This is a genomic window from Sphingomonas oligophenolica, from assembly GCF_039522915.1.
Classification (GTDB): domain Bacteria; phylum Pseudomonadota; class Alphaproteobacteria; order Sphingomonadales; family Sphingomonadaceae; genus Sphingomonas; species Sphingomonas oligophenolica.
Genome location: NZ_BAAAEH010000007.1, coordinates 1 through 55,899, shown reverse-complemented (window position 1 = coordinate 55,899; position 55,899 = coordinate 1). Strand labels below are relative to the sequence as shown.

Sequence of the window (55,899 nt, the reverse complement as noted above, 5' to 3'; positions counted from 1 at the left end):
CATCGGTCGCGGCCGTGCCCAAGCCCATCCGTTTCGTTTTGTGCACGATGGGCACAGCGTGGAAAGACGTTGTTTCAGGCATCAGCAAAAATTGGTTGCACACTATGCTTTGTTGTGTTTACACAATAGATATATGAAAATTCACAACCGAATCGCCCTGTTTCGCAGCGAACGTGGCACCTCCCGCCGCGCGCTGGCCGACGCAGTCGACGTCAACCCGCAGACGATCGGCTATCTTGAGCGCGGGGACTATAATCCGAGCCTGGAGCTCGCGCTGAAGATCGCCGCCTTTTTCGACGTCGCGGTCGAGCATCTGTTTTCCTTTGAACCCTTCGAGTCGGTCGCGGTCGCCCTGCGCCGCATCGACTCAGCGGAGTGACGCGCATGAGCCTGCCCGAACGCCTGGACGATCTCGCGAACATGACGGGCTTTCCGCAATTTTCCCGGCGATTTGCCGCCAAAACGCAGCATGGACTTCATCTGCGGTGGTCGCCGATTGTTGCGCTCACGCTGGCAACCGCCGGGATCGTCGTTGCCGCGGCAGCCCCTCACCCACATTATGCGCTCGGCATCTCCCTGCTGTCCCTGGCTCAGGCGATTGCAACTACCCTGTCCTTGCTGGGGCCGATCAAGCCTTTCGGAACCCTGGTCGGCGTCGATGAGCGCGATCGGCAATTGCGTCGAGACGGCTATCTCGCGGCGTTCGCGGCGGTCAGCTTCGTTGCCATCGTCGCGCTCCTTGCCCTGACCGGGCTGGCCCTGATCGAGCCCTGGGACCGCGACCGGCTGCTCTTCATGATGCCGGTGCTGGCTTTCTATCTGCTGTGCCTGTTGCTGACGATACCGACGCTCTACGCAAGCTGGGCAACGCGTCCGATCGAGGACGAGTGAGATCAGCTCGGCCAGGCACCGCGCCTCTATGATCGGCTGCCCGCATCCTTCGCCCGCACCAGCAACCACCCGCACAATCCCGCTCCCACCGCCATCACTGCCGCAGCAATCGCTGCAGCATGGAAGGCCGCCAGCGACACGCCGCGCCCGTTGTCGGTCAGCACCAGCCCGATCAGCGCGACCGCGATCATCCCGCCGATCCGCGCGGTTGCGTTGTTGACGCCTGACGCCGCGCCCGCGTGGCGCTGGTCGACTGCCGCCATTACCGTCGTCGTCAGCGGCGCGACCGCCGCGGTCATGCCCAGGCCGACCAGCAGCATGCCGGGCAGGACGTCGCGGGCATAGTGGATGGCGCCTTCCGGCATCAGCGCGAACAGCGCGAAGCCGGCGCCCGTCACCATGGGCCCAAGCGCCAGCAGCGGCCGCGCGCCGATCTTCGCCGCAAGCGCACCGACGCCGCGCGAGCCAAGGCCCATGATCAGCGGCAGGGGCAGCACCGCGGCGCCCGCCGACGCCGCGTGCCAGCCGCGGGCGATCAGCAGATAGGGGAGCAGCAGCAGCGCGCCGGCAAGGGCGGCATAGAGCAGGAAGGTCAGCAGCGTGACGCCGGTGAAGATCCGGGTGCCGAACAGGGCAAGCGGCACCATCGCCCGGTCGCCAAGCTTCGCTTCGAGCCCAACGAACGCCGCCAGCGCGATCGTGCCCGCGCCGATCATTGCGGCGCCCGTGCCGCGATCGCCGGAGGTCAGCATCGTCAGGCCCCAGACCAGCAGCCCGAGCCCGGCGGTGGCGAGCGCGGCACCATACCAGTCAGGCAGCTTGGCGTCCTCGTCATGGCCACCCGGCACGTAACGCCGGCCCATCGCGAAGGCCGCCAGCGCAATCGGCACGACCAGCGCGAAGATCGATCGCCAGCCGACATGATCGACCAGCCATCCGCCGAGGATCGGCCCGACCGCGCCGGCCGCCGCGCCCGCCGCCGCCCACGTCCCGATCGCCTTCGCCCGAGCCGCCCCGTCGAAATCGGCACCAAGGATGGCGAGGCTCGCCGGCACCAGCAACGCGGCGCCGATCCCCTGGACGATGCGCGCGGCGATCACGAAGCCGAGCGTCGGCGACACCATGCAGGCAAGCGAGGCCGCCGCGAAGATCACCAGCCCGGCAAGGAAGGTGCGTTTGCGCCCGACCCGGTCAGCGAGCGCGCCGCCGATCAGCACCAGTGCCGAGAGCGGCAGCATATAGCCGTTGACGATCCACTGCACGCCGGTGCCGTCAGCGCCGAGCGCCCGGCCCATGGCCGGCAATGCGACATTGACGACCGACCCGTCGATCATGGCGATGCTCGAGCCGAGTACGGTCGCGATCAGGGCGCCGGTACTGCCCGTGTCGCCACCCTTCCGCTCGATGGCGGCGAGCCGATCGCAGGGTGCGGTGCCGGGGGCGGTCACCCGGCGCGGGCCCAGTATTCGGCCATCAGCTCGGTCGCCCAGTCGGGCTGGCGGACCTCGCCACGCGGCAGGAATTCACGCATCACCGGCTTGATATCGAGCACGGGCGTGCCGTCGATCGCGTCGAGGCCTCTGACATGGAGCCGCGTTCCCTCGATCTTCAGGATCGCGCAGGTGGTGAGGCCGATCCGGTTGGGACGATTCTTGCCGCGCTGCGCGAAGATGCCGGCGAGCGGCCAGTCTTCGCGGTTGCGGGGATGACGGGCGCCGGTTTCGATCTTCGACTCCGGCACCTGATCGAAGACGAAGATGATCTCGGCATGGGAGAAGTCGGCGAGGCCGTACAGGGCTTCGGGGCCGAAGCGGGGCTCGAGCTCGATGACGGCGGTTTCGCGGTCCCAGTCGTCGTCGACAGCTTCGACGCGGCCGCCGCGGACATGGGCGATGGGTTGCACGTCACCCCGGCGAAGGCCGGGGCCGCTGCGTTGCTCGTGCGCCCCCTCACCCATTGATCGTCTCCCAGAGATCCTCCCAGTTCGGGTCTGTCTCAGCGATCAGACGGAGCTTCCACACCCGATTCCAGCTCTTAAGCACCTTTTCGCGAACGATAGCCTCTTCGATCGTGTCATGCGGCTCGATAAGGACCAACCGCATGCAATCCCATCTTGCGGCAAACTTCGAACCGCGACCCTCGCGATGGGCGAGGATGCGCGCGGCGAGATCGGCAGTGACGCCCGTATAGAGAATACCGAACGGCTTGTTCGTCACAATATAAGTATAACCGCCGCGCACCGACCACCTCCCCCGTCGCCCCGGCGGAGGCCGGGGCCGCTGCGTTATAGTCCACCCCTCTGCCTCAAACCCAGCGGCCAGCACCGGGTTGAACCTGCCCCGCAGGTTCAAGGATCGTCCAGGGGACGATCCGACCCGGCGCTCCTCCGCCGGGGCGACGATCAGGCGAGCAGTTTCTCTTTTGCGATCTTCTCTTTCCACACCAAAGGCGCCAGCTGGTGCACATTCGCACCCGTGGAATCCACCGCCACGGTCACCGGAAAATCGCTGACCTCGAATTCGTAGATCGCCTCCATCCCGAGATCTTCGAAGCCGACGACCTTCGAACCCTTGATCGCCCGCGCGACCAGATAGGCAGCGCCGCCGACCGCCATCAGATAGGCGCTCTGATGATCCCGGATCGCCTCGACCGCAGCCGGCCCCCGCTCGGCCTTGCCGACCATCGCGAGCAGGCCCTGGTCGAGCATCATCCGGGTGAACTTGTCCATTCGCGTCGCGGTGGTGGGGCCGGCGGGGCCGACCACTTCCTCGCCGACCGGATCGACCGGCCCGACATAATAGATCACCCGCCCGGCGAACTCGACGGGAAGCGGCTCGCCTGCATCGAGCATGTCCTTGATCCGCTTGTGCGCCGCATCGCGGCCGGTCAGCATCTTGCCATTGAGAAGAAGCCGGTCGCCCTGCTTCCACGACTGAACGACCTCGGGCGTCAGCGTATCGAGATCGACCCGGATCGCCGCCTTGTCGGGCGTCCAGTTGACGTCGGGCCATTCTTCGAGCTTCGGCGCTTCGAGATAGACCGGCCCCGAACCGTCGAGCGTGAAATGGGCGTGGCGGGTCGCGGCGCAATTGGGGATCATCGCCACCGGCTTCGACGCGGCATGGGTCGGCCAGTCCATGATCTTCACGTCGAGGATGGTCGACAGCCCGCCAAGCCCCTGCGCGCCGATGCCGAGCGCGTTGACCTTGTCGAAAATCTCGACGCGAAGCTTTTCGATATCGGTCTTCGCCCCGCGCTGCTTCAATTGCGCCATGTCGATCGAGCCCATCAGGCTCTGCTTGGCGAGCAGCATCGCTTTCTCGGCGGTGCCGCCGATGCCGATGCCGAGCATCCCCGGCGGGCACCAGCCGGCGCCCATTTGCGGGATCATCTCGAGCACCCAGTCGACGATCGAATCGCTCGGGTTCATCATCTTGAACTTGGACTTGTTCTCGCTGCCGCCGCCCTTGGCCGCGACATCGATCGAGACCGTGCTGCCCGGCACCATCTCGACGTGGAGCACGCTCGGCGTATTGTCCTTGGTGTTGCGGCGGGTGAAGGCCGGATCGGCGAGGATCGAGGCGCGCAGCTTGTTCTCGGGGTTGAGATAGGCGCGGCGTACGCCCTCATCGATCACCTCCTGCAGCGAGCGATCCGATTCGAGCCGGCAATCCTGCCCCCATTTGACGAAGACGGTGACGATCCCGGTATCCTGGCAGATCGGCCGGTGCCCCTCGGCGCACATCCGGCTGTTGGTCAGGATCTGCGCGATCGCGTCCTTCGCCGCCGGGCTCTGCTCAGCCTCATAGGCGACGCCCAGGGCGCGGATATAATCCATCGGATGATAATAGCTGATGAACTGAAGCGCGTCGGCGACGCTCTCGATCAGGTCGGCTTCGCGGATAGTGACGGTCATTGGCCTCGCTCGACATGGGAATGCGGGTCGCGCCTAACCCAGTTCCGCGCGAAAGGGGAGAGGCGCGAACGCACCTCTCCCCCAAGCTCATGCCGCCTCGCGCACCGGCGCCTTGCCGAGCGCCTTGTGCCAGGCGGGCATTGCGGCGACCCGATCGAAATGGCGCTGAATGGCGGGATAGTTGGCGAAATCGACCGGAAGCCGGTCGCGATAGGGCTCGCACGACGCGACGGCATAATCGGCATAGGTGATCGTTTCGCCGACCATGAACATCCGGTCAGCCAGATGCGCCTCGAGCACCGGCGCGAACCGATGAAAGCCCTGTTCGGCCCGCTCGACCACCGCCGGATCGGCCGCGCCCCGGCCTATCGCCGGCTTCACCGCTATCTCGAAGAACAAGGTGCCGAGCGCGCCGTTGAAATGGATCGCCTCCCAATAGAGCCAGCGGAGGATCTCGATCCGCGCGCGCATGCCCGGAGGGAAGAGCGATTTGTCGCTGGTCGATTCAGCCAGATAGACGCCGATCGCGTTCGACTCCCACAGCGTCATCTCGCCGTCGACCAGGGTGGGCGCCATCCCGTTGGGGTTGATCGCACGATAGGCGGGCGACTGGGCTTCAGCACCGGACACCTCAATGAGTTCGACGGGAAGACCGAGGTGATGGATCACCGCCAGCGGCTTACGGCTGGTGAGCGAACCGGGCAGGATATAGAGCTTCATGGGAGCCTCCAGAACAGGGGCGCCGACCCGATGCCGGTCGCCTGTGTCCTTGACGGGGGCCACCCCCGAAAGGATTCGCGGACCTGAATTTTTCGGCACCGAATCCTTTCTGCCACTGCCAGCGTCATGGTTTCGAAAAGGCGCAACAACAGGATCGAACCAATGAGGGACAGCGCACGCGAAACCGGCGATGCGGCCCGCACGGCCTTTGACCGTCGGCTGGGCGAGATCCGCCCCGCGCTCCATCGTTACGCCGCGCGCATGACCGGGTCGGCGCTCGACGGCGAGGATGTGGTGCAGGATGCGCTTGTCCACGCGCTCGCCGCGTTCAACGGGGCATCGCCGCTGGAGAATGTGGATGGCTGGCTCTTCCGGATCACGCACAACGCAGCGATCGATTTCCTCCGCGGCCGCAGCCGACGCGGCGCGGCGCTGCCGCTCGACATGGCGGGCGCGGTGACCGCCGTGGACGATACCGCCAGCCGGATCGCGTCCCGGGCGGCGCTCCGCGCCTTCATGCAGCTCCCGCCCCAGCCCCGGAGCGCGGTGATCCTGAAGGATGTTCTCGGCCATTCCAATGATGAGATCGGCGCGATCCTCGGCGCCACGCTGCCGGCGGTGAAGGCGGCGCTCCACCGCGGCCGGGCGCAATTCAAGCTGTTGGCGGAGGCTGGCGGCGAGAGGCCGCTCCCGACCCTGGACAACGACCAACTCGCTCGTCTCGCGCGCTATGTCGACCGCTTCAACGCGCATGATTTCGACGGCGTCCGCGCCATGCTGTCGGAAGATGTGCGTTTCGACCTGGTGACGCGGGCGCGCTCGGTGGGCCGTTCCGCCATCACTTCCTATTTCACCAATTATCGCGGCATCGACGACTGGCATTTGCGGATCGGCCTGGTCGATGGCCAGCTGGCGGTGATCATGACGGATCCCCGCACCGGCACGAGCAATCCGACCAACATCATCGCGCTCGATTGGGCCGGGGATTCGGTGAGCCGGATCCGCGATTTCCGCTATGCCCGTTACGTGCTCGACGGCGCCGAGATCGTCCTGCTGCCCCAGGTCGGCCAGCGGCGTTTGACCGGCGCTTGATGCGCGCTATCCCCGTACTGCAGCACCAGTCGAGGAAGCCGATGTTCCGACTGGCCGTCACCGCAGCCCTGCTCGCCTCAGCCGCACCTGCGATGGCGGCGCCGATCGCCTGCTCGCCCCGGTCGGGCTGCCCTGGGCGTGGGAGAAGTACCGCCCGTTCGATCGATCTGCCAATCAGTGAAATGCTTCCTTCACCATGCCACGAAAGCAATTTTGCAAGATTAGGCGCTAACCGAAACGAATGATTGGCTCTTTCCACCCGTTTCGAGCGCTGACGACGACCGCGGGCGCGTTCCGCGACGATCTCGCGCCAGGGCACGAGCGGGCAGCCGGGCAGGCTGAGGCACTTCAAACCCAGGTCGATCAGCTCGCGGCGACATGGCCTTTCGCGCTGGCGGCCCTGGTCTGCGCCCCCTGCCTGTCGTGGTACATGGCATACAGGCTTCATCGACCCGATCTGCTCGATGCGATCGAGTATCGCGGCGGCCTCGTCATCGGGCTCGGATTGCTGGCATGGGCATTGCTCTCGCTGCCCGCCTTTGCCCGCTGGTCGCCGCACGCGCATGTTCGCGGCGCAACCATAATCGCCGCCGGGATCGCCGCCGCACTGTTTTCGCTGCTCGGCGTCGCCGCTGAATTCCCCGTCAGCCCAGTCCAGCTTGCGAGCTTCGTCGCGATCTTCAGCGCCATTGTGGTCGCAGCCGTGGTGCTGCACCCGGTGCGCGCGGCGACGATCGCTTTCGCCGCCGCGCTGGTCGTCGCGATCACCTTTCAGTCCCGCTTCGGGCCGGCGAGCGGCGTCGCGTTCGTCTTCTTCCTCTATCTCGCCACTGCCACCTATCGCCTCGCCAAGCTCGACCAATCCGCATCGGGGAGCCGCGGCGCCAGCGAATCTCAGGGTCGAATGGCCGCACGCCTCGTCCACGAATTCGAAAGCCACACCACCGGCTGGTTCTGGCAGACCGACAGCCATGGACAGGTGATCTATCTGTCGAGCAAGGTGGCGACCGAGCTCGATACACCCGAGGCGCCGGCAATCGGCGAAATGCTCACCGCCCTGTTCCGGATGGACAGCGCATCGCCCGAGACCGAGCGCACGCTTGCCTTCCACCTCTCGTCGCGCACCGCTTTTTCGAACTATTCGGTTCGTCCGGCGAGCGCCAGCAAGCTCGAGCGCTGGTGGTCTATTTCCGGGCGCCCGACGACTGACGAGCTCGGCCGCTTCCAGGGGTTCATCGGCAGCGGCAGCGACCTGACCGAGCGCCGGCGCGCCGATGCCGAGATCACCCGCCTCGCGCTGTTCGACAGCCTGACCGGCCTCGCCAATCGCCAGCGATTGCGGCTGTCGCTCGATCAGATGCTCCATCAGCCGAAAGGCGCGTACCGCGCCACGTCGCTGCTGCTGCTCGATCTCGACCGGTTCAAGGCGGTCAATGATACTCTCGGCCACCAGGTCGGCGATTCGCTGCTCAAGCAGGTCGGCCAGCGCCTGCACCGCGCGGTTGGCGATGCCGGGCTGGTCGGGCGGCTCGGCGGCGACGAATTCCAGGTCGTGCTGCCGAGCGAATCCAACCGCGAGCGGCTCGGCGAGCTTGCCCGGGCAATCATCGCTGCCCTTTCCCAGCCCTATTTCATCGACGGATCGTCCATTACCATCGGCTGCTCGATCGGCGTGGCGATCGCGCCCGAGGACGGCCGCGATTCGGAAACCCTGATCCGCAATGCCGATCTCGCGCTCTATGCCGCCAAGGCCGACGGGCGCGGCATCCATCGCTTCTTCCGCCAGGAGCTGCTGATCGGTGCGCAGAGCCGCAAGCAGCTCGAGGACGATCTTCGCCACGCGCTCGCGCAGGACCAGTTCCACGTCGCCTATCAGCCGGTGGTCAGCACCAGGACCGAGCGGATCGTCGGCTATGAAGCGCTGATCCGCTGGGATCACCCGACCCGCGGCGCCATCTCGCCCACCGAGTTCGTGCCGGTCGCCGAGGATACTGGGCTGATCGAGGCGATCGGCGAATGGGTGTTGCGCACTGCCTGCATGGAGGCGGCGACATGGCCGAAGGATATTCGCGTCGCGGTCAATGTCTCGCCGATCCAGTTCGCGAATCCAAGCCTGCCGACGGTCATCACCAGCGCACTCGCAAAATCCGGCATCGCGCCCGACCGGCTCGAACTCGAGATCACCGAGGGCGTGTTCCTCGACGAGACGGCATCGTCCGAGCACATGTTCAAGATGCTGAAAGGCCTGGGCGTGCGCCTTGCGCTCGACGATTTCGGTACCGGCTATTCGTCGCTCGGCTATCTGAAAAAAGCGCCGTTCGACAAGATCAAGATCGACCAGAGCTTCGTGAAGGGCGCAGCGATCGCCGGCAACCGCAATTCAGCGATCATCAAGGCGATCGTCACGCTCGCCGACACGCTCGGCATGGAGACGACGGCGGAGGGCGTCGAGGTACAGGACGAGATCCTGCTGATCCGCGAACTCGGCTGCAGCCACATCCAGGGCTATGTCTATGGCAAGCCGGCGCGCGCGGCCGAAGTGGTCAGGCAACTCGCCGCCGCGGACGGCATGGCGACCGCCTCTGGTTACCGAGTCAGCCGGAGCCCGCGCCATTCGATGATCCGCAACGCCCGAATCGCCGCCGGCGATGTCGAAGGGGAAATCCGGATCCGCAACATGTCGGCGACCGGCGCGATGATCGACGGCATCGATGTCGGCGATGACGCGATCGGAATCGAGATCCTGATCGAGCTGCTCGAGGATCAGATGTTCCCGGCCAGAGTCAAATGGGCGGCCGATGGCAAGGCGGGCCTCGAATTCGCGCAGCATTTCAATATGGAGCGCCTCTCCGCGCCTGCCTCCGCCTCAGCGATGCCGATAAAGCGATCGGCCTGACCCTTTCTTTCCGTCTCCCGGAAAACGCAGCCTCAATCCCGCCCCTCCGGCGCCCCGAGCGGGAAATAATGCCGGTAGGGCCGCGCCTCGTCGAGCGCCCGCGCATAGGAAGGCCGCGCCAGCAGGCGACGACGATAGGCGTGGACGTTCGCGAAACGCTCGGGGATCGCATGAGTCCAGTCGGCATAGAGCAAGGAGGGCGCCGCAGCGCAGTCGGCCAGGCTGAAGGCCCCGCCCGCCGCCCATTCGCGGCTCGCCATCCACCGGTCGAGCACTTCATAGGCGGTGTCGAGCTGAGTCCGCGCGTCCTTCACTCCCTGCGCGTCGCGCGCCTCCTCGCCACGCAGTGCGTCTCCGACGACCTTCTGCATCGGCGTCATCACATAATTGTCGAAGAAGCGGTCGAGCAGCCGCACCTCGATCGCCGCATCGGGATCTTCCGGGATCAGCCGCACCGGCCCGGGATGATGGACGCCGAGATATTCGATGATCACGCTCGCCTCGGGCACCGGCCGCTCGCCGTCGACCAACAGCGGGAAGCGCCTAATCGGCCACAGGGCGCCAAAGTCGCTGTTCGCCGGCTCGCTGCCGTCGAGCATGACGAAGTCGAACGGCACGTCATTCTCGTAAAAGGCGATGAGCGCCTTCTGGTGATAGGATGAGAAGGGATGGCCATAGAGTTTCAGGGTCATGATCGCTCCTCCTTATTGCCTTGTCAGCACGATATGAGTCGCCTTCTCGCCCTGGGCGTGTTCAGTCACCGCATAGCCGAGCCCGGGCAGATCGAGGCCGGCAAAGAGGGGCTCGCCACGCCCGAGCAGCACCGGCGACAAAACGAGGTGCAGCTCATCGATTGCGCGGACGGCGAGATATTGCCGTATCGTAGCCGCGCCGCCGCCGATCCGGATATCGCGCTCACCCGCCGCTTCCCTCGCCAGCGCCAGCGCAGCGTCGGGGCCGTCCGTCACGAAGTGGAACACGGTGCCGCCCTTCATCTCGATCGGCGCCCGCGCGTGGTGAGTCAGGACGAAGACCGGGCAATGATAGGGCGGCGTATCGCCCCACCAGCCCTTCCATGCGTCGTCCGGCCAGTCGCCGCGAATCGGGCCGAACATGTTACGGCCCATGATCCAGGCGCCCATCCCGGCCATCGAGCGGGCGGCATAGTCCTCGTCCACGCCGGACGACCCGCCCTCTTCGCCGAACATCGTGCGAAAGGTCTTCGTGGCGAAGGCCCATTCATGCAGTTCCTTGCCGCGCACGCCGAGCGGATGGTCGAGGTCCTGGCCGGGGCCGGCCGCAAAGCCATCCACCGAAATAGAAAAAGCGCCGACACGAACCTTCGCCATCTTTCCTCTCCAAAACCGATTGCGAATCACAACTGGTTGCTGATCGCATAACTGCTCCTATGTTACAACCAGTCATGACGATCCATATCGACGATCCGCGTTCGGGCTGTCCGATCAACCTCACCATCCAGGCGCTGGGCGATCGCTGGAGCCTGATCGTGATCCGCGACGTGATGTTCGGCAATCGCCGCCATTTCCGCGAATTGCTGGGCGGTTCGGAGGAGGGCATCGCCTCGAACATCCTCGCCGACCGCCTGAAGAAGCTGGTCGCCGCCGGGTTCCTCGCGATCACTGACGATCCGAGCCACAAGCAGAAGCATATCTACAGCCTGACCGAGCCGGCGATCCAGCTCGTGCCGCTGATCGTCCAGCTCGGCGCCTGGGGCCGCCGCCATCTGCCCGTCACCCCGGTCCTCGCGATTCGTGCGCAACTGCTCGAAGAGGGCGGCCCCGAGATGTGGGCCGACTTCATGGACGAACTGCGCACCACGCATCTCGGCGCAACGCCTAGCGGCCGCCCGAGCGTCGCGATGCGGCTCCGGGCGGCCTATGAGGCGATCAAGGCATCGTAACGCGAGACGTGCCCGTGGCTGCGCGTCGCGAGCCGAGGACTCGATGAGCCTTCGCTCCTCCATTTCACATTGCCTGCCAGACTTCAGCGCGAAAAAGCACCTCCCCGGACCCATCGGTCCTTGCTAGGTAGTTCTGCGTGGCGCCTTCCCGCGCCGCGCCGACGGGGCAGGAAAGCATAAAAATTTTGTCGCGTTCCGTGTTCGTTCCCTTGCCTTTCACGCAGCCCGCAGAACTCCACGCGTCGCTGCGCTGCAGCGTTTTGGCGGTGTGACGAGACGAGTCAAAATAGCGACGAACCGAGTCACGAAAACGTCATTTACCGGCTTGCCCTGAAATGGAATTAGGCACAATCTGTAGCGGTTGAGTTCGGGGGCGAACCCAATAACTGGTAGAGCAACAACCGGGATCCTATATTGCGGTATGGTCTTTCCCCGCGCTGTGAGGCGCGGGCGGGGAAGATTTTGTTCTCCGGGTTTGCCCCTGAAATGGTAGACAGGGGGTTCGCCCCCGATTCGAACGGACCGGGAACACCCAGGGCGATCCGCCAGGACACCGGTTGAGTATGTTTGATGGAAGCGGGGACGAAAGAGCGATGGATTTCAGAGACAGCCAGGAAGCGAGCGTAACCATGCCGACCGATGCAATCGAAGCCGTAACGGCTGAAGCGGCGCCTGCCGCGGACACGTCGAGCAAGCATGGCGGCGCGAAGCGCAAGCTCGCCGCGCGCACCGATTCGAAGTCGGTGAAGCAGCAGCTCTACCCGGTCGAGGTCGATCATTCGCGCGACGCCCTGCTCACCGATTTCGGCAAGGACACACTGACTGACCGCTATCTGCTGCCGGGCGAGAAGTACCAGGACCTGTTCGTCCGGGTCGCCTCGGCCTATGCCGACGACGCCGCGCATGCGCAGCGCCTCTACGACTATATCTCCAAGCTGTGGTTCATGCCCGCAACGCCGGTGCTCTCGAACGGCGGCACCGGGCGCGGCCTCCCTATCTCCTGCTTCCTCAACTCGGTGCCCGACAGCCTGAACGGCATCGTCGACACCTGGAACGAGAATGTCTGGCTCGCCTCGCGCGGCGGCGGCATCGGCACCTATTGGGGCAATGTCCGCGGCATCGGCGAGCCGGTCGGCCTCAACGGCAAGACAAGCGGCATCATCCCGTTCGTGCGGGTGATGGATTCGCTCACCCTCGCCATCTCGCAGGGCTCGCTGCGCCGCGGTTCGGCCGCTGTCTATCTCGACATCTCGCATCCCGAGATCGAGGAATTCCTCGAGATCCGCAAACCCTCGGGCGATTTCAACCGCAAGGCGCTGAACCTGCATCACGGCGTGCTGATCACCGACGCCTTCATGGAAGCGGTCCGCAACGGTGAGGAATGGACGCTGACCAGCCCGAAGGACGGCTCGGCCCGCGCCACGGTCGACGCGCGCTCGCTGTTCCAGAAGCTGGTCGAGACCCGCCTCGCGACCGGCGAGCCCTACATCATCTTCTCCGATCACGTGAACAAGGCGATGCCCAAGCATCATCGCGATCTCGGCCTCAAGGTCTCGACCTCGAATCTCTGCTCGGAGATCACGCTGCCGACCGGCAAGGACCATCTCGGCAATGACCGCACCGCCGTCTGCTGCCTGTCGTCGCTGAACTTCGAGACCTGGGACCAATGGAAGGGCGAGAAGGGCTTCATCGAGGACGTGATGCGCTTCCTCGACAATGTGCTGCAGGATTTCATCGACCGCGCCGAACCCGGCATGGAGCGCGCCGCTTACTCGGCGATGCGCGAGCGGTCGGTCGGCCTCGGCGTGATGGGCTTCCACAGCTTCCTCCAGGCGCGCGGCCTGCCCTTCGAGGGCGCGATGGCCAAGAGCTGGAACCTGAAGATGTTCAAGCACATCAAGGCCCAGGTCGACGAAGCCTCGATGCAGCTCGCGATCGAGCGCGGCCCCTGCCCCGACGCCGCCGACATGGGCGTGATGGAGCGGTTCAGCTGCAAGATGGCGATCGCGCCGACCGCGTCGATCAGCATCATCTGCGGCGGCACCAGCGCCTGCATCGAGCCGATCCCGGCGAACGTCTACACCCACAAGACGCTCAGCGGCTCCTGGTCGATCAAGAACCCCTATCTCGAGAAGCTCCTCATCGAGAAATCGAAGAATTCGGATGCGGTGTGGAACTCGATCCTCGAGCAGGGCGGCAGCGTCCAGCATCTCGATTTCCTGAGCCAGGAGGAGAAGGATTGCTTCAAGACCAGCTTCGAGATCGACCAGCGCTGGCTGATCGAGCTCTCGGCCGATCGCACCCCTTATATCGACCAGTCGGCGTCGTTGAATCTGTTCATCCCGGCCGATGTCGAGAAATGGGACCTGCTGATGCTGCACTTCCGCGCGTGGGAGCTGGGCATCAAGTCGCTTTACTATCTCCGTTCGAAGAGCATCCAGCGCGCCGGGTTCGCCGGCGGGGTGGAAGCCGACAACACGATCGATCTGCGCGAGATCCAGGTCGATGTGAAGAATTACGACGAGTGTCTGGCGTGCCAATGATCCCCCGGATCATTGTCTTTGGACCAGCCACTCTGGCGTGCCAGTGATGTGGCAAAACTAAATCGCCCTCACCCTCCCACACGGCTGCGCCGTGCGGGCCCCTCCCTCTCCCGCTGGGAGAGGTGTATTTGCCGCGCAACCCAATTCCCTCTCCCGGCGGGAGAGGGAGGGAGCCGCGTAGCGGCGGAAGGGTGAGGGTGAGTGCGTAACTACCGCAACCTCCCCTCAGGCAGCGTCGACCGCGCAAGGGATCTGCGCCGCAACGCGACCGAGGCCGAAAAACGCCTGTTGCGCGCGTTGCGCGAGGTATTCCCGACAGCGAAGTTCCGCTACCAGGTTCCGTACGGCCCCTATTTCGTCGATTTCCTGAGCTTCAGCAGAAAGCTGATCGTCGAGGTCGATGGCGGCCAGCACAGCGAGGCAGCGACCCATGACGTGGCCCGCACGCGCTTCCTCGAAGACGAGGGCTACCGTGTCCTGCGCTTCTGGAACAACGACGTGCTGGCGAATACGGACGGGGTGATTGCCGCGATCTCAACATCCCTCTCCCAGCGGGAGAGGGAAGGAGCCCCGAAGGGGCGGAAGGGTGAGGGCGACAAAGCGTCACACCTCACCCAATCACCCTCACCCTCCCATGCTTCGCATGGGTCCCTCCCTCTCCCGCTGGGAGAGGGAAAGGTGGGAGAGGGAAAGTGACCTTACGCCTCTTCCTCGAAGGTCACCGCCACGTCGGCGTTGGCGCTCAGCCGGACCTTGTCGCCCTCGACATCGGCGACCAGGCCGAGCGAGATGTAGTGATGGTGCCCCTTGTGGCTCCCCTCGCCGCTGTCGGCCTTGGTGAGCTTGATGCGGTTGCCATCGACATGGTCGACGGTGCCGACATGAACGCCGTCGGCGCCGATGACGTCCATATGTTCCTTGATTGCGCTTGCGTCAGCCATGTGCAGTCCTCCTTCGTTACGGGTGCGTCCCCCCAACGCACGCTATCGTATTTCGATGCAAGGAGCATGTCAGGATGATCGGCACTTCATCTCGATTTTCGCCCGCGCGGCTTTCAGCGCTGATCGTCGCCCTGCTCGCGCTGTCCGCCTGCGCGGCGCACCAGGTCCATTCGGCGGTCGCGCCCGAGGCGCCCGGCTTCCTGCTCGGCGTGTGGCACGGCTTCATCTTCCCGATCGCCTGGTTCTTCTCGCTCTTCATGTCCGATGTCGCCGTCTACGCCGTGCCGAACAATGGCGGCTGGTATGATTTCGGCTATTTCCTCGGCATTGTGTTCTTCGGCGTCGGCTCGCACCGCTCGCAGAAGGTCGTCGTCGAAAGGGTCCGCCGCTGATGCTGCGCGCGCCCCTCATCATGGCGTCGGTCGCCGCGACCGCCGGGATCGCCGGGCTGGTCGTGTTCACCCGGCCGGGGCGGAGCGAGGGCGCCGTCTATGGCCGCCGCATCGCCGGCACCATGCTGATCGCGCTGGCGCTGCTGCTCGGCCGCTTCGCCTGGGCGCTGAGTTCGTGGGGGGCGGGGTCATGATTGCCAGACCCTATGCCAATCTCGCGCCTGAACGATTTCGTCGGCCGTTTGGGGCGCTTCTTTTCGTGGCGGCCCTGGGCTGCGTGGCGACCTTCGCGTTGCGCGACCTGGCCCATGTGCCAACGCCTTGGGACCAAGGCGTCCAGAACCTGTTCTTCTTCATGATGGGCCTGAATTTCCTGGTCTGGCCGAACGACGGCGGCGTTTCCCCTCTTGCTTCCCGGGTGATCGGCGGCGGGCTCGTTACCGTTCTCCTCTTCTCCTTCGCTACCTATATTATTCGTCATCTCTGAAAGGCGTATCCATGTCCCTCACCGAAGCCCGCAAGCAGTACAAGCCGTTCGAATACCCCTGGGCGTTCGAGTTCTGGAAGCGCCAGCAGCAGATCCACTGGATGCCGGAGGAAGTGCCGCTCGGCGAGGATTGCCGCGACTGGGCGCAGAAGCTGAGCGACCATGAGCGCAACCTGCTCACCCAGATCTTCCGCTTCTTCACCCAGGCGGATGTCGAGGTGCAGGATTGCTATCACGAAAAATACGGCCGCATCTTCAAGCCGACCGAGATCAAGATGATGCTCGCCGCCTTCTCCAACATGGAGACGGTGCATATCGCGGCCTACAGCCACCTGCTCGACACGATCGGCATGCCCGAGAGCGAATATGGCGCCTTCCTCGAATATAGCGAGATGAAGGACAAGCACGACTATCTGCAGACCTTCGGCGTCGACACCGACGAGGACATCGCCAAGACGCTCGCCATGTTCGGCGGCTTCACCGAGGGGCTTCAGCTCTTCGCCAGCTTCGCGATGCTGATGAACTTCCCGCGCTTCAACAAGATGAAGGGCATGGGCCAGATCGTCACCTGGTCGATCCGCGACGAGAGCCTGCACTGCGAGGGGATCATCAAGCTGTTCCACGCCTTCTGCAAGGAGCGGGACTGCATGACCAAATCGGTCCGTTCCGACATCATGGACATGTGCCAGACGACGGTTCGGCTCGAGGATGCGTTCATCGATCTCGCCTTCGAGATGGGCCCGGTCAACGGCATGACGCCGAAGGAGATCAAGAAGTACATCCGCTACATCGCCGACTGGCGGCTGGGGCAGCTCGGCATGAAGCCGATCTACATGATCGACGAACACCCCCTGCCCTGGCTGGCGCCGATGTTGAACGGGGTGGAGCACGCCAATTTCTTCGAACAGCGCGCGACTGAATATTCGAAGGCGGCGACGCGGGGGAACTGGAACGAGGTTTGGGACGGGTTCGACAAGCGGCAAAAGGCCAAGGCCGGGCCGGCGGCGAATGAGGATGCCGGCAGCGGTGAGGCTGGCGGGGATATGTTCTCGGCGGCTGGGGTGGCGGCGGAGTAGGCTTGCCGCAGGAGCTGGAACAAGATATGCACAAAGGAGGAACTTTTCTGATTTTGTGCATATCCAAGGCATTAAAGATTTGAACGTGAATCAGAATCCCAAAGCAATTGCCAACCTAATCCTTGAGGTTGCGAATACGCTTGGAACACGTGCCTCGAATTTATCAGTTAATAAAATAGCTTACTTCGCACATGGGTCATACTTAGCGAAATATAAGAAGCCGCTTATAGATGCAAAAATAGAGGCTTGGCAGTTTGGGCCGGTCTTTCGTGAGATATATCACGAATTCAAAAAGTGCGGTGACAAACCTATAAATTTTTTCGCCAAGGAGCTCAACCTTGAGACGGGTGAAATGGAAGTAGCCCGCTACGAGTTACCTGTCGAAGAAGAAGAATTCCTCCGAGATGTTATCGAGAGCTATCTTAAGATGACGCCCGGATACCTGGTAGAGAAGTCACACCTAGCAGACAGTCCTTGGCATAATGCTTGGTATCATGAGGGCCGCATCAATCCAGGAATGGAAATTTCGGATACGGCAATCTTAGAATATTTTACTGATCAAGTGAGGCATTGATGAAAGCAACGCTGGAAACGATACTCAAGAAAGTCGCCAATCCGCCAGCGCCCCAAAATTGGGTGCGATTGATAGTGGCGGATGACCAGCTGAGCACCGCTATTCGCATCGCGAACCTCGCGTTGGGCATCCCTGCGTTCAACTATGTCATTGGCATGAAGATGTGTCATGATCGCGTACAGTACAAGCTGGAGCTGGATACAGCTTTGAAGGCTACTGCAGGATATGGCGCGCCGGCGGGAAGAGAACAGAACGGAGAGTTTGTTCGAGCCTTTTGGGAGTATGACAAAACTCGTCAGTATTCTGAAGCAAGGTGCCTCGATAGCTATAATGGCTTTTTCCCTATATCTCGCCATGTCAAAATTCCTACTAAACCAACCTTCACGATATTGGAGAATAAGCAGCAGATTCCGGTAGTTCTTTGTGGGTGGAAGACCGTTCCGCTTGACCTTTCTCAGCGCCGTATCATTTCAACTGTTTATGAAAGCGGCCTGTTCTCATACGGCGCCTATCGCCATTCTCCTGCAGAGATCGTGTTCTTTCCAGAATTTGAAACAGAAACAGGCCCGCAGCGCTTTGCAGAGGTTTGGCGCAGGGGGGATTATGGGACACTTCCTGCGTCCGAGCTGCGGGATCTTCTAGAATTCTACTCCCTGGCCCAAGAGCAGGCGATCCCCATCATTCAGGAAAAATGGGCAAAGATTCAAGAAAAAGCCCGTGAGAAGGAGCGGCTCGAACGTGATATCGGCCGCGACGAGCCGCAGCCGATATCCTTACAGGATGACTTTTTTGATGGCCGGTAAGGTGGAAAACTAACTGATCACGCAACCGCACTACACAGTGAAGGACCGGGGTCGATCAGGATGATCAAATCTCCACAAGCCACATCGGTTCGCTTCGATGCGGAAAAGATGTGGGTGGAGTTGGACGACGGTCGGACCGTCGGCATCCCGCTCGTGTGGTTCCCACGGCTGCGCCACGGCACCCCCGAACAACGCGCTCAGTTGCGCATCAGCTCTGCCGGCTTGCACTGGGAAGAACTGGACGAGGACATTTCCATCGTCGGGTTGCTGGAGGGCCGTCGAGGCGGGACGTTCATGGCCGAGAAGCGTGTGTGATCCGGCGGCGAGGACCGCCGCATCGCCGGCCGGAACTGCGGTGGCGGGCTTGCCGCGAGGCCCTGATTACCGATCTTGCTTGTCGCCACACCGCGCCAACGAATATGGCACCCAATCCGTGATCAGCTTGTAGTTGCTAACCTGAGCCATCAACGGCCCGGCCATCGCCTTCGGCGTGATCGACGCGCTGAACGACTGCGCCACGGGATCGGCGTCGCTGACCGTCAGCGTCGCGCCCAGCACAGCCGATGGCGCGGCGGCATCGCTCGGCGCGTTGATCAGGCAGCCATCGGAATAGCTGGTGAGCAGGCTGCTCCGCTCATCGGTATACAGGCGGATCGAGCCGTGCTTGCCCTCGGGATCATATAATATCGGCTTGAGATAGATATACTTGCCGCTGAACCGATTAAACACCAGGTCGACATGGTCCCCGGGCACGAAGGCGCCCGGCACCGCCAGATAGGCCAGCGGTTTCAGCGGCACTGGCCCGACCTCGCGCGCCGAGAAGAAGCCGATGAAGGTCACTGCCTCGAACACGCCGTCGCGATCGCCGTCGATCAGGCAGGCCAGCGCCTTGAACGGCGTGAGATTGTCGCCCGACGTAAACGGCCCGAGCGCGAAGCGATCATCGTTGCAGAATACGGCGCCTTTTGAAGGCGTGCCGACGCCATCAGCCTTGCTGAACATGCGCGGATTGGGTGCGCGGATGAACGCCCTCTCGGTCAACACGGTGCCTTTCGGGACAGTTACCGAAAAGCCGTGCAGATCGATCGTGCGGTCCTCCTCGGTGCGTATCGTCGCGGGCCGGCGTAGCAACGCCCGCACCACGACATCGGCCTGGTGATAGGTCCTGCCATCGGCCGTCAGCGTCGCTGGATCGATCTGCAGTTCGCGAGGGGGCTGGATCAGATCGGTCTTGGCCTGCGCGACTGAACCCATGAGGCAGACCGCGGCCAGCCCGGATAGAAGATAGGGGAAACGTCGATGGCTGGGCACGATGAAGCTCCCCCGAGGGCATGGAGCCGGCATCATATTCACCAATGCTGCGCTGTCACGGCTTTTGCGGATTGCGGCCGCGCTGGATGGCGCCCGTAGCGAGCGGCGCGTAACGATCGCCGTTTTCCCTGTTCCTGACCGATAACAGGGAAAGAACAGGGAAGATTTTATTTTTTTGCCCCATTTTGCCGCTTTTCAGCGGTTTTTATGCAAATTAACGCAGCTTTTCGAGAGCGTTACCGTCTCCCTTCCCTGTTATTCGATAACAGGGAAACTGTCCGCGCGGAACAGCGAAGAGCCGCGCGCATAACAGCGAACGCCTGGGCAATAATAGGGACGGAAAGAAGCGCCGCGGTTTCGACCGTCATGTCAAAGAGCAAACCGAGCGGTTTTCACCCGCCCGGTTTGCACAATGCGCCGTTTCCGATTGCAGTTGAATCGACCGCCAAACCCCGGAGCGACCGGCACGCCTTCGCGCCCGCAATCGCCCTGTCGCGAACCGGTATCGAACCTGTCGGTGACCGCACCAACTCTCATAGCGGCGTATTGCCAGTCCCCCGCAAGGATCAGGCCCAGCGGAGCGCCGCGTCAGCCGTATCGTCGGGCCGCGTATTGAAGGCGATCCGCGCACCGGGGGCGTCGCGGTGGACCAGGTTGACCAGCCGCTCGAACAGCAACAGATGCTGCGGATTGGCGCGCACGCCGGCGCCGAACACCACGACATCATAGGGTTGCGCCGCCAGTGCCGCGGCAACGACTGCCTCCGCCGTCTCGCCGGTGTCGATCATGCACGATGTCGCCTCATGGCCGTGCCCGGCAAGCGCCTCGAGATCATGCGCGACGCCGGCCAGGATCACCTCGGCATTGATCCATGGCTTGTCGTCGAAGAAAGGCGCCGAGAAATCGATCACCGCCGGATCGAGCCCGACCACCAATATGCGTTTCTTTTCCATAGGTTCGTCCCCCTTCCCCGCCTGCGCGCCGGCAAATGGTCACCGCGCCCGCGTCGCGCTATACAATGAGAGCATTGCATTTTCGAGCATGGCGCAGGGGCCCGGTGCCCAACGGATAGCACCATGATGGCGCGATCCCCCGAAGCCAGTCACCCTTTCTCAACCAGTCCCCGGCATCCTCCCCGCATGGACCGCGGCTTCCTGGCAATGACGGGCGTGGCGTCGGCGCTGACCTTTGGCGGCGTGCTGCTCCTCACCGCGCCCTCGGCCAGCCAAAGCCCCGGCGCCGCGACGATCGCGCCGTCCTACGCTTATTATCCCAATTGCGACACGGCCCGTGCCGCCGGCGCGGCGCCGGTCTATCGCGGCCAGCCGGGCTATCGGCCCGAGCTTGACGCCGACGATGACGGCATCGCCTGCGAACCGCACCGGATTCACCTGGGCATCCACGTGCCGCACCGGGTTCGGATACGGTAGCGCCGGCGCCTGAGCAGGGCCGCGGAATCGATCTGTCGCGACAGCCGGGCGATCGGCCTGAAAAGGGGGCCGGCGACAGCGGCATCGCCTTCGAATCCAATCGGAATCATGTAGAGATCCGCATGCCACGCCGGATCCACCGACAGGACCGGCTTTCCCGGGGGAAAAGATCGTTGCGCCGCGCCGCTTGCTCTCTCGCCTTGTGCCTGCTCGCCGCGACGATCGGCGGGTGCGCCGCCATGAGCCAGCGGCACCGCCCGATGGCCATGGTCGAGGCGCCGGACGACCCCGGCCGGGCGTGGAAGGAGCGGATCGGCTCCGCCGACGCAGCCCGGCTCGACGCGCTGCCGGCGCGCTGGTCGGCCGCGCTGGCTGCCGCCCGGCCGCATTTCGCCGCCACGCTGGCGCGGGAAGGCGTGCTGCTCGTTCCCGCCCGCGCGCTGCGCTATCCGGCGCTGCCGCCGGGCTCCTATCGCTGCCGCGCCGTGAAGCTCGGCGCAGCCGGGCCGCGCCGGCCCGCCTGGCGCAGCTTTCCGCCTGCCTTCTGCTTCGTCGGCAGCGAAGCCGATGCCCAGTCCTTCACCAAGCAGACCGGCAGCGAGCGCGCCGCCGGCTGGCTCTATCCGGACGGCGGCACCCGCATGGTCTTTCTCGGCGCCTTTGCCGAAGGCACCGCCGCCGCGCCGGTCTATGGCGCAGCCAAGGGCCATAATGCGGTGGGCGTGGTCGAGCGCATCGCCCATTTCCGCTGGCGGCTGACCCTGGTGCCGACCGATGGATCGGCGCAGCTCACCATTTACGATCTCACCCCGGTCCCCGTCGAAGGGCAGATTCCGGAGACTGAATAAGGAGGTCGCCAGAAATCCGGACCATCGAACCGTTCGCCCCGAGGTGCCATCGAGGCCGCGCAGCGGCGCATCGAGAGCGCGCAGGCCCCGAGCGACAATCTGTCCCTCGATACGGGCCCTCGATACGCCGCCATGCGGCTACTCGGTCCCTACTCGGGACGAACGGGTGGGGTTTTACGCACGATGGTCTAAGCGTGCCCCTGGACCTCGCCGTTGGGGGCGAGCGGCAGGCTGAACGCGAAGCAGGAGCCGGTATGTCCGCTCTCCTTGAGCCACAGATCGCCGCCATGCGCCTCGACGATGGTCCGGCAGATCGACAAGCCGATCCCGGCGCCGTGGGGCTTGGCTGAATCGGACCATTGAAACAGCGTCTTGGCCGCCTCCGGCGACACGCCCTCGCCGGTGTCCTTGACCGAAACGATGACCTTGCCCTGCCGCATCGTGGTCGAGATCGTGACGCACCCGCCCGACGGGCCGAGCGCCTCGCAGCTGTTGCGGAGCAGGTTTATCAGCACCTGCTCGATCTGCGTGCGATCAGCGTCGAGTTCGATCTGTTCGGCGCTGCGATCGACGATCGCTGCGTTGCCGCAACCGGCCGCACGGACGAGCGCGACCGACTCATGGATGGCATCCTTGAGCCGGAAATGATCGCGCGGCGTCTTGCGCCGCTCGGTCAGCTTCTGCAGCTCGTGGATCACATCACCCCCACGACGGACAGCCGCGGCGATCGCCTCGAGCAGACCCTTGATCTGCGCGCGATGGTCGCCTTCCATGGCATTGAGCCGGCTGCAGGCAGCCACGTTATTCGCGATCGCGGTGAGCGGCTGAGTCATTTCGTGCGCAAGGGTGGCCGCCATCGTTCCCATCGCGCTCAATCTCGTCATGTGGATCAGATCGACCTGGAGCGCCTTGACCCGATCATCGAGAATCTTCTGCTCGGTTACGTCATGCCCTTCGCAGAAGATTCCGGTGACGGTGCCGTCAGGCGCCGTGATAGGCTGGTAGATCAGGTCAAGATAGCGTGTCTCGACATCGGCGCCCGGTTCGCGCTGCAGCTTCACGGGCGTCCATCTGGCGAGGAAGGCCTTGCCGGTTCGGTAGACCTGGTCTCGCTGCGCGAGAATCTCCTGGGTCGCCAGCTCGGGAAGCGCCTCGCGCATGGTGCGGCCCACCAGATCCCTGTCGCCGACCAGCTGCTGATACGCCGCGTTGGCAAAGGTGATGCGATGGTCGGGGCCTTCGGTGGTGGCGATGAAGTCCGGCGTCTGTTGAAACAGCTTGCGGAGCGCGCTCTTCTCGCGGCGCCGCCACTTGTTGTGGACCGTAAGGTCCACGAACGACGCGACATACTGAACGACGGCGCCTTGCCGATCGTGCACCGGCACGACGAGGAGCGAGGCCGAGACGCGGCCTCCATCCTTGCGCAGGCATTCGACATTCAGCGGCTCGGCTGAACCCTGGAACTCGCTTTCGATCAGCTTCAGCGTGTCCGGATTCTCGGCGCCCGTCAGAAGCCGCGCGAACGGCTTGTCGATCACCTCACTGCGTCGGAAGCCGGTCAGCTTGAGAAAACTGTCATTGGCGAAAATGATCCGATGGTCGGTATCAGCGCTGGTGAACACCATCGGCATGCGCGTCGCCTCGACGGCGACGACAAATGGACCGAGCGCCTGCTGGAAATGCTTAACGAGATCTTTATCACGTCTCTGTTCGTTTGCGCCCAACCCAGTTTCGCCCTTCCATGTCAGAGGTGCCAACGCGGCAATGGAGCGAAGTACAGCTAGTGAGTGTCGCGTCAACTATTGGCCGATGTCAAATCTGACTTTCACGCTTCGCCGCCGCGGCAAGGGGCGCGTTGCGCGGCTTGACTTCGTTCTGAATCGGGCCGTGCCTCGAGCCGTCTTTCCGTGCTCGGAAGGCAGGAGACCGGCAGGGACGGCCGCGAGTTGCCGGTCGCTATAGCGTCATGCCGACGGTAGCTGTCGCTTCGAAACCTGAAGCCGGTACCATGCTCCGGTCTTCCGGAGCATGGTTGTCGAGACCCAGCCGCGATATGATGCCTAAGGCTGCTTCGCACCCTCGCCTTTCTTGCCATGGTGTTGCTGACCTCCCGCAGATTGCAGCGCGGGATTGCCGCGCCGCACCGCCGGGGGCGTCGGGTTGACCGGGGTTGGCGTGGCCCCGGGAGCGAAGCCGCGCCGCGCCCCGGACGGCGGCACTTGCGTGGGCGAGCCGCGGTGGTGCTCCTGCGTAGCGCGCGGCTGCGGCAGCGGGTGAAAGGGCTGGGGTTGAACGGGCCGGGGTTGAGCGGGTTGGGGTTGAGGCCTCATCGGCACAGGCGGCCGCATCGCACCGGGCCGAACCGGCTGCACCGGTTGCCCGCGGTGCTGCTGATAGGCAGGCGGCGTCTGAGGCCGGGGGCCCCAGTTCGGCCGGTAATTGTCGTAGTAGCGGCGTTCCCATCGCGGGCGTTCGGTGTAGAAGCTCCGGCCGCGATAATGGCTGTCCCAATAGCTTCCGAAAATGAAGGACAGCACGCCGATACCCGAATAATCCACTATGCCCCGCCGCCGGCCGCGATCGTCCACGACGAGATCGCGACCGAAGATCCAGCCACGGTCATAGCGATAGCCGACGTCGCACCAGCTCCGGTCCCTCAGGCAGCCATAGACATCGACCCGGGCATTTCGGGCAATGCGGCGCACGATGGGATAATCGAAATCGGGGCCGGCGCGCATGCTCGTCGATCGGATCGTATAGCCGACCATGGCATGTTGAGCGAGCGCGGGAGCGGCGGGCACCGCCAGCGCGGCGAGCGCTGTCGCGAAAATCACCTTGCGCATGAATAATTCCTCCTGGTTCTGGTTTGAACGTCTCGATCGAAGCCTTCCGCTGTGACCAGCAAGACTGATCGTCGCACCCCTGTCGGGGCGCTGGGCTAACGACAGCGGGCGTCGCGATCGATTGCCTGGCCGGTGAGCGCTCCGGCACCTGCGCCGAGGACGGTTCCGAGAGCCTCCGACCTGCCGGGCGCCAGCAGGTTGCCCAGGATGCCGCCAGCGATCGCGCCGACGATGAGGCCGGTCGTGCCGTCTGACCGGCGGCAGTAATAACGCCCGTCACGTCCGCGATAGATCCGGTCCCGTCGCGACAGGCGTCGCTCGCGGTAGCGCGGATCGTCGCGATAATAGCGATCGGCCTCATAGCCGCCATAAGACGGGTCGGGCCGGTTATAGTCGTAATGGCGCCAATCAGCGGCGGGCCGATAATCGTCGCCATCGCTGACGCAGCCTGCAACCAACATTGCCGAGGCAAGGCCGAGGATTGCAATACGCATGATCATTCTCCCGTCGAATCTATACACACAGGATATTTCGCGGCCGGAATGCTTCCATACGTAGATATCACATGCCACGCAGGAGTAATGGCAAGGCACCAGGCATCGATTTCGCCTGACCTTCAGAAAGTGACTATCGCGTCTTCGGACCGGTAGTGAAGCCGTCCTCCGCCCCCCGGGAACGATCGCTTCGCCCCGTTCCACACACTCGCTGCACCGCGTCTCCGCACGACAGATGGCGCATGGCCCCGCCATGCCCTAGCACCCGACCATCGACGCCAAGCCCGGCCCGGAGAACCGCCCCGATGATCCCCGCCGCCCCGAATGCCCGCCATCCGGTGAGCCTGCTTGATTTCGGCGCGCGCGCCGACGGCCTGCCGGCCAGCAGCCCGACCAACTCGGCCGCGCTCAACGCGTTCGGCGACTGGGCGCGCGCCGAATCGAAAGCCGGGCGCGCCGTGCATGTCGTCGCGCCGCCCGGCACCTATTATTTCGACTATGCCGTGGCGATCAACTGCTTCAGGGGCATCTCGACCCTTCTCTTTTCAGGCTATGGCGCGACCTTCCTGCAGACCCGGCTGCGCGCCGAGCCCTGGCCGGTCAGCGGCAATGCAGTGCTGTACGGTAACCGATTCAATCCGCGGATCCGGGCGGCGAAGAAGGGCGCCACCCGGGTCGTGGCGATGACGCCGGCCGAACTCGGCGACTATGCCCCGGGCGAGGTGGTGATGATCGCCGGGCTCGACATCCAATATGGCGGCTACCCGCCGAACCTCAATTATTTCGACTTCGTGACGATCAGGTCAGTCGATCCGCGCAGCGGCGCCGTGACCTTCGAGCCGCCGCTCAGCTACGACTATCTTGCCGATTATCCCACCTATCCGCTTCCGAACAGCTGGAACGGCACGCGCATCTACAAGCTCGATCACGCCGGATTCACCTGGAATGTCGATCACACCTTCGCCGGTTTCGAGTGCCGCCATGAAGTCGAGCAGGGGGGCAATCACGTCACCGTAATGGGGCGCAAGATCACCTGGCGCGACTGCGTCACCCCGGGCTTTTCCGAGACCATCTGCGAAGAGTTCCTTGCCGAGCGCTGCGTCGAGCGAAGCTATACCGAGCCCGACAAGCTGGTGAAGAAATCGGTCCGCCGCGACGGGAAACTGATGGCCGGGCTCGGCCTGCAAAGCAGCAGCATCGATCTACTCATCGCCGAGAATTGCACGATCCGCCATGTCGCGAGCGGCGGCAAGGTGATGCGGGTCACCAATTGCGATATCGAAATCGTCAGCCCCGGCTGCCAGTTCGGCTTCAACGAATCGACGCGGTTCGAGAATTGCCGTATCGGCACCGCCAATTATCTCTATCCCTATATCGCGAAGGGCGCCCGGTACAATTTCGTCGATGGCGTCAACATCACCTACGCGAACGGCGTGTTCGTGGTGCTCAAGAACGACGCATGGGCGCAGGGCGGCGGCATCACCAACTGGAATGCAGTGCCGGGGCAGGTTCTGTCCTTCTGCCGCGGCAAGGCCGGCACCTCGACCGCCGACGGATCCTTTCTCGCCAGCGACCTGGGCGCGGGGACAGTCGTCTCGATCGAGGACCGGCCGGGCGCCATCGCCATCCACACCACGCTGAAGCATGCGCGGGTGCCCGCCTGGTCGTCAGGCCAGGTCTTCATCAAGCATCGCAACGCCCCCGTCTTCGCGAACTGCACCGGCCCCGAGGCGGTGCGGGTGGCGACCGAAGCCGAACGGGCCGGCCGGCGCTTCGGCGACTATTTCCGCTATCTGCTCGACGCGAAGACGATCCGGCAGGGCGCTGCCTTCTGGGGCCGCAGCGGCACGCTGGTCGGGCTTCGCGCAACCGTCGTCAAGCCGGCCGCGGCCGCGACGGCCATGAAGGCGACCCTGGGCGAAATGGCCGCCTATCGCGCGAGCACCATGGACAATCCGCGCCTCTTCCAGATCGAGCTCGACCTCACCATCGCCGGCAGGCGGGACTTCACCCAACACGGGCTGCGCGGCGCCGTCGGCAACGACCGGGTGACCTATGACGGCCTCGTCCAGGATCGCCTCCCCGCCGACACCTGGTGCGAGGAGGGCATGCCACTGCTCTTCTGCCCGGGCGCGCCGTTCCTCAGCAACCCGGCCGCCGCGCCGGTCTTCGAGCTGATCTTCGAATTCGATATGGGCCTGATCGGGAAGCCGACCGTCGTGCATTCAGGCGCGACATGACCGGGCTATTGCGCCGGAAGCCCCGCCTCGCCCGCCGCCGTCGGCACCAGCCCCGGCGGCGTCGCTGCCCGCGCCAGGGAGGTCAGCTCGGGCGGCACCACCGTCACCACCTGCGGGCAGCGGAAACAGATGCTGTCGCCATTCTCCTCATGCCAGCGGCAGGTCGCGCGGATCTGGCAGGAGGGGAGCGCCGTCACCACCGGCGGCAGTTGCGCCGCGATCCGCTCTCCGAGGCCGCACCGCCCGTCAGCGAACTGAGCGCAGTTCGAACTCTCGCACCGCGCCGAAAAGCGGAAGACCCGGGTCGGATCGAGATCGCCCAGTTCAGCCATCATTGCCGGCGTGACCTCGGCGCTGCGCTTCAGATAGGCGATCCGCGGCTCGGCCGCCGTCCCCGAGACGATGCCGAAGGCATGCGCGTCCACCATGTCCGGCTGAGCGCTCGGGCACGACAAAGGCTGATCGGCATCGTCCACGGCAGGCGCGCCTAGAGCTGCCGGGCTTCCGGCGCCGACGGGATCTGGACGAAGCCGGCAAGCGTCTCGCCCTTGATGGTCAGGACGGCTGGATTGGCATGGATGCCGGCCTGTTCGAGATGCTTCACCACGGCATTGGAGAAATTGGTCGCCTTGACGGGATCCTGGATCATCCGCCCGGCGACCTGCCATTTCGCGATCAGCGGACCCTGCGCGCCAGCCTGGTCGCCCGCGAGCACGATCGCCTTGCGCAGCGCGTCAGGCAGTTCGTGAAGTGAAATCATTCCCGCATGGTTGCCCGGCTCATTGCTCATCAACGCCTCCGTCTTCTGGTCGAATTCATCGCCACGCTCGGCTCCGATCGGAACGGAGTCAACGAGACCTTTGCCGATACTGCCAGATTGGTTCTTTCTATCCGGACCGATTGGGCAACCGTGGGAATATTGTGGGCGATGTAGTTGCCGCCAACTCATCAGCCCGCCGCCACAATTTCATCGCCTCATCGATCAGCTCCGCCGCGAACGCAGTGGAGCGCTCCGTCACGGCAAGCGAGAGGCAATTGCCGGCTTCGAATTTCAGTCTCTCGGCGCGAGATTGGGCGCGATCGCCCGGGCGGGAAAGTGTCACGTCAGGCAGAATGCGGAGGCCCCGCTCCGGTTCCCGCTACGCCCCCCGGTTTGCGACGAACCGCAGCCCCACCCCGCCCGCTCCCCTATTGCCCGAACACTGCCTCGATCCGCGTATTGCGGTCGATCGGCAGGGTGATCGACTGCCCCGTTTCCACCGAGGTCTTGCCCCCCTGCCTGATCACCCAGCGATCGAGCTTTCGCCCCGGCTCGCCCGGCTCCGCAACGCTGATCGTCAAGTCGCCCTGCTTGCCGTCGAACACATGATAGGCTTCGACAAGCGGTTCGGCGGAGAGGGCCGGCACCGACAGCGCCGAGAACCCGTCAGTGGCGGCGAGATCGAGCACGACCTGCCTCGATTTCGCCTTCACGCTGCTGACGATCATCGTCAGGTCGATCCGCCTGATCCGCGGCGCCGGCTTGTCGCCGTGCAGGTTGAAGGCTGCCTTCAGGGTCAGCGTCGTCCATGCCGCCGGCATTGCCATCTTCTGTTTGATCTTGTCGTCGGCATCGTCGAGGATCAGGCTCATCAGGTCCTTCGCCAGCGCGCTTTGCTGCGCCTTGGTGATGCTGCCGTTGGAGAAATGGTAGCGATAGGATTTCACCAGCGAGACGGGCAGCCTCAGGCCGTAGAGCTGATCATCGCTGCGCACGATCCCCAGTTCGCCGATCTCGATGATGATCTCGACATCGCCCTTGTCCGGCAGGTCGGTCGCCGGCCCCTCGAACTGGATCCGGTTCAGTCTGATGTCAGCCATCATCTGCCGTTGCCAGTCGGGCTCGACGGCGCCGAGCCGAAGCGTGCTGATCTCGACGCTCATGCCGTCGTTCAGCGCAGCGATCGGATTGCCCCTGGTGTCGCCGTCGATGACGAGATCGACGTCGCGGTCGTCCATGGCGAGCTTTTCCACATCCTTGACCAGGCCCTCGCGGATCGCGGCCAGATTGCCCTTGAACAGCGGCTTCAACGTCTTGATGCGATCAAGCACATCCTTGTCGGTCCATTTGTGGAGCGGCTTCTCGCTGAGCACCGTGTTGACCTGCTCGTACAGGGTATCGAGCGACCAGTTGACCCTGACCGATTTGAGCAAGGTGGATTCGAACGCCCGCACCACGTTGTACAATGCCTCGGTGAGCGAAATCCGCGCCCGGTTGCGGATGCCGTCGATTGCGGTGAACGCGTTGGCATTGAGCATCCGGCTCCGTGCCGATGCTTCCTTGTCGAACAGCCCGGCGAGGCTGTCCATATTGTCGGCGAGATCGGCATAGCCCTGGCCAATCTGCTGACCAAGCTGCATCACCTCCTCGAAGACTGAGGCGCGCTGCTCGATTACCTCCTTGATCTCCTTCGAAAGTTTCTTCCAGGCCTCATCCTTGGTGGCGAGCTTGGCCAGTTGCGCCTCGATCTCGGCCTGCGGAAGCTGGGCGCTCTCATAAGCCTTTTTGAGATGCGATGCCGCAGGCGCGAGACCCTTGCCGACCGTCGACCAGGTCGAAGGCTTGGTTTCGGAAAGCTTCTTGATATCGGCGACGGTCAGCTTCTTGCCGCCCTCGGCCTTGGCCAGTTCCTGCGCCTCGCTCTTGGCCTTTTTGATGACGTCATCGGCGTCTTTCTTGGCCTCCTTGTACGCGTCGACCGTGTCGCTCAACCTGGTCTTGAGCGACTTGATCACCTCGCTCGGATCCTTGTCGAGAAAATCGGTCGCCTCGGCCGCCATCGAGGCGACGCCGCCGAGGATCGGCTGGCCGACCGGAACGACCTGGCACAGGGCGGCGGCCAGGTTCGCGGCGAACTTGATTTGCCCGATCTTCGCCATGTCGCCGGATGCCTGATTGTACAGGCGGGTATAGGTGACGTCGAGCTTGCCCTGGAGCTCGCCCTGCGCCTTGGCGAGGGCGGCGATGCGCTGAGTCAGGACCTCCGATTTCGCCTCGGCTGCGCTGATCTGATCGACGAGCTTCGCATTCTCCTTGAGGATCAGCCGCGCGGCCGCCTCGCTGCTCTCGGCGGTTTCGGCCTGCGCACGCTGCTTCTCGGCGACCCAGCTGGTGAACATCAGCACCTCGAGCGCCAGATCGACTTCCATCCGGTAGAGCTGGAAGGAGCCGGAGAGCGACAGCAACGGGGTATAGCCGGCGGGCTTGCCGAAATAATCGAGCCGCGCGGCAAGCCGCTGCGCGAGCGTCGCCAGCTCAGTCTGGACCGAGCGCCAATACGCGCCGTCCTTGACCTTCCATGCCTTGTTGGCGGTCGGGAGCGGATTGAGAAAGGCTGCGGCATAAAGGTCGATGAGGCGCTTCGCCTCGTCGCGCTGCTCAGTCAGATAGGCTTCGCGGACATAGTTCATCAGCTGCGGCACCAGCATCGGGTGAAGCCAGATGGCGGCGTCGGTCTCCTCGACTGTCTCGCTCGCCGGGCCGGCGTCGGTGCCCGCCTTCGCTTCCGAATCCTTGCCAGGCTCGGTGTTGTATTCAGCGAATTCGATCTTCGCATTCGCGCTGTTGTCGTCATTGTTCGTGAAGTGGATTTCGTGGCGATAGGTGCAGGTATAGAATCCACTTCTGCTCGGCGTGCCGGCACGGCCACCGAGCGCCTTGGGTGGAAGCGCACCCGCCTTGCCCGGCTTGCCTGACCAGAGCTTCTGGATCGCCGCCTGGTTGGTGACCAGCTTGCCGGCCGCACCACCATTGCCTGGATCGCCCGGCGCGACGCTCGGCTCGCCATTGGTGGGCTTCTCGGTCGTACCCTGCACTGTGTTGCGACGCTCGAGAATCTCCGCGACTTTCCATATTCGCCTGATGCCGAGCACCTCGCGGTCCTTGTGCTTGTCGAGCTTCACGGCGACCGTCGTCTTGATCCAGCTGTCGATATGGGAATCCTTGTCGACATAGCCGAACGGGATGTAGAGCGGGGAGACGTTCCTGCCGTCACCCCCATTCTGGCCCTTGCCGCCGCCCTGGCCATCAAGCCCGTCAGTGATGATGCGTTTGCGGGTAGTGCCCTTGGGCGTCACGACCTCGCTCACATAAATGACGGCATCTCCACCCGCATGGCCGTGGGCGCCGTTCACGCCGGGTGTCTTGCCGGTCGAACCCTGCGCCTTGGCCAAAGCCCAGGCGGGCGGGCTGGTGTCGATCCGCCCGTCACCCTCGAACTCGATCCTCCGGGCGTAAACAGTCAGGTCGCACTCGGGCAGCCACCAGTCGCAGCGGATGGTGAGCGTGTCGCAGATGACGGTGAGCTTCGCGACCTTCTGCCAGCCCTTTTCCCGCGTATCGTCGGCAAGCCGGGTTTCGCGCGGCACCGCAGTGACGCCGAACAGGGTTTGTTCCGGGTCCTTGTCGTCGACGATGATGTGCAGACCGGTTGCCGTCTTGTGCTTGATGTTCTGGGTGCTGTTCTGGACGGCGATGTCGTTGATTTTGGCGACCCCGTCCGCGCTCGGCATCGAATGGAAAAACCGAAGCTGGTCCATGATCGTGGCCGGTGTCTTCACGGTCATTGCATCCCTCCCCTCTTCCGCGTCGGATCATGCCGAATTTTTTGCCGGCCCGGCCGGTATTTTACCACCGTTTTGGGGATACTGGCCAGGCGCATCCGATTGCCGCGACCGCCCTGCTGGTCCGGATTTCATCAGGCGCCAGGGCCCTGATCGGCCTGGCGCATCGCCATCAGTTGCGACGGATAGGGCGCCGCCAGCCCGCATGCCGCGTCGAAATTGCCGGTCAACCACAGATCATGATCCTCCTCCGCCAGGATCACCGGCATCGCCTTGGGGTGGATCGCCCCGACCAGCGGATTGGGGTCGCAGGTCAGGAAGGCGAAGGCCGGCCCGGTTTCGGTCGGGCGCCACACCCCGGCAAAGGCGAAGACCGGGCGCGATGGGATGCTGAACCAGTGAAGCGCCTGCTTCGCGCCATCCCGTTTCGCCGACCATTCCGAGAACTCGGTCCCTGGCACGAGGCAGCGCTGCGCCGGATTGGCCAGCGCCGATCGCCAGAACGGGCTGCCATGGTTGCGTACATTGACGACCGGTGCCTTCGCCCCCGGTGGCGGTGGAAAGCCCCAGCGCATCGCGATCAGATAGCGCGCCCCATCAGCCTGTATCACGACGAGACCGGGGCCGGCCGGTGCGACATAGTCCTTCTCCGGCTCAACCAGCCAGTCGTCCTGCGCGTCGAAATGCGCGAGCAGGTCCTCGGGCGAAACCTTGATATTGTAGAGCGTGCACATCGGGCAACCCTGCCACGCCAGCGGCCAAGTGGAACAGGCTGGATCGAACGCTACAGTGATTCAGCCCCAATCGGCAGTGCCGCACGCTGCTCTGCCGGTGCAGCAGCGGCTGCGGCTACCGGGTTACGATCACGACAGGCTCTTCCCCTGGCAGACCGGGGTTATGCCCTGGCCTCCTCGACAAGGCTGCCGGAGTTGTGCCGGAGTGCCTTGAGGACGGTGTCGACGATGGCGTCGGCATCGAGGCCGGCTTCGGCATATTGCTTCTCGGGCTTGTCCTGGTCCTGGAACAGGTCGGGCAGGCGCATGGTCCTGAGCTTCAGCCCGGCATCGATGAGCCCGGTGTCGCTGGCGAGCGTCAGGACATGCGCGCCGAGCCCCCCGACCGAGGCTTCCTCGATCGTGACCGCAACCTCATGGCTGGTCAGCAGCTTCCTGATCAGCGCCTCGTCGAGCGGCTTGGCGAACCGGAGGTCGGCAACCGTGGTCGAGAGCCCGCGCGCGTCGAGCGCATCGGCTGCCTTCAAGGCTTCGGCGAGGCGAGTGCCGAGCGACAGGATCGCAACCTTCTTGCCCTCCCGCACGATCCGCCCCTTGCCGATCTCGAGCCGCTCGGGCGTCGCGGGAAGCGCGACCCCGGTCCCGTTGCCGCGCGGATAGCGCACCGCGATCGGGCCACTATCATGAAGCGCACAGGTGTGGACCATGTGCACCAGCTCGGCCTCGTCGGCCGCCGCCATCACCACGAAGTTCGGCAGCGTCGCCAGATAGGTCACGTCGAAGCTGCCGGCATGGGTCGCCCCGTCGGCCCCGACCAGCCCGGCCCGGTCGATCGCGAACCGCACCGGCAGGTTCTGGATCGCGACATCATGCACGACCTGGTCGTACGCCCGCTGCAGGAAGGTCGAGTAGATCGCGCAGAACGGCCGCATGCCCTGGGCCGCAAGCCCGGCGGCGAACGTCACGGCATGCTGCTCGGCAATGCCCACATCGAAGAAGCGCTCCGGGTAAGCCTTGGCGAACGCGTCGAGCCCCGTCCCCGAGGGCATCGCCGCGGTGATCGCGCAGATCGTCGGGTCGCTCGCCGCCTCGGCGACCAGCTGCGCGCCGAACACATTCTGATAGTGCGGCGGCCCCGGCGGCGCCTTGCTCTGGACGCCGGTGATCACGTCGAACTTCTGGACCCCGTGATATTTGTCCGCCGCGGCTTCCGCCGGCGCGTAGCCCTTGCCCTTCTTGGTCACGACATGGACCAGGATCGGGCCTTCCTCGGCATCGCGCACATTCTCGAGCACCGGGATCAGCTGCTCCAGATTATGCCCGTCGATCGGCCCGACATAATAAAAGCCGAGCTCCTCGAACAAGGTACCCCCCATCGCCATGCCGCGCGCGAACTCGTCGGTCTTGCGCGCCGCCTGATGCAAGGGCCGCGGCAGCTTCTTCGCCACCCGCCGCGCAAGATCCCTGAGCCCCAGAAACTCCCGGCTCGACACGATCCGCGACAGATAGGCCGACAAGCCACCCACCGGCGGCGCGATCGACATGTCATTGTCGTTGAGGATCACGACCAGCCGGTTGCCCGCGCCTTGCGCATTGTTCATCGCCTCATAGGCCATGCCCGCCGACATCGCCCCGTCGCCGATCACCGCGATCGCCTTGCCCGGCTTGCCCGCAATCTTGTTCGCGATCGCAAAGCCAAGCGCCGCCGAAATCGAGGTCGACGAATGCGCCGCCCCGAACGGGTCATATTCGCTCTCGCTCCGCTTGGTGAAACCCGAAAGGCCACCGCCCGTCCGAAGCGTCCGGATCCGATCCCGCCTCCCGGTCAATATCTTGTGCGGATAGCATTGGTGCCCGACGTCCCACACCAGGCGGTCAGAAGGCGTGTCGAACACATAATGGAGCGCCGTCGTCAGCTCCACCACCCCCAACCCAGACCCGAGATGACCCCCCGTCACCCCAACCGCCGCGATCGTCTCGGCTCGCAACTCGTCAGCCAGCTGCCGAAGCGACGATGCAGGAAGCTGCCGCAAATCAGAAGGCGTATGCACCGTGTCCAGCAACGGTGTTTGGGGAAGTTGTGCCATCATTTCAGCTTAACGAAGCCAAAGATGGGTGTCGATTGTTGCCCGCGCGAACACGATTTCCAGACGAAGACTGCACCTAACCGTGACAATAATGCCATGCTCCAGGTTAATTATGGCCCTGCCGCTCTGCAGCCGGGCCGCTTCACCGAACCTCTCGCGATCCGCGAAAAGCGCTCGACTAGTCGCAATCAGCGCATTTGCCGCGGACCTCGATCACCGGCCGCACCGGTGAAAAGCCCGCCGCCTCGGCCGCTGACCGGACGCCGCTGGTGATACGGTCATTGTCGATATGAGTCGTCTGCCCGCAGGAATCGCACACCAGGAAGATGCAATCATGCAGGCAATCGGGATGGGCGTTGGCGATATAGGCGTTCGAGCTCTCGACCCGGCGGGCGAGATTGGCACCGACGAACAGATCGAGGATCCGGTACACGCTGTTGGCCGCAACGCGGCGGCCCGCCGCCTTCGACACCGCCTCGGCGATATCATAGGCTGAAGCCGGCTTGTCGAACCCGGCAAGCGTTTCGAAAATCTGGGCGCGCATGGTGGTCCATTGCTCGCCCGACTTCTCGAGCGTCGCGCGCGCCGCCGTTGAAAGCTCGGCGCCCTGCGGCTCGTGATGGTGATGATGTGCGGCCATGCCCTGATTTAGGCATTGCCGACCCCGGCGGCAAGGCAACGACTCAGTAGGTCGCGCGCCGATTCAAATCATGGCCGAGCGCCAGTATCGCAACGCCGAGCAGCGTCCAGATCGTCTCGAGTCCACCCTCATGGGGCAACCGCATTGCGCCTGCCATGATGCCAAGGCCGAAAAACCCGACCATCGCCGGCATCAGATAGCCATGGGTGAACATGCCCCGTCCGAGCGCGGCGATGCCGAAGCCGATCGCAATGGTCAGGCCGACCTCGTGGAACAGGGGGTTGAGCAGCAAGCCACCCGCCGATGCAGCCAGTGCGATCAGGATGGTGCTGGCGAGACAATGCACCACGCACAGCCCGGACAATCCGATCGCGAATCGATCGAATCGCTGCTCAAACCACTGGAAAGCGGGCGAGTGGTGGTCGGCATGTGCGGTCATGGTGCGGGCCATGTGGCACAGGCAATTGAGAGTTACAATATATCATCGGCGATTTTTTATAACCAGGATCGTGCTATCTTCCCGATCAGCGGGCTTCACAATCCGAATCGACGCGCACCCCGCCCGGCGCTAGGGACTCGATATGCTTCAGGCCTCTTCGCTTGCTCACCCTTCGCGACCCCGGGCTCTCGCGACGTGGCTCTTCACGGTCGCCGGGCTGATCGTGCTGATGGTCGTGGTCGGCGGGATCACGCGCCTCACCGAATCGGGGCTCTCGATCACTGAATGGAAACCGATCAGCGGCGCGATTCCCCCGCTCAGCGATGCGGCCTGGCAGGCCGAGTTCGCCCATTACAAACGCATTCCCGAATATACCCAGATCAACCGCGGCATGACGCTGGCCGGGTTCAAGCACATCTTCTTCTGGGAATATTCGCACCGGCTGCTCGGGCGCCTGATCGGCCTCGCCTTCGCGCTGCCGTTGCTGTGGTTCGCGCTCAAGCGGCGGATTCCCCCGGGCTATGGCTGGCGGCTGGTGGCGCTTCTCGCGCTTGGCGGGCTGCAGGGCGCGATCGGCTGGTGGATGGTCTCGTCGGGCCTCGCCGTCCGTACCGATGTCAGCCATGTCCGGCTCGCCATCCATCTGCTCACCGCGCTGGTGCTGCTGTCGGGCATGGTATGGACGGCGCTCGACCTGCGCGGCCTCGCGGCGAGCAGGCTGGCCAGTCCGGCCGCGCTTCGGCCGCTCGCCCTGATCGCGCTTGCCCTGCTGTTCGGCCAGATCATGTTCGGGGCGTTCACCGCCGGGCTCAACGCGGGCTACGCCTTTTCGAGCTGGCCGCTGATGGGCGATAGCTTTTTCCCGACGGGCGTGCCGATGGTCAGCCCGGCGTGGCGTAACGCGGTCGATAATCCGATTGTCGTCCAGTTCATCCATCGCTGGTTCGCCTTCATCGCCGCGGCGGGCCTCATCATGCTCGCGCTGCAATCGATCCGGTCGGGCGGCGTTATCGCGGGACGGGTGCTGATAGGGCTGGTCCTGCTGCAGATCCTGCTCGGTATCTCGACCCTGATGAGCGGCGTCGAGATCGGCATCGCGGTCGCGCACCAGGCCAATGCGGCACTGACGCTGATCGCCGCCACCTTCGCCGCGCATGCGATCGGCCGCAACCCCGCATGAGTAGGGGCATATGAGCAAAATCCTGCTCATCCGCACCACCGTCGCCGACGCGGCAAGCGCAGACCGTCTCGCGCGCCAGATCGTCGAGGAGCGGCTCGCGGCCTGCGCGACCTTCGCCGCGGCCCGCTCGGTCTATCGGTGGCTCGGCAAGGTCGAAACCAACGACGAAACGGAAATCCTGTTCAAGACCACGCTCGACCGCGCCGCCTTGCTCAAGGCGCGGATCGCCGCGCTGCATAGCTATGAGTTGCCGGTGATCGAGGCCTGGGAGGCCCAGGTCGACCCGGTAGTTGCCGACTGGGTCTATGGCGCAACCGGGGATTTATAGGCCCTTTATTCGATTGGTATCATGATACCCGTCACGAAACCCGCGCAAAGCTTGACTTTCCGGGCGTCTGCGAACATTAGCCCGCCATCAGCGCCGTCCCGCATGGGGCGGCGCATGTCGTTTCAATCATAAAGGTCCTGGCTCCATGAAGGCGCTGATGAAGACCACCAAGTCGGTCAAGCCGCACGAGGTGGAGAAAAAATGGCATATCGTCGATGCCGACGGCCTTGTGGTCGGTCGCGCAGCCTCGATCATCGCCAATGTCCTACGCGGCAAGCACAAGCCGAGCTTCACCCCGCATGTCGATTGCGGTGACAATGTCATCGTCATCAACGCCGACAAGATCCGCTTCACGGGCAACAAGCTCAAGGACAAGATCTATTATCGCCACACCGGCTATGCCGGCGGCATCAAGGGCGTCGCGGCGGGCAAGATCCTCGAGGGTCGCTTTCCCGAGCGTGTGCTCGAAAAGGCCATCGAGCGCATGATCCCGCGCGGCCCGCTCGGCCGCGAGCAGATGCGCAACCTGCGCGTCTTCGCCGGCCCCGATCATCCGCACGAAGCGCAGAACCCCGAAGTCCTCGACATCGGATCGATGAACCGCAAGAACAAGGTGGGCAACTAATGTCCGACAATCGCCAGTCCCTCGCCGATCTCGCGGCGCTGACCAACACGCCGGCCCCGGTTGCGGCCGCCCCGACGGTCCTCGCCGGCGACGAATATGCGCCTGCCGCCCCGGTTGTCGTGCGTGAGCCGATGCCGCTGCGCGAGCAGATCCTCGACAAGCAGGGCCGCGCTTACGCGACCGGCCGCCGCAAGGACGCAGTCGCCCGCGTCTGGATCAAGCCCGGCTCGGGCAAGATCACCATCAACGGCCGCGACCAGGCAGTGTATTTCGCCAGGCCGACGCTGCGCCTCGTCATCAACCAGCCCTTCGGCATCGCCGAGCGCGACGGCGCCTATGACGTGGTCTGCACCGTCAAGGGCGGCGGGCTTTCGGGCCAGGCCGGCGCGGTCAAGCACGGCATCAGCCAGGCGCTGACCAAGTTCGAGCCGATCCTGCGCGCGCCGGTCAAGGCAGCGGGCTTCCTGACCCGCGACAGCCGCACGGTCGAGCGCAAGAAGTACGGCAAGGCCAAGGCCCGCCGCAGCTTCCAGTTCTCGAAGCGCTGAGCTTTCAATCTCGCGAAACAGGGGCGGTCCGGCAACGGGCCGCCCTTTTTCGTTGACGCAACTGCCACGAGGCACTGAAAGTGCGCTCATGGCCCTGAACGACCCCGTCACCGCCCGGATCATCAGCTTCCTCGGCGAGATCGGCATCCCCGTCGTGATCGAGGCGCTTGACGAGGATACGCTGCTTCCCGCGATGACCGTGCGGTACGGTACGCTGGTGGTCGATCCGGACCGGCTCACCTGGTCGGGCGATCTTCTCCACGAGGCGGGCCATATCGCCGTCACCGATCCCGCGGCGCGCGCGTCGCTCAGCGAGATCCCGTCCGACCCGGCCGAAGAGATGGCGGCGATCGCCTGGTCCTATGCCGCGGCGGTGGAGATCGGCCTCGATCCCCGGATCGTGTTCCATGACGACGGCTATGTCGGCGGCGGCGGCTATCTGGCCGACGCTTTCGCCGAGGGCGGTTCTCCGGGGCTGCCGATACTGCAATGGTTCGGCATGACCGCGGACAGGCGCACCGCGGAGAAACAAGGCGTGGCCCCCTTCCCCCATATGCTGCGCTGGTTGCGCTGACGGCGCGATCCCGGCACATTGCGGCAGGCGCGGGAGGATGGCCGGCATGGGCAGCAACATCATCCAGATCACCCCCTTCATGCACATCGACGATGTGGCACGGGCCGTCGCGTTCTTCACCGATAGTCTGGGCTTCGAATGCCTGATCCAGGCGCGGGACTATGCCTATGTCGAACGTGACGGCGCCGGCATTCGTATCCAGTGGCATGATGAACCTGCCGAACTCGTGTCGCATGGCGGCTTCGCTTATTATCTCGATGTGCGCGATCTCGACGCGATCCTCGCCGAGCTCGGCCCGAAGCTGGCGGCCTTGCCCGAAGGCCATGTCCATGGACCGATCGACCAGAGCTACGGGCAGCGCGAGCTGATGATACGCGCGCCGGACGGCAACCTCGTGGTGTTCGGCCAGGCGATTGCCGCCGCGTCCGAAGACGAGGCATGACGCGCCTGTTGAAACGGTGGCTCCCGTTGCTCGGCATAGCCCTTCTGCCGTCCGCCGCATCGGCGCAGGACGCCAGGGGCGATTGGGCGGGCACGCTCGAAGTGAATCCGACGGTGAAGCTCCGCCTTGCCCTGCACATTGCCGTCAGCGACAGCGGCACGCTCACCGGTACGTTCGACAGCCTCGATCAGCAGGCGCTTGGCATGCCGGTCGCCAATCTCGTGGCGACATCCGGCCGCCTTTCCTTCGATGTGCCCGCCGTGAAGGGCCACTACGAAGCGACATGGAACGGGGCGACCAGGGCCTGGTCCGGCTCCTGGAGCCAGTCGGGGAAGATCTGGCCACTCGCGCTGAGCATCGGCACGAAAGAAACGCTCGCCCCTGCGCCGCCCAGGCCATTGCCGGCCCATTGGGCGATTCCCGATACGGCGGCAATCGACTCGCTGATCGACCAGCGCATCGCAGGTCGTTCGGGTGCGGGGATCGTGATCGGCGTAACCGACTCGGCCGGGCATCGCGTCACCGGCCGCGTCGCGACCCGCGCTACGGCTTTCGACGGCAACACGCTGTTCGAGATTGGATCGATGTCGAAGGTCTTCACTGCGCTGCTGCTCGCCGACATGGTCGAGCGCGGCGAAGTGGCGCTGGACGATCCGGCCGAGAAATACCTCCCCGCCGGCGCGAAAATGCCGATGCGCGGCGGCCGCAAAATTACCCTCGAAGACCTCGCGACCCATCGTTCGGGCCTGCCACGGCTGCCCGACAATCTGTCGTTTCGCGATCCGACCAACCCTTATGCCGACTATCGCGAGGCCGATCTGCTCGACTTTCTCGGGCATTATGAGCTGACCCGCGATATCGGCAGCACTTACGAATATTCCAATCTCGGGTTCGGGCTGCTCGGCTATTTGCTCGCGCGGCGAGCCGGCACTGACTATGAGACGTTGCTCAAGCGGCGGATCACCATCCCGCTCGGCATGAATGATACGACGGTCACGCTGACGCCCGCGCAAAAGGCGCGCTTCGCCAGGGGCCATGACCAATATATGCGGCCCACCAGCGCCTGGGACCTGCCGATACTCGTCGGCGCGGGCGGGATTCGGTCGACCGTCAACGATCTGCTCCTCTTCCTCGATGCGGTTATGGGCACGAAGCGGTATAGCCTCGCGCCGGCGATGAAGGCGATGCTGGCGAAGCGGTGGCCGGGCGTTGCGCCCGGCATCACGACCGGACTTGGTTGGGTGGTTCTGGCGAGCCCCTCGGGCGAGATCGTCTACCATGACGGCGGCACCGGCGGCTTTAGGAGCTCGATGGCCTATGGCCCGATCAAGCGCCGCGGCGTGGTGGTCCTCAGCAATGCGGCGGTCGAGGAGTCGATCAACGACCTGTCGCTTCACCTGCTGCTCGGTGCGCCCGTCGCTCCGCCCGCCCCGGTGCCACCGGTGCCGAAGCCGGTCGCGGCGCGGACCGCCATCGAGCTGCCAGTCCCCGAGCTTGACCGGGTGATCGGCCGCTATCGCTTCAATCCGCAGCTCGAATTGACGGTCACGCGAGAGGGCGCGGGACTGAGGGCACAGGTCACCGGTCAACCTCGCTTTCCCATCTTCGCCGAGGCGCCGCTCAGCTTCTTCTGGAGGGTGGTCGATGCGCAGGTTGTTTTTGTCGCCGGCCCGAACGGACGGGTGACGGGCGCGGTGTTGCATCAGGGCGGTGGCGAACTCGTGGGGACACGCGTCGCGCCCTGAGCCGAGTATCAGTGCAACAGCCGTGCCTCGCGAAATGGCCGCTGCGCCACCTGGGGGACGTTCGCGGGCCGGCCGACGATTGCGCCGATCGCATCGTCGATCCGCGGGTAGCGGAAGCGGAAGCCGTGAAAGACCGCCTTTACCGGCAGCGCCTTCTGCCCGCCCAGCATCAGTTCGTCGGCAAGATCACCGAGCAAAAAGCGCAGCGCCGGCGCGGGGAGCGGAAGGATCGCCGGGCGGCGCAGCGCGCGGCCGATCGCCCGCGCGAAAGCGCGATTGCTGACCGGGTTGGGCGCAACCGCGTTGAACGGCCCTTCGATTTCGGGATCAGCGACGGCGGCGACAATCATCCGCACCAGATCGTCGCGGTGAATCCAGCTCATCATCTGGCGCCCGTCGCCGATCGGCCCGCCCATGCCGAGCTCGAACATGGGCAACAGCCCGCCGAGCATGCCGCCACTCGAGCCGAGCACGAGACCAGTGCGCAGCAGCACCACGCGAGTCTCCGGATGCGCTGCGCGGATCGCGGCCGCTTCCCAGGCCGCGCAGACATCGGCCGCGAAGCCACGGCCTTGCGCGACATTCTCGTCGAGGGTCTCAGCGTCCTCGAAACCGTAAAAGCCGATCGCCGAACCGCTGACCAGTACCGCCGGCCGCCGATCGAGCCGATCGAACAAAGCGCCGAGCGCTTGAGTCACGCCAAGGCGCGACTCGATGATCTTCCACCGACGCCCCGCGGTCCAGCGGCCCGCCGCGATCGGCTCGCCCGCCAGATTGATCGCGACGTCACAGGCGAAATCGGCAGGCAGGGCGGCAAGGTCAGTGACGATCCGTACCGGCGTCGCAAGGCCGAGGGCGTAGCGGGGGTCGCGGGTCAGCACGGTCACCTCGTGCCCCGCCTCGACCAGCGCCGCGACCAGCCTCGTGCCGACAAAGCCGGTGCCGCCCGTCACCAGCACTGCCCGCCGTCCCGGTAACGCGCTCGCCAGTTCGGCTGCGGGGCCGTCGCCGAGCCGCTCGTTACGCACCGCTGCGAACAGGTCGCGGACACCGGAGATCAAGACGCCCGCCGCGGCGGCGGTCAGCAGGATCGAGACGAGGCCATGCCCCTCGATGAGGATTGCGGTTGGCAGCAGCGTGCGACTGACCAGCGCGGGCATGAGCAGAGCCAGCAGCGCACCATAGTTGAGCGTCAGCAATGTATGCGTCACGCGTTCGCTCGCAGGCAGTGCCCGGACCCGATCCTCCTCGACGAAGTCCCACAGGGTAATCCCCGTTTCGACAGCCAGCGCAGCGATGAGCGCCATCGCCGCGGCGCCGCGAGGCTCGGTCCAGCCGAGCGCCAGGAAGATCAGCGCATAGATCAGGTTGCGCGCACCATGCAGGCGAAGCTCGGTCGCCTGACCCGGCTTCCATGGCAGACGCTGGGTCAGCTCATGGTGATAGAGCGTGTCGAAACCGCCCATCGCGATCTGGATCAGCAACAGCGCGACGACGAAGGCATTGTTCATGGCGCGTCTCCCGGACGATATTCAGTGAACAGGCAGCATTGATGGACGAGCGCGCCGAACCAGGGATGATCGAGCGCGAGGGTGAAGGCGAACCAGCCATGATCGCAATCGACATGGCCGACGCTGAGATGCCCCGGCGTGAGCCACCGCGGCAGGCGCAGGCGCAAGGGACCGGCACGCCAGAAATAATGGTCGCTCTCGAAATAAAGCGCCTCGGCCTCGACCCGCAGCTTCAGTGCGATGCCGAAGCCCATGCGAAGATATTCCTCGAGGCCGGTCGGCCCGGCGAACCGCTTGGAGCTATGGATGACCTGTGGAAAACCGGCATGCCGGCCATATTGGCGTGTCCAGAACTGGCCCTTTCCCGCGGCATCCTCGGTGACGCACACAGCAGCTGCGACTCCCGTATCGGTCGTAAGCGGCAATGGGCTGCCGACGAGGCGGCACAGGTTCGCGAGCATCCTGCCGAGAAGGCTCATCCGGCATTCCACGACTTCGCCGACATAGCTGATGGTCTGCGTTGCAAGCGCCTTGCGCCCGAATCGCGCCCGGACCGCGGGCGGGAGAGCAGCCCAGCCGGCCTCGCCGAGCAGCTGCCGAAAGCGCGGATCGATGATCGTGGCGCCGCCTCGGGGAACCGACGGCAACAGGGGGATAGTGCGTACGACGATGGCGGCCATCTTTTCCTCCTGTTCCGGTTATTTCTGTAAGAGCAGAAATTACAGATTATTCAGGGTGAGTCAAGGATGACGGCGATCAGGCGGGGGCGTCGATTCTCGCGCCGATTTACCGGGGCGCGAATGGGCTGAATCAGCCCGCGCTTTCCTTCGGCAACGCTGCATCGGGTTCAGCGCTCGAGGTCCGCAACATCACGTCGAACCGGCCCGCCGCAATGCGAATCTCGTTGAACGAGGGTGGCGTTGCGCGCGTGCGGCGTGACAATGTTCCCGCGCCGATCATGCGGACTTTCCCGCCGCCGATCTCATGTGCCACGTCGAACGGATCATGAACATGGCCGGTCAGTACCGCGTCAGCGCCGGCCGCGGCGAGGGCGGCAAGGGCCTCGGCGCCCCCGCGCGTCGAGGCGGTCGCCTGGGTTCGCGCCTCGATCAGCGGGTGATGGCAGGCGACGAAGACCAGCGCGCCCTTGGGCGCAGCCTCGATCAGGGTGAGCGTTTCCTGCAGCGATCGGTGGCTCACATAGCCTTTCGCCCAGTTGAGCCGCCACTGAAAGCGCCTGGTCGTCACCAGCGGCACGATCGCGACCCCGGGCAGATCAAGTGGTTTTTCGATCAGCTGCTCGATCGCGTTGATGCGATGATAGGGATGGAAGAAGCGCGCGAACGGATTGAAATAGGGCAGATCATGATTGCCGACCTCGACCGTCACCGGCACGTCGAGACCCTTCAGCCATTCGAGGCCCGCGGCGAATTCGTGGCTGCGCGCACGCATGGTCAGGTCCCCGGTCATGATCACCGCATCGGGTTTTTCGGCGCGCACCAAGCCATCGAACCATGCAACCGCGGCCTTATCCTCGCGACCGAAATGCACGTCGCTGACATGGAACAGCCGGATCATGCACCAAGCTCCGCCAGATTGCGGGAAGCGGTATTGGTGATTGGCCACGGACTCTGCATGGAAGGCCCAACGCGCGACTCGGCCGAAGGTGACGCGCTCGTATCGGAGAGAGAATGGCCAATTTGTACGATCGCTTTTTCGCCTGCTTCGCCTCCCGCCTCGCAGAGCCGTTCATCGTCCATCCCGACGGGCGATCGATCCGCTATGCCGACCTGCACGACGAAACCGGCCGGATCGCCAATTTGTTCGCGTCGCTGGGGATCGGCCATGGCGACCGGATCGCAATGCAGGTCGACAAATCCGCTGACGCCCTGCTCGTCTATCTCGCGACACTTCGGATCGGCGCGATCCATCTGCCGCTGAACCCGGCCTATACGCCGCGTGAGCTCGACTATTTCCTGCGCGATGCAGAGCCGGCGCTCTTCATCTGCTCGCCGGCCAACGAGCCGGTATTGAGCGCGCTGTGCCGCGACGCCGGCATTGCCAATGTCCTGACACTCGGCACGGACGGCGGCGGCACCCTTCCGGCGCGCGCCGCGACGATGCCGAGCGACTTCGCGACCGTCGACATGGCCGACAGCGCGCTCGCCGCGATCCTTTACACCTCGGGCACGACCGGCCGCTCCAAGGGGGCGATGCTCACCCATGACAATCTCGGCTCCAACGCCGAGACGCTCCGCACCCTGTGGCGTTTCGAGAGCAGCGACGTGCTGCTCCATGCCTTGCCGATCTTCCATACCCACGGCCTGTTCGTGGCGACCAACCTCGTGCTGCTCAGCGGCGCCCGGATGATCTTCCTGCCGGCGTTCGATCTGGATGCGATGATCAGGCTGCTGCCCCGGTCGAGCGTGCTGATGGGGGTGCCGACCTTCTATTCGCGCTTGCTCTCCCGGCCCGACTTCACCCGCGAGCTCGCGAAGGACATGCGCCTGTTCATTTCGGGATCGGCGCCGCTTTCGGCCGAGGTGCACCGCGATTTCAGCGCGCGCACCGGCCATGCGATCCTCGAGCGCTACGGCATGACCGAGACCAACATGAACAGCTCCAACCCCTATGACGGCGCGCGCGTGCCGGGCAGCGTCGGCTTTCCGCTGCCTGGCGTCGAGATCCGGATCACCGATCCGGAGACCGGCCTGCCGCTGGCCGAGGGAATCGGCATGATCGAGGTACGCGGGCCGAACGTGTTCGCCGGCTATTGGCGGATGCCGGAGAAGACCGCCGAGGAGAAACGCGCCGACGGTTTCTTCATCACCGGCGATCTCGGCAGCTTCGATGCAGCGGGCTATCTGTTCATCTCGGGCCGGGCCAAGGACCTGATCATCTCGGGCGGGCTCAACGTCTACCCCGCCGAAGTCGAGGCGCTGATCGACGAACTGCCCGGCGTCGCCGAATGCGCCGTGATCGGCATGCCGCATCCCGATCTCGGCGAGGGTGTGGTCGCGGTCGTCGCGGCCAGAACGCCGGGTGCGGTCGATGCCGACATGGTTCGCGCGGCGCTCGCCGACAGCCTCGCCTCGTTCAAGCGGCCAAAGCTGGTTTTCGTGGTCGATTCGCTCCCGCGCAACGCAATGGGCAAGATCCAGAAGGCCGAACTGCGCGCGCGGTACGCAGGCAGCTTCGAACCGGTCAGCCCAGCATCCTGATGATCGCCGAGAAGTCGAGGCCCCCCTGCCCTTCCGCAGCGAACTTCTCGTAGAGCTCGGCGGCACGGGCGCCCATCGGCGTATCCGCCCCGGCATCGGCGGCCGCCTCCATCGCGAGGCGAAGATCCTTGAGCATCAGCGCGGTCGCGAAACCGCCCTGATAGTCGTGATCGGCCGGCGTATCCGGGCCGACTCCGGGGACCGGACAATAGCTCGTCATCGACCAGCTCTGGCCCGACGAGACTGACGCAATGTCATAGAATTTCTGCGGATCGAGACCGAGCTTCTGTGCAAGCAGGAACGCCTCGCAGGTCGCGATCATGGTCGCGCCGAGCAGCATGTTGTTGGCGATCTTGGCGGCCTGGCCGGTGCCGCTGGCGCCGGCATGGATCACTGCCTTGCCCATGTCGGCAAGGAAGGGCTGGGCGCGGTCGAAGCCTTCGGCACTGCCGCCGACCATGAAGGTGAGCGTCCCGGCATTGGCGGCGCCGATACCGCCCGAGACGGGCGCGTCGACCGCGGTGAGACCCTTGGCGAGCGCTGCCTCGGCGACGCGCTTCGCCGTGGCGACATCGATCGTCGAGCAATCCATCAGGATCGCTGACGGCGGCGCCGCACCAAAGACGCTCTCGGTATAGACCTGCTCAACATGCTTGCCGGCGGGCAGCATCGTGACGATCGCCTCAGCGCCATCGGCTGCTTCGGCGGCGCTGGCGACGGGCAGGCAGCCAGCGGCCTTCGCCCGTTCCAGCGCTTCGGGCGAGAGATCGAAGGCGCGGACGTCATGCCCCTTCTTCGCAAGGTTCGCGGCCATGCCGCCGCCCATATTTCCCAGACCGATGAATCCGACGCGTGCCATTTCTCTCTCCTTATCCCCCTCCCGCAAACGCGAGAGGGAGCAGCAATTATTTCCCCGTCCATTTCCCCGGACGCTTCTCGATGAACGCCGCCATGCCTTCCTTCTGGTCCTCCGTCCCGAACAGGCCGTGGAACAAGCGCCGCTCGAACTGGATGCCCATGGCGAGCCCCGTCTCGAACGCCGCGTTGACCATCTCCTTGTTGGCCAGCGCCGCGAGCGGCGCCATGCTGGCGATAGTTGCCGCAGTCTTTACTGCCTCCTCGATCAGATCGGCGGCGGGGACGACACGGCTGACGAGACCGGCGCGTTCCGCCTCCTCGGCGTCCATCATCCGACCGGTCAGGACCATCTCCATTGCCTTGGCCTTGCCGACCGCGCGCGTCAGGCGCTGCGATCCGCCCATGCCGGGAGTGACGGCGAGCTTGACCTCGGGCTGTCCGAATTTCGCCGTGTCGGCCGCAAGGATGAAATCGCACATCATCGCGACCTCGCAGCCGCCGCCGAGCGCATAACCGGCGACCGCGGCGATGATCGGCTTGCGGGTCGCGGTGACGCGTTCCCAGCCCGCGAAAAAATCGTGCGAATACATGTCGGCAAAGCCTTGCGACTGCATCTCCTTGATGTCGGCGCCGGCGGCGAACGCCTTCTCGCTGCCAGTGATCACCGCGCAGCCCTGGCTCTCGTCAGCGTCGAAGGCAGCCGTCGCCGCGATCATGTCGGCCAGTATCCGGCTGTTGAGCGCATTGAGCGCCTGAGGCCGGTTGAGCGTGATCAGCGTGACGGCGCCGCGCTGCTCGACGAGCAGGGTCTCGTATGATGCCACTATCGTCCTTCCTATTTCCGTCGCGTTGAATCAGTTCGGCGCCCAGGCCTCGTCATCGGGGAGCGGCGCGAATATCTGGTCGATGATGTGGTCGGTCACGCCTTCGGGCGTGGACGGATTCCAGGCGGGCGCATTGTCCTTGTCGACAATCACCGCGCGCACGCCCTCGAGGAAATCGTGGCGCTGAACGACATGCGCGCCGACTGCATATTCCTGGCGCATCTCATCCTCGAAAGTCGGCATGGTCGCGCCCTCGTGGAGCAGGCGGAGCGAGACCTTCATCGTCTGCGGTGATTTCGTGCGCAGCAGGGCAAGCTGTTGCCGCGCCCAGTCGCCGGAATCGGCTTCGAGCGCCGCAAAGATATCTTCGAGCGTGTCGGAGGCGAACAGCCGATCGATCGCGTCGCGATGGGCGAGGATCTTCGCGTCAGGCGCTGACGTCGCAAGTTCGTCGAGGATCGCTTCAATCCGCTGCGGCGCGGCAGCGATGCGAGCCTTGGCCTCCTCCAGCGTGCCGCTCGTGATATAATGGGTCGCCAGTCCAAGCGCGAGGCATTCGGCGCCGTCGAGCCTGTGGCCGGTCAACGCGAGGAACTGGCCGGTCCGCCCGGGCAGCCGCGACAGATACCAGCCGCCGCCGACATCGGGGAACAGGCCGATCCCGGTTTCGGGCATGGCGAGGCGCGTGTTCTCGGTGGCGACGCGGTATTTCGCGGGCTGCGACAGGCCCACGCCGCCGCCCATGGTGATTCCATCCATGAAGGCGACGACCGGCTTGGCATAGGTGAACAGCCGGTGGTTCATGCGATATTCGGTGTGGAAGAAGGCGCGCGCCTCGGCGCCGTCCTTCGCGCCCGACTCAGCGAGCATGCGGATGTCGCCCCCGGCGCAGAAGCCGCGGCCTTCGGCGTGGTCGATCAGGATTGCCTCGACCTGCGGCTCGGTGCGCCAGGCTTCGAGGGCTGCGAGGATGGCGGCGCACATCGCGGTGGTGAGCGCGTGGATCGCCTTGGGGCGGTCGAGGCTGATGCGGGCGATCTTGCCTTCGATCTTGGTGAGGACATCGGCGCTCATTGCCGGGTCAGATCCCGGCCGACGATCATTCGCATCACCTGGTTGGTGCCCTCGAGGATCGAGTGCACCCGCAGGTCGCGCCAGAAGCGCTCGATCGGATAGTCCATCAGGTAACCGTAACCGCCATGGAGCTGCAACGCGCGGTCGGCTACCGATGATCCGGTGTCGGTCGCGAGCCGCTTGGCCATCGCCGCGAACTTCGTCTTGTCGGGCGCGTTCGCCGTCACCTTGGCCGCCGCCATATAGAGCAGGGCGCGCGCCGCCTCGAGATCGGTCGCCATGTCGGCGAGGGTGAACTGGGTATTCTGGAAATCGGCGATCGCCGTGCCGAACTGCTTGCGTTCCTTGGTATATTTCACTGCCTCGTCGAGGCAGCGCTGCGCGCCGCCGAGCGAGCATGCGCCGATATTGAGCCGCCCGCCATCGAGCCCCATCATCGCGATGCGGAAGCCCTCGCCTTCGGCGCCGACGAGGTTCTCCTTCGGCACGCGGACGCCGTCGAACATCACCTGGCGGGTCGGCTGCGAATGCCAGCCGAGCTTGCGCTCATTCGCGCCGAAGCTGACGCCGGCCATGCCCTTTTCGATCACTAGGCAGGAAATGCCCTTGGGCCCGTCCTCACCGGTGCGGACCATGGTGACGTAGATCTCGTTCTCGCCCGCGCCGGAGATGAACTGCTTCGAGCCGGTGACGATATAATCGTCGCCGTCCCTCACTGCCTTGGTCTTCAGCGCGGCGGCGTCGGAGCCCGAGCCCGGCTCGGTCAGGCAATAGCTGGCGATCTCGTCCATGCCGACGAGGCGCGGCAGATATTTGTCCTTCACCGTCTGGCTGCCGAACCGGTCGATCATCCAGGACGCCATATTGTGGATCGAGATGAAGGCGCTGGTCGAGGCGCAGCCATAGGCCATCTGCTCCATGATCAGCGCCGACTCCAGCCGGCCGAGAGCGATGCCGCCGCTCTCTTCCGAGACATAGATCGAGGCGAAGCCGAGCTCGGCCGCTGCCTTGATCGTGTCGCGCGGGAAGATGTGCTTCTCGTCCCACTCCGCGGCGAAGGGCGTGATTCGGTCGGCGGTGAATTTGCGGGCGAGATCCTGGATCTCGCGCTGATCGTCAGTGAGGTCGAACTGGGTCATGAAGCGATTCCTGAATGCATTGACTGCCCCGTTGTAAAGGCGAATTCGCCGCACCGGCGATGCCATCGCCCATGCCGTGCGGCGCATTTCCAGCGCCGGGCCGATGCGCGGCTGAGCAAGGCGACCGGTTTCGGCGCGGGCATGGCGGCGAGCGCAGGCTGGTGCATTACCCGCGCCTCGAACAGGGCGCCGGCGACTTTCAGATCAGTGCGCTCATACCATAATGGCCCGGCAATGCCCTTCTCCCACGCAATCGCTTCGGAGAGCGTGCCGTTGTCGCTCGGCACATTGGGTTCCCGGTGATAGATCGGATCGGCAAACGCCGCGTCGGCAGTGACGATCACCCAGCCGTCGCGGCGAAGCCCGTCAACCAAGGCGCCGATATAGCGCGCCGCGAGATCGGTCTCGTGAAGCAGGATGACCTGGGCCGGTGGACGGCCGATCGCCTTGCGCATCAGCGCGTCGGAAAAGTCGGCCGATTGGACCATCGTCTCGACATAGAGATCGCGCAGCGCATCGTCGTCGATCGGCTTGCCCGCCTGCCGCGCATCGAGTGCAAGCCGCTCCATATACCAGTCCGACCCGTCGATCGTGACCCCGGCGACCATCAGCTGCCGTGCCGCCAGCCCGTCGTGCACCATGCGGCGCTTGGCCTGGTCCCGGCCGCCCTGGTTGAGGCCCGGAAAGCGGAACCAGGGCCGATAGCCCGGCCGACCTTTCAACCAGGCTTCAGCCTTGTCGACATCGGCCAGGAATGCGTCGGCCGACATCGAGGAAAGATCATGGTGAGAGAAGCTGTGATCGCCGAGCACATGGCCGGCCGCGACATAGGCCGCGATCCGCTCGGCGGCGCCGTCCCCGGCGGCGATCCGCCCGGGATTGACGAACAGGGCGACCTGCGCGACCCCGGCGTCGCGCAGCCCGGCAATCAGGCGGGTGGTGCGTTCTTCCTTGGTGTAGAAGGCGCCGGGTGCACGCGGCACATCGTCGAAGGTGAGCGCGATCCTCTTCGCCGCTACGGGCGGCCGCACGGCTTTGGGCGCCTGATGGCGCGGCGCGTCGACCGGGCCTCGAATCGGGAGGACGAAACTCGCCAGGGCTGCGAGGACAAGGAGCGAGCGCAGCGCACTCATGTCATCCCCTTCGCCATCGCGCCGCACCGGCGCATCGCCCAAGCCATGGTTAAATTCGTCTTTACCATTGACCGGGTCTATCCCGCCCGATGCTCGAATCCTACTGCTCCGGCGATGGACTGGGTTGCGCGGCCAAGCCATAACGGTGTCGATATGACACGGCTTCTCCTGCTCGATACGGTGATGCGGATGCTGGCGATCGGCCAGCTGGTGCTGATCGCGCTGGTGATCTGCCGCGGCCGCGCACCGCGTCCGGTGCGGCTGGCAACGGCGATGCTGCTGCTCGGCGTTGCATCCTATCTGACGCTGGCGACGCCGCTGTTCAGGGAGACGCGCGGCCCGTTCTGGGCGCTGATTCAGCTCGCCGCCCAATCGGTGCCGCTGCTGCTCTGGGTCTTCGCTCATCTTCTGTTCGAGCGTCCGATCGACCGCCGTGCCGCGATTGCCGGCATCGCGCTGACCTTCGGATGCTGGATCGGCTTCTTCCTGGTGGGTTATGGCGAGCGGCACGGCGCGTTCTGGATCGCGCTCGTCCAGCGCGGCGCCTCGCTGCTGTTCATCGGTCACGCCATTCTGATCGCGCTCAGCGAACGCGGCGACGACCTGATCGAGAAGCGCCGCCGGCTGCGGGTGGGCTTCGTGATCGTGGTCGGGGTGCTCGCCTTCATCGTGATCGTGCTCGAGATGCTGTACGGCTTCCGCCGCGCCGGGCCCGACATCGCGCTGGCGCAAGCGCTTGCGATCCTGATCGCGACCACCGCCATGGGCGTCGCCCTGCTGCAGAGCGACCCGGACCTGCTGTTCGACCCCGCCCGGCCCGGGGCGCCCCCCGTGCCAAGCTTCAGCCCGTCCGAGCACGTCCTCAACCGCAAGCTCGAAGCGGCGATCGCCCAGGCAGTCTATCGCGAGCAAGGCCTCAGCATCGGCGCCCTCGCCGCCTTGCTTGAGACCCCCGAGCACCGGCTGCGCAGCCTGATCAACCGAAGGCTCGGCTATCGCAACTTCTCCGCCTTTCTCAACCATCATCGCATCGCCGAGGCCAAGGCGTTGCTGGTCGATCCCGCGCATGTCGACCTGCCGATCCTGACGATCGCGATGGATCTCGGCTATGGTTCGCTCGCGCCGTTCAACCGCGCCTTTCGCGAAGCAGTCGGCCAGGCGCCGAGCGAATATCGTCGGGAAAACATCGTCCGGAATTGAAGAATGCCGATCGATTCCGGAATCGATCGGCATTTTTCGGGCTGACGCAGCATCGCCGGAAGGATCGGGATAGGGCAGCGACCGAACATCGGACGGAGCATTGACGTGACCGGAACCCTGCTGACTCTCGGCGACCATTGGATGCACAGCTTCACGACCGAGATGGTCCGCTATCTGTTCGGGGCAGCGGGCGTCGCCCTGGTCTATTGGCTGCTGCGCCGCTGGACCGCGCCGCGCCGCATCCAGCAGCGCGCGGCGACACTGGCCGATCGCCGGCGCGAGCTCTGGCTGTCGGTGCAGACGATCGCGATCTTCGGGGTGGTCGACCTGATCGCCTTTGCGCTGATCGCCTACGGCGTGGTGAAGATCGCCCATGGCTTCGACCCGGCTGTCGTCGCGATCCAGTTCGTCGCGATGGTGATCTTTCACGACGCCTATTTCTACTGGATGCACCGCGGCCTTCACCTGCGCATGATGTTCCGCCGCGCTCATGCCGCGCATCATCTCTCGCGCACGCCGACCTCCTGGGCGGCCTATGCCTTCGCGCCGATCGAATCGGTGTTCGAGGCGCTGTATGTGCCGATCTTCCTGCTCGGCCTGTCGCTGTTCGGTGCGGTCTACCCGCTCGCCATCTTCATCTTCCTCGGCCATCAGATCGCCCGCAACGCGATCGGCCATTCGGGGCATGAGCTCGCCTGGTCCGGCTTCACCCGCTCGCCGCTGACCGGCTGGCTGACCACGACCACCCATCACGACCTCCACCACAGCGAAGGCCGGTACAATTTCGGGCTCTATTTCAGCTGGTGGGACCGGATGATGGGCACCGAGCACCCGCGCTACCATGAGCGGTTCGAGGCCGTTGCCGGGCGCAAGGCGATCGAAGGCGACACGGTGCCAGCCTGACGGCACGCGCTGATCACCCCATGGTCGGGATGACGAAGGCGTTGGCGGCATCGCCCACCCCGCCATCGGGCCAGCGCTGGGTCACCGTCTTGACCTTGGTCCAGAAGCGGACGCCTTCCATGCCGTGCTGGTTGGTGTCGCCGAACGCAGAGCGCTTCCAGCCGCCAAAGCTGTGATAGGCGACCGGCACCGGGATCGGCACGTTGATGCCGACCATCCCGACATTGACGCGTGCCGCGAACTCGCGGGCGGCATGGCCGTTACGGGTGAAGATCGCGACGCCATTGCCATATTGATGCTCGCTCGGCAGCCGCAGCGCATGCTCGAAATCATCGGCGCGGACGATCTGGAGGACCGGACCGAAAATCTCTTCCTTGTAGGCGCTCATGTCGGTGGTGACGTGATCGAACAGCGACGGGCCGATGAAGAATCCCTTCTCATGGCCCTGCAGCTCGAAGCCGCGGCCATCGACGACGAGCTCGGCTCCCTCGTCGACACCGGTCTGGATCCAGTTCTCGATGCGCTGCTTGTGGGCGGCGTTCACCACCGGGCCGTAATGTGCGTCCTTGTCGGTGGAGACCCCGACACGGAGCGCATGGATCGCGGGGATCAGCTTCTCGCGCAGAGCGATCGCGGTCTTCTCGCCGACGGGAACGACTACCGGGAGCGCCATGCAGCGCTCACCGGCCGAGCCGAAGGCGGCGCCGGAAAGATCAGCGACGACCTGATCGAGATCGGCGTCGGGCATGACGATGCCGTGGTTCTTGGCGCCGCCCATCGCCTGGACGCGCTTTCCGGCGGCGACCCCGCGCGAATAGACATAATGGGCGATGTCCGACGAGCCGACGAAGCTTACCGCCGCGATGCCCGGATGATCGAGGATCGCATCGACCATCTCCTTGTCGCCATGGACGACCTGGAAGATGCCTTCGGGCAGGCCCGCCTCACGGAACAGCTCGCCGAGCCGCACCGGCACTGAGGGATCGCGCTCGCTTGGCTTGAGGATGAAGGCATTGCCGGTGGCGAGCGCTATGCCCGACATCCACAGCGGGATCATTGCCGGGAAGTTGAATGGGGTGATGCCGGCGCCGATGCCGAGCGGCTGGCGCATCGAATAGACGTCGATGCCGGGGCCCGCACCTTGCGTATATTCGCCCTTCAGCACATGCGGGATGCCGCAGGCGAACTCGATCACTTCGAGCCCGCGCTGGATGTCGCCCTTCGAATCAGCGATCACCTTGCCGTGCTCGGACGAGAGCAGGTGCGCCAGCTCGTCCATGTTCTTCTCGACCAGAGCCTTGAAGTTGAACATGACACGCGCGCGGCGCTGCGGGTTGGTGGCGGCCCATGCCGGCTGTGCCTTTTGCGCCGCGGCGACCGCGGCATCGAGCACCGCCTGATCGCCGAGCTTGACCGTCGCCTGGATCTGGCCGGTGTTCGGATCGAACACGTCGCCGGTCCGGGCTTCGCTCGTTGGACCGGTACGTGTCGAGGAGCCGGCGCTGCCGGCGATGTGATGATCGATGATGCGCATGGCGGGCTCTCTTTCGAAACGGGTTCGCATTCCCTTACGCTCGGGAAATTTGCAGGCAAGCTGCTTCACGTGCATGTGGGCGCTGCAAAAACGCAGGGGCGATGAATGTTTGACTGGGACGACCTGCGGATATTTCTGGCGGTAGCGCGGTCCCGCCAGCTCGCGCCGGCGGCGCGCGCGCTGGGGATGGATGCGACGACGGTAGGGCGGCGGCTACGACGGCTCGCGACGGCGCTCCAGTCCGAACTGTTCGAGCTCGAGGCCGGCGAGCGGCGGCTGACCGAACATGGCCAGGCGCTGTTCGCGCATGCCGAGACGATCGAGAGCACGGCGCTGAGCGCGCTGGGCGAGGTCGGCGGCGATTCCAACCAGGCAACGGGGCATGTCAGGCTGAGCGTCGCTGAAGGGTTCGCGACCTGGGTGCTGGCGCCACGCCTGCCCGAATTCCGCGCGCGCCACCCAGATATCAGGCTCGATCTTGTCACCGCCTCGGGCTTCCTCAATCCATCGAAACGCGAGGCCGATGTGGCGGTGATGATGGAGCGGCCCCGCCATGGCCGGCTGATTGCCGCCAAGCTCGCCGATTATCGGCTCCGGCTTTACGTCGCCCGGACTTATCTCGCTTCGAACGGGCCGATCGGTTCGATCGAGGAACTCGGGCAGCATGCGCTGATCGGCTATGTGCCCGAATTCCTCTATTCGCCCGAGCTCGATTATCTCGGTGAAGTCGCGCCGGGGCTCGACGCCATTCTCAAATCGACCAGCATCAACGTGCAATATCGCGCGGTGGCGAGCGGCGCCGGGATCGGCGTGCTGCCCGGCTTTATCGGCGACCAGGACCCGGGCCTGGTTCAATTATTCCCCGAACAGGTCGATATCCAGCGCAGCTTCTGGCTGGTGACCCACAGCGACATGCGCCGGCTGGCGCGGATCGAAGCGGTGCTCGCATGGTTGAAGGATGCGGCGACTGGACGCGCGCCAGTGACCGCGTCATCTGGGCCCCCATCTGGACTAATAGGACAATGACATGAGCGTCGCCTTCCGCCGCGACAGCGACGAGGAACATCGCGAGCCTAACCCGTCTTATTCACGAGGTTGGTGTTCGGGTTTGGTCGGCGGTTGGTCATGGCGTGTCGGCTT

At 64.7% G+C, this 55,899-nt stretch carries 57 protein-coding genes; 28 read left to right on the top strand and 29 right to left on the bottom strand.

Going from position 1 to position 55,899, the window contains the following annotated elements; all coding sequences use genetic code 11:
- Positions 1-133: 133 nt before the first annotated feature.
- Positions 134-379 carry a helix-turn-helix transcriptional regulator gene (locus tag ABD050_RS05160; RefSeq protein WP_343888157.1) on the top strand — a complete coding sequence of 82 codons (246 nt, stop codon included), beginning with the start codon at positions 134-136 and terminating at the stop codon, positions 377-379.
- Positions 380-384: 5 nt separating this feature from the next.
- Complete coding sequence (locus tag ABD050_RS05155; RefSeq protein ID WP_343888155.1) at positions 385-891, top strand: hypothetical protein; 507 nt, start codon at positions 385-387, stop codon at positions 889-891.
- Between the two features lie 26 nt (positions 892-917).
- On the opposite strand, the gene ABD050_RS05150 is transcribed toward ABD050_RS05155, so the two are convergent.
- From ABD050_RS05150 to ABD050_RS05130, 5 genes are all read right to left on the bottom strand, one after another.
- Positions 918-2,339, bottom strand: coding sequence for an MFS transporter (locus ABD050_RS05150; RefSeq protein WP_343888154.1), 1,422 nt, complete (start codon positions 2,337-2,339; stop codon positions 918-920).
- Positions 2,336-2,848 carry an SAM-dependent methyltransferase gene (locus tag ABD050_RS05145; protein WP_343888153.1) on the bottom strand — a complete coding sequence of 171 codons (513 nt, stop codon included), beginning with the start codon at positions 2,846-2,848 and terminating at the stop codon, positions 2,336-2,338. The genes ABD050_RS05150 and ABD050_RS05145 overlap by 4 nt, the downstream gene beginning before the upstream one ends.
- On the bottom strand, positions 2,841-3,131 hold the full coding sequence (locus tag ABD050_RS05140; protein ID WP_343888152.1) for a GIY-YIG nuclease family protein: 291 nt from the start codon (positions 3,129-3,131) through the stop codon (positions 2,841-2,843). Before ABD050_RS05140 ends, ABD050_RS05145 begins: the two co-directional genes overlap by 8 nt.
- Positions 3,132-3,292: 161 nt before the next feature.
- Complete coding sequence (locus ABD050_RS05135) at positions 3,293-4,807, bottom strand: fumarate hydratase (RefSeq protein ID WP_343888150.1); 1,515 nt, start codon at positions 4,805-4,807, stop codon at positions 3,293-3,295.
- Between the two features lie 87 nt (positions 4,808-4,894).
- The gene (locus tag ABD050_RS05130) at positions 4,895-5,527 is read right to left on the bottom strand and encodes a glutathione S-transferase family protein (RefSeq protein ID WP_343888149.1); all 633 of its coding nucleotides are present in this window, start codon (positions 5,525-5,527) and stop codon (positions 4,895-4,897) included.
- 162 nt (positions 5,528-5,689) lie between these two features.
- On the opposite strand from ABD050_RS05130, the gene ABD050_RS05125 reads away from it, so the two are divergent.
- Both ABD050_RS05125 and ABD050_RS05120 read left to right on the top strand, forming a co-directional pair.
- Positions 5,690-6,619: a sigma-70 family RNA polymerase sigma factor gene (locus tag ABD050_RS05125; protein ID WP_343888148.1), complete on the top strand. Its 930-nt coding sequence runs from the start codon at positions 5,690-5,692 to the stop codon at positions 6,617-6,619.
- 241 nt (positions 6,620-6,860) lie between these two features.
- Entirely contained in the window at positions 6,861-9,515 is a 2,655-nt protein-coding gene (locus tag ABD050_RS05120) for a putative bifunctional diguanylate cyclase/phosphodiesterase (RefSeq protein ID WP_343888147.1), read from the top strand.
- Between the two features lie 32 nt (positions 9,516-9,547).
- Here ABD050_RS05120 and ABD050_RS05115 read toward each other — a convergent pair whose 3' ends face one another.
- Both ABD050_RS05115 and ABD050_RS05110 read right to left on the bottom strand, forming a co-directional pair.
- A complete protein-coding gene (locus ABD050_RS05115) occupies positions 9,548-10,207 on the bottom strand; it encodes a glutathione S-transferase family protein (protein WP_343888146.1) in 660 nt (219 codons plus the stop codon).
- A gap of 12 nt (positions 10,208-10,219) precedes the next feature.
- Positions 10,220-10,864, bottom strand: a complete 645-nt coding sequence (locus ABD050_RS05110; protein WP_343888145.1) for a dihydrofolate reductase family protein — start codon at positions 10,862-10,864, stop codon at positions 10,220-10,222.
- A gap of 74 nt (positions 10,865-10,938) precedes the next feature.
- On the opposite strand from ABD050_RS05110, the gene ABD050_RS05105 reads away from it, so the two are divergent.
- From ABD050_RS05105 to ABD050_RS05095, 3 genes are all read left to right on the top strand, one after another.
- A complete protein-coding gene (locus ABD050_RS05105; protein ID WP_343888144.1) occupies positions 10,939-11,436 on the top strand; it encodes a winged helix-turn-helix transcriptional regulator in 498 nt (165 codons plus the stop codon).
- Between the two features lie 593 nt (positions 11,437-12,029).
- Entirely contained in the window at positions 12,030-13,979 is a 1,950-nt protein-coding gene (locus ABD050_RS05100; protein WP_343888143.1) for a ribonucleoside-diphosphate reductase subunit alpha, read from the top strand.
- Between the two features lie 201 nt (positions 13,980-14,180).
- Positions 14,181-14,675 (top strand): endonuclease domain-containing protein, encoded by a 495-nt coding sequence (locus ABD050_RS05095; RefSeq protein ID WP_343888142.1) that lies wholly within the window; start codon positions 14,181-14,183, stop codon positions 14,673-14,675.
- Positions 14,676-14,677: 2 nt separating this feature from the next.
- On the opposite strand, the gene ABD050_RS05090 is transcribed toward ABD050_RS05095, so the two are convergent.
- Entirely contained in the window at positions 14,678-14,920 is a 243-nt protein-coding gene (locus ABD050_RS05090; protein ID WP_343888141.1) for a DUF2171 domain-containing protein, read from the bottom strand.
- A 74-nt stretch (positions 14,921-14,994) separates the two neighbouring features.
- Here ABD050_RS05090 and ABD050_RS05085 point away from each other — a divergent pair, with 74 nt between their 5' ends.
- Genes ABD050_RS05085 through ABD050_RS05055 form a run of 7 tightly spaced genes read left to right on the top strand, consistent with a single transcriptional unit; the run spans position 14,995 to position 18,567 of the window.
- Positions 14,995-15,312 (top strand): hypothetical protein, encoded by a 318-nt coding sequence (locus tag ABD050_RS05085; RefSeq protein WP_343888140.1) that lies wholly within the window; start codon positions 14,995-14,997, stop codon positions 15,310-15,312.
- Complete coding sequence (locus ABD050_RS05080) at positions 15,312-15,506, top strand: hypothetical protein (protein ID WP_343888139.1); 195 nt, start codon at positions 15,312-15,314, stop codon at positions 15,504-15,506. The genes ABD050_RS05085 and ABD050_RS05080 overlap by 1 nt, the downstream gene beginning before the upstream one ends.
- A complete protein-coding gene (locus ABD050_RS05075; RefSeq protein ID WP_343888138.1) occupies positions 15,503-15,799 on the top strand; it encodes a hypothetical protein in 297 nt (98 codons plus the stop codon). Before ABD050_RS05080 ends, ABD050_RS05075 begins: the two co-directional genes overlap by 4 nt.
- An 11-nt stretch (positions 15,800-15,810) precedes the next feature.
- Positions 15,811-16,875, top strand: a complete 1,065-nt coding sequence (locus ABD050_RS05070; protein ID WP_343888137.1) for a ribonucleotide-diphosphate reductase subunit beta — start codon at positions 15,811-15,813, stop codon at positions 16,873-16,875.
- On the top strand, positions 16,814-17,449 hold the full coding sequence (locus ABD050_RS05065) for a Panacea domain-containing protein (RefSeq protein ID WP_343888136.1): 636 nt from the start codon (positions 16,814-16,816) through the stop codon (positions 17,447-17,449). The genes ABD050_RS05070 and ABD050_RS05065 overlap by 62 nt, the downstream gene beginning before the upstream one ends.
- Positions 17,449-18,252, top strand: a complete 804-nt coding sequence (locus ABD050_RS05060; RefSeq protein WP_343888135.1) for a hypothetical protein — start codon at positions 17,449-17,451, stop codon at positions 18,250-18,252. The genes ABD050_RS05065 and ABD050_RS05060 overlap by 1 nt, the downstream gene beginning before the upstream one ends.
- A 60-nt stretch (positions 18,253-18,312) precedes the next feature.
- Positions 18,313-18,567 (top strand): DUF2442 domain-containing protein, encoded by a 255-nt coding sequence (locus ABD050_RS05055; RefSeq protein ID WP_343888134.1) that lies wholly within the window; start codon positions 18,313-18,315, stop codon positions 18,565-18,567.
- Between the two features lie 66 nt (positions 18,568-18,633).
- On the opposite strand, the gene ABD050_RS05050 is transcribed toward ABD050_RS05055, so the two are convergent.
- Together ABD050_RS05050 and ABD050_RS05045 are read right to left on the bottom strand one after the other, a co-directional pair.
- Complete coding sequence (locus ABD050_RS05050) at positions 18,634-19,563, bottom strand: hypothetical protein (RefSeq protein WP_343888133.1); 930 nt, start codon at positions 19,561-19,563, stop codon at positions 18,634-18,636.
- Positions 19,564-20,129: 566 nt separating this feature from the next.
- Positions 20,130-20,516, bottom strand: coding sequence for a hypothetical protein (locus ABD050_RS05045; protein ID WP_343888132.1), 387 nt, complete (start codon positions 20,514-20,516; stop codon positions 20,130-20,132).
- Positions 20,517-20,702: 186 nt separating this feature from the next.
- Here ABD050_RS05045 and ABD050_RS05040 point away from each other — a divergent pair, with 186 nt between their 5' ends.
- Both ABD050_RS05040 and ABD050_RS05035 read left to right on the top strand, forming a co-directional pair.
- On the top strand, positions 20,703-20,993 hold the full coding sequence (locus ABD050_RS05040) for an excalibur calcium-binding domain-containing protein (RefSeq protein WP_343888131.1): 291 nt from the start codon (positions 20,703-20,705) through the stop codon (positions 20,991-20,993).
- A 173-nt stretch (positions 20,994-21,166) separates the two neighbouring features.
- Entirely contained in the window at positions 21,167-21,841 is a 675-nt protein-coding gene (locus ABD050_RS05035) for a DUF4893 domain-containing protein (protein ID WP_343888130.1), read from the top strand.
- Positions 21,842-22,029: 188 nt separating this feature from the next.
- Here the strand turns inward: ABD050_RS05035 and ABD050_RS05030 are convergent, their stop codons facing one another.
- From ABD050_RS05030 to ABD050_RS05020, 3 genes are all read right to left on the bottom strand, one after another.
- Positions 22,030-23,565 carry a PAS domain-containing protein gene (locus ABD050_RS05030; protein WP_343888129.1) on the bottom strand — a complete coding sequence of 512 codons (1,536 nt, stop codon included), beginning with the start codon at positions 23,563-23,565 and terminating at the stop codon, positions 22,030-22,032.
- Positions 23,566-23,901: 336 nt separating this feature from the next.
- A complete protein-coding gene (locus tag ABD050_RS05025; protein WP_343888128.1) occupies positions 23,902-24,684 on the bottom strand; it encodes an SH3 domain-containing protein in 783 nt (260 codons plus the stop codon).
- Positions 24,685-24,779: 95 nt separating this feature from the next.
- Positions 24,780-25,178 carry a glycine zipper 2TM domain-containing protein gene (locus ABD050_RS05020; RefSeq protein ID WP_343888127.1) on the bottom strand — a complete coding sequence of 133 codons (399 nt, stop codon included), beginning with the start codon at positions 25,176-25,178 and terminating at the stop codon, positions 24,780-24,782.
- Between the two features lie 305 nt (positions 25,179-25,483).
- Here ABD050_RS05020 and ABD050_RS05015 point away from each other — a divergent pair, with 305 nt between their 5' ends.
- Positions 25,484-27,418, top strand: coding sequence for a hypothetical protein (locus tag ABD050_RS05015; protein ID WP_343888126.1), 1,935 nt, complete (start codon positions 25,484-25,486; stop codon positions 27,416-27,418).
- Between the two features lie 5 nt (positions 27,419-27,423).
- Here ABD050_RS05015 and ABD050_RS05010 read toward each other — a convergent pair whose 3' ends face one another.
- The 7 genes from ABD050_RS05010 to ABD050_RS04980 all read right to left on the bottom strand — a co-directional run bounded on the left by ABD050_RS05010 (position 27,424) and on the right by ABD050_RS04980 (position 35,932).
- Complete coding sequence (locus ABD050_RS05010) at positions 27,424-27,894, bottom strand: hypothetical protein (RefSeq protein ID WP_343888125.1); 471 nt, start codon at positions 27,892-27,894, stop codon at positions 27,424-27,426.
- Between the two features lie 11 nt (positions 27,895-27,905).
- Complete coding sequence (locus ABD050_RS05005) at positions 27,906-28,208, bottom strand: hypothetical protein (protein ID WP_343888124.1); 303 nt, start codon at positions 28,206-28,208, stop codon at positions 27,906-27,908.
- A gap of 398 nt (positions 28,209-28,606) precedes the next feature.
- Positions 28,607-32,023, bottom strand: coding sequence for a coiled-coil domain-containing protein (locus tag ABD050_RS05000; RefSeq protein ID WP_343888123.1), 3,417 nt, complete (start codon positions 32,021-32,023; stop codon positions 28,607-28,609).
- A gap of 131 nt (positions 32,024-32,154) precedes the next feature.
- Entirely contained in the window at positions 32,155-32,754 is a 600-nt protein-coding gene (locus ABD050_RS04995) for an SOS response-associated peptidase (RefSeq protein ID WP_343888122.1), read from the bottom strand.
- Positions 32,755-32,915: 161 nt separating this feature from the next.
- The gene (gene dxs, locus ABD050_RS04990) at positions 32,916-34,841 is read right to left on the bottom strand and encodes a 1-deoxy-D-xylulose-5-phosphate synthase (protein WP_343888120.1); all 1,926 of its coding nucleotides are present in this window, start codon (positions 34,839-34,841) and stop codon (positions 32,916-32,918) included.
- A 178-nt stretch (positions 34,842-35,019) separates the two neighbouring features.
- A complete protein-coding gene (locus tag ABD050_RS04985; RefSeq protein WP_343888119.1) occupies positions 35,020-35,481 on the bottom strand; it encodes a Fur family transcriptional regulator in 462 nt (153 codons plus the stop codon).
- Between the two features lie 43 nt (positions 35,482-35,524).
- A complete protein-coding gene (locus ABD050_RS04980) occupies positions 35,525-35,932 on the bottom strand; it encodes a MerC domain-containing protein (protein WP_343888118.1) in 408 nt (135 codons plus the stop codon).
- Positions 35,933-36,062: 130 nt separating this feature from the next.
- Here ABD050_RS04980 and ABD050_RS04975 point away from each other — a divergent pair, with 130 nt between their 5' ends.
- The 7 genes from ABD050_RS04975 (at position 36,063) to ABD050_RS04945 (ending at position 41,362) form a co-directional block, all read left to right on the top strand.
- On the top strand, positions 36,063-37,100 hold the full coding sequence (locus ABD050_RS04975) for a COX15/CtaA family protein (RefSeq protein ID WP_343888117.1): 1,038 nt from the start codon (positions 36,063-36,065) through the stop codon (positions 37,098-37,100).
- Between the two features lie 10 nt (positions 37,101-37,110).
- Positions 37,111-37,428, top strand: coding sequence for a divalent-cation tolerance protein CutA (gene cutA, locus ABD050_RS04970; protein WP_343888116.1), 318 nt, complete (start codon positions 37,111-37,113; stop codon positions 37,426-37,428).
- 145 nt (positions 37,429-37,573) lie between these two features.
- Entirely contained in the window at positions 37,574-38,053 is a 480-nt protein-coding gene (rplM, locus tag ABD050_RS04965) for a 50S ribosomal protein L13 (protein WP_343888115.1), read from the top strand.
- Positions 38,053-38,601, top strand: coding sequence for a 30S ribosomal protein S9 (gene rpsI / locus ABD050_RS04960; RefSeq protein ID WP_343888114.1), 549 nt, complete (start codon positions 38,053-38,055; stop codon positions 38,599-38,601). The genes rplM and rpsI overlap by 1 nt, the downstream gene beginning before the upstream one ends.
- Positions 38,602-38,689: 88 nt before the next feature.
- Positions 38,690-39,175 carry a hypothetical protein gene (locus tag ABD050_RS04955; RefSeq protein WP_343888113.1) on the top strand — a complete coding sequence of 162 codons (486 nt, stop codon included), beginning with the start codon at positions 38,690-38,692 and terminating at the stop codon, positions 39,173-39,175.
- Positions 39,176-39,221: 46 nt separating this feature from the next.
- Positions 39,222-39,617: a bleomycin resistance protein gene (locus tag ABD050_RS04950; protein ID WP_343888112.1), complete on the top strand. Its 396-nt coding sequence runs from the start codon at positions 39,222-39,224 to the stop codon at positions 39,615-39,617.
- Positions 39,618-39,625: 8 nt separating this feature from the next.
- A complete protein-coding gene (locus ABD050_RS04945) occupies positions 39,626-41,362 on the top strand; it encodes a serine hydrolase (protein WP_343888111.1) in 1,737 nt (578 codons plus the stop codon).
- 8 nt (positions 41,363-41,370) lie between these two features.
- Here the strand turns inward: ABD050_RS04945 and ABD050_RS04940 are convergent, their stop codons facing one another.
- From ABD050_RS04940 to ABD050_RS04930, 3 genes are all read right to left on the bottom strand, one after another.
- On the bottom strand, positions 41,371-42,873 hold the full coding sequence (locus ABD050_RS04940; protein ID WP_343888109.1) for a TIGR01777 family oxidoreductase: 1,503 nt from the start codon (positions 42,871-42,873) through the stop codon (positions 41,371-41,373).
- The gene (locus ABD050_RS04935) at positions 42,870-43,553 is read right to left on the bottom strand and encodes a DUF4166 domain-containing protein (RefSeq protein WP_343888107.1); all 684 of its coding nucleotides are present in this window, start codon (positions 43,551-43,553) and stop codon (positions 42,870-42,872) included. Before ABD050_RS04935 ends, ABD050_RS04940 begins: the two co-directional genes overlap by 4 nt.
- A 130-nt stretch (positions 43,554-43,683) precedes the next feature.
- A complete protein-coding gene (locus tag ABD050_RS04930) occupies positions 43,684-44,451 on the bottom strand; it encodes a metallophosphoesterase family protein (protein ID WP_343888106.1) in 768 nt (255 codons plus the stop codon).
- Positions 44,452-44,564: 113 nt separating this feature from the next.
- Between ABD050_RS04930 and ABD050_RS04925 the strand changes: the two genes are divergently transcribed.
- Positions 44,565-46,094: a malonate--CoA ligase gene (locus ABD050_RS04925; RefSeq protein ID WP_343888105.1), complete on the top strand. Its 1,530-nt coding sequence runs from the start codon at positions 44,565-44,567 to the stop codon at positions 46,092-46,094.
- On the opposite strand, the gene mmsB is transcribed toward ABD050_RS04925, so the two are convergent.
- From mmsB to ABD050_RS04900, 5 genes are read right to left on the bottom strand one after another with little or no spacing between them, the layout of a single operon-like run.
- Positions 46,078-46,953 carry a 3-hydroxyisobutyrate dehydrogenase gene (mmsB, locus tag ABD050_RS04920; protein WP_343888104.1) on the bottom strand — a complete coding sequence of 292 codons (876 nt, stop codon included), beginning with the start codon at positions 46,951-46,953 and terminating at the stop codon, positions 46,078-46,080. The two genes, ABD050_RS04925 and mmsB, sit on opposite strands and share 17 nt — an antisense overlap.
- A gap of 46 nt (positions 46,954-46,999) precedes the next feature.
- Positions 47,000-47,776 (bottom strand): enoyl-CoA hydratase, encoded by a 777-nt coding sequence (locus tag ABD050_RS04915; protein ID WP_343888103.1) that lies wholly within the window; start codon positions 47,774-47,776, stop codon positions 47,000-47,002.
- Between the two features lie 30 nt (positions 47,777-47,806).
- Positions 47,807-48,850, bottom strand: a complete 1,044-nt coding sequence (locus ABD050_RS04910; protein WP_343888102.1) for an enoyl-CoA hydratase/isomerase family protein — start codon at positions 48,848-48,850, stop codon at positions 47,807-47,809.
- Positions 48,847-49,989 carry an acyl-CoA dehydrogenase family protein gene (locus tag ABD050_RS04905; protein ID WP_343888101.1) on the bottom strand — a complete coding sequence of 381 codons (1,143 nt, stop codon included), beginning with the start codon at positions 49,987-49,989 and terminating at the stop codon, positions 48,847-48,849. Before ABD050_RS04905 ends, ABD050_RS04910 begins: the two co-directional genes overlap by 4 nt.
- A complete protein-coding gene (locus ABD050_RS04900) occupies positions 49,986-51,122 on the bottom strand; it encodes a polysaccharide deacetylase family protein (protein WP_343888100.1) in 1,137 nt (378 codons plus the stop codon). The genes ABD050_RS04905 and ABD050_RS04900 overlap by 4 nt, the downstream gene beginning before the upstream one ends.
- 153 nt (positions 51,123-51,275) lie before the next feature.
- Between ABD050_RS04900 and ABD050_RS04895 the strand changes: the two genes are divergently transcribed.
- Both ABD050_RS04895 and ABD050_RS04890 read left to right on the top strand, forming a co-directional pair.
- Positions 51,276-52,322: an AraC family transcriptional regulator gene (locus ABD050_RS04895; protein ID WP_343888099.1), complete on the top strand. Its 1,047-nt coding sequence runs from the start codon at positions 51,276-51,278 to the stop codon at positions 52,320-52,322.
- Between the two features lie 105 nt (positions 52,323-52,427).
- Positions 52,428-53,225: a sterol desaturase family protein gene (locus tag ABD050_RS04890; protein WP_343888098.1), complete on the top strand. Its 798-nt coding sequence runs from the start codon at positions 52,428-52,430 to the stop codon at positions 53,223-53,225.
- A 13-nt stretch (positions 53,226-53,238) separates the two neighbouring features.
- Here ABD050_RS04890 and ABD050_RS04885 read toward each other — a convergent pair whose 3' ends face one another.
- Positions 53,239-54,759 (bottom strand): CoA-acylating methylmalonate-semialdehyde dehydrogenase, encoded by a 1,521-nt coding sequence (locus tag ABD050_RS04885; protein WP_343888097.1) that lies wholly within the window; start codon positions 54,757-54,759, stop codon positions 53,239-53,241.
- Positions 54,760-54,864: 105 nt separating this feature from the next.
- Between ABD050_RS04885 and ABD050_RS04880 the strand changes: the two genes are divergently transcribed.
- Positions 54,865-55,785, top strand: coding sequence for a LysR family transcriptional regulator (locus ABD050_RS04880; RefSeq protein WP_343888096.1), 921 nt, complete (start codon positions 54,865-54,867; stop codon positions 55,783-55,785).
- Positions 55,786-55,899: the final 114 nt, after the last annotated feature.

Bases quoted from the DNA above. Each gene is read 5' to 3' on its own strand.
- ABD050_RS05160 (WP_343888157.1), top strand. From the start codon at position 134: ATGAAAATTCACAACCGAATCGCCCTGTTTCGCAGCGAACGTGGCACC.
- ABD050_RS05155 (WP_343888155.1), top strand. From the start codon at position 385: ATGAGCCTGCCCGAACGCCTGGACGATCTCGCGAACATGACGGGCTTT.
- ABD050_RS05145 (WP_343888153.1), bottom strand. From the start codon at position 2,848: ATGGGTGAGGGGGCGCACGAGCAACGCAGCGGCCCCGGCCTTCGCCGG.
- ABD050_RS05135 (WP_343888150.1), bottom strand. From the start codon at position 4,807: ATGACCGTCACTATCCGCGAAGCCGACCTGATCGAGAGCGTCGCCGAC.
- ABD050_RS05130 (WP_343888149.1), bottom strand. From the start codon at position 5,527: ATGAAGCTCTATATCCTGCCCGGTTCGCTCACCAGCCGTAAGCCGCTG.
- ABD050_RS05125 (WP_343888148.1), top strand. From the start codon at position 5,690: ATGAGGGACAGCGCACGCGAAACCGGCGATGCGGCCCGCACGGCCTTT.
- ABD050_RS05120 (WP_343888147.1), top strand. From the start codon at position 6,861: ATGATTGGCTCTTTCCACCCGTTTCGAGCGCTGACGACGACCGCGGGC.
- ABD050_RS05115 (WP_343888146.1), bottom strand. From the start codon at position 10,207: ATGACCCTGAAACTCTATGGCCATCCCTTCTCATCCTATCACCAGAAG.
- ABD050_RS05110 (WP_343888145.1), bottom strand. From the start codon at position 10,864: ATGGCGAAGGTTCGTGTCGGCGCTTTTTCTATTTCGGTGGATGGCTTT.
- ABD050_RS05105 (WP_343888144.1), top strand. From the start codon at position 10,939: ATGACGATCCATATCGACGATCCGCGTTCGGGCTGTCCGATCAACCTC.
- ABD050_RS05100 (WP_343888143.1), top strand. From the start codon at position 12,030: ATGGATTTCAGAGACAGCCAGGAAGCGAGCGTAACCATGCCGACCGAT.
- ABD050_RS05090 (WP_343888141.1), bottom strand. From the start codon at position 14,920: ATGGCTGACGCAAGCGCAATCAAGGAACATATGGACGTCATCGGCGCC.
- ABD050_RS05085 (WP_343888140.1), top strand. From the start codon at position 14,995: ATGATCGGCACTTCATCTCGATTTTCGCCCGCGCGGCTTTCAGCGCTG.
- ABD050_RS05080 (WP_343888139.1), top strand. From the start codon at position 15,312: ATGCTGCGCGCGCCCCTCATCATGGCGTCGGTCGCCGCGACCGCCGGG.
- ABD050_RS05075 (WP_343888138.1), top strand. From the start codon at position 15,503: ATGATTGCCAGACCCTATGCCAATCTCGCGCCTGAACGATTTCGTCGG.
- ABD050_RS05070 (WP_343888137.1), top strand. From the start codon at position 15,811: ATGTCCCTCACCGAAGCCCGCAAGCAGTACAAGCCGTTCGAATACCCC.
- ABD050_RS05065 (WP_343888136.1), top strand. From the start codon at position 16,814: ATGCCGGCAGCGGTGAGGCTGGCGGGGATATGTTCTCGGCGGCTGGGG.
- ABD050_RS05060 (WP_343888135.1), top strand. From the start codon at position 17,449: ATGAAAGCAACGCTGGAAACGATACTCAAGAAAGTCGCCAATCCGCCA.
- ABD050_RS05055 (WP_343888134.1), top strand. From the start codon at position 18,313: ATGATCAAATCTCCACAAGCCACATCGGTTCGCTTCGATGCGGAAAAG.
- ABD050_RS05045 (WP_343888132.1), bottom strand. From the start codon at position 20,516: ATGGAAAAGAAACGCATATTGGTGGTCGGGCTCGATCCGGCGGTGATC.
- ABD050_RS05040 (WP_343888131.1), top strand. From the start codon at position 20,703: ATGGACCGCGGCTTCCTGGCAATGACGGGCGTGGCGTCGGCGCTGACC.
- ABD050_RS05025 (WP_343888128.1), bottom strand. From the start codon at position 24,684: ATGCGCAAGGTGATTTTCGCGACAGCGCTCGCCGCGCTGGCGGTGCCC.
- ABD050_RS05020 (WP_343888127.1), bottom strand. From the start codon at position 25,178: ATGCGTATTGCAATCCTCGGCCTTGCCTCGGCAATGTTGGTTGCAGGC.
- ABD050_RS05015 (WP_343888126.1), top strand. From the start codon at position 25,484: ATGATCCCCGCCGCCCCGAATGCCCGCCATCCGGTGAGCCTGCTTGAT.
- ABD050_RS05005 (WP_343888124.1), bottom strand. From the start codon at position 28,208: ATGAGCAATGAGCCGGGCAACCATGCGGGAATGATTTCACTTCACGAA.
- ABD050_RS05000 (WP_343888123.1), bottom strand. From the start codon at position 32,023: ATGACCGTGAAGACACCGGCCACGATCATGGACCAGCTTCGGTTTTTC.
- ABD050_RS04995 (WP_343888122.1), bottom strand. From the start codon at position 32,754: ATGTGCACGCTCTACAATATCAAGGTTTCGCCCGAGGACCTGCTCGCG.
- dxs (WP_343888120.1), bottom strand. From the start codon at position 34,841: ATGGCACAACTTCCCCAAACACCGTTGCTGGACACGGTGCATACGCCT.
- ABD050_RS04985 (WP_343888119.1), bottom strand. From the start codon at position 35,481: ATGGCCGCACATCATCACCATCACGAGCCGCAGGGCGCCGAGCTTTCA.
- ABD050_RS04980 (WP_343888118.1), bottom strand. From the start codon at position 35,932: ATGGCCCGCACCATGACCGCACATGCCGACCACCACTCGCCCGCTTTC.
- ABD050_RS04975 (WP_343888117.1), top strand. From the start codon at position 36,063: ATGCTTCAGGCCTCTTCGCTTGCTCACCCTTCGCGACCCCGGGCTCTC.
- cutA (WP_343888116.1), top strand. From the start codon at position 37,111: ATGAGCAAAATCCTGCTCATCCGCACCACCGTCGCCGACGCGGCAAGC.
- rplM (WP_343888115.1), top strand. From the start codon at position 37,574: ATGAAGGCGCTGATGAAGACCACCAAGTCGGTCAAGCCGCACGAGGTG.
- rpsI (WP_343888114.1), top strand. From the start codon at position 38,053: ATGTCCGACAATCGCCAGTCCCTCGCCGATCTCGCGGCGCTGACCAAC.
- ABD050_RS04955 (WP_343888113.1), top strand. From the start codon at position 38,690: ATGGCCCTGAACGACCCCGTCACCGCCCGGATCATCAGCTTCCTCGGC.
- ABD050_RS04950 (WP_343888112.1), top strand. From the start codon at position 39,222: ATGGGCAGCAACATCATCCAGATCACCCCCTTCATGCACATCGACGAT.
- ABD050_RS04940 (WP_343888109.1), bottom strand. From the start codon at position 42,873: ATGAACAATGCCTTCGTCGTCGCGCTGTTGCTGATCCAGATCGCGATG.
- ABD050_RS04935 (WP_343888107.1), bottom strand. From the start codon at position 43,553: ATGGCCGCCATCGTCGTACGCACTATCCCCCTGTTGCCGTCGGTTCCC.
- ABD050_RS04930 (WP_343888106.1), bottom strand. From the start codon at position 44,451: ATGATCCGGCTGTTCCATGTCAGCGACGTGCATTTCGGTCGCGAGGAT.
- ABD050_RS04925 (WP_343888105.1), top strand. From the start codon at position 44,565: ATGGCCAATTTGTACGATCGCTTTTTCGCCTGCTTCGCCTCCCGCCTC.
- mmsB (WP_343888104.1), bottom strand. From the start codon at position 46,953: ATGGCACGCGTCGGATTCATCGGTCTGGGAAATATGGGCGGCGGCATG.
- ABD050_RS04910 (WP_343888102.1), bottom strand. From the start codon at position 48,850: ATGAGCGCCGATGTCCTCACCAAGATCGAAGGCAAGATCGCCCGCATC.
- ABD050_RS04905 (WP_343888101.1), bottom strand. From the start codon at position 49,989: ATGACCCAGTTCGACCTCACTGACGATCAGCGCGAGATCCAGGATCTC.
- ABD050_RS04900 (WP_343888100.1), bottom strand. From the start codon at position 51,122: ATGAGTGCGCTGCGCTCGCTCCTTGTCCTCGCAGCCCTGGCGAGTTTC.
- ABD050_RS04895 (WP_343888099.1), top strand. From the start codon at position 51,276: ATGACACGGCTTCTCCTGCTCGATACGGTGATGCGGATGCTGGCGATC.
- ABD050_RS04885 (WP_343888097.1), bottom strand. From the start codon at position 54,759: ATGCGCATCATCGATCATCACATCGCCGGCAGCGCCGGCTCCTCGACA.
- ABD050_RS04880 (WP_343888096.1), top strand. From the start codon at position 54,865: ATGTTTGACTGGGACGACCTGCGGATATTTCTGGCGGTAGCGCGGTCC.